The sequence below is a fragment of the Secundilactobacillus folii genome (genome assembly GCF_009720675.1).
Classification (GTDB): domain Bacteria; phylum Bacillota; class Bacilli; order Lactobacillales; family Lactobacillaceae; genus Secundilactobacillus; species Secundilactobacillus folii.
Genome location: NZ_WNJO01000007.1, coordinates 115,343 through 172,580 on the forward strand (window position 1 = coordinate 115,343; position 57,238 = coordinate 172,580).

General features: G+C 43.5%; 56 protein-coding genes, 4 tRNA genes, 1 other RNA gene and 3 pseudogenes (2 of these 64 cut by a window edge). 43 read left to right on the plus strand and 21 right to left on the minus strand.

From position 1 onward, the window contains the following. A protein-coding gene (locus tag GM612_RS07320) for an exodeoxyribonuclease III (RefSeq protein WP_343031845.1) crosses the window boundary here: on the minus strand, window positions 1–75 show its 5' portion. The gene continues 690 nt to the left of window position 1, outside the view; only the first 75 of its 765 coding nucleotides appear in the window; its start codon is at window positions 73–75; its stop codon lies off the left edge, out of view. 214 nt (window positions 76–289) lie between these two features. Between GM612_RS07320 and murB the strand changes: the two genes are divergently transcribed. Next, a complete protein-coding gene (murB, locus tag GM612_RS07325; protein ID WP_155431731.1) occupies window positions 290–1,192 on the plus strand; it encodes a UDP-N-acetylmuramate dehydrogenase in 903 nt (300 codons plus the stop codon). A gap of 23 nt (window positions 1,193–1,215) precedes the next feature. After that, window positions 1,216–3,336, plus strand: a complete 2,121-nt coding sequence (locus GM612_RS07330) for a cation:proton antiporter (RefSeq protein WP_155431732.1) — start codon at window positions 1,216–1,218, stop codon at window positions 3,334–3,336. Window positions 3,337–3,473: 137 nt separating this feature from the next. Here GM612_RS07330 and GM612_RS07335 read toward each other — a convergent pair whose 3' ends face one another. Beyond that, entirely contained in the window at window positions 3,474–4,154 is a 681-nt protein-coding gene (locus tag GM612_RS07335) for a DUF1361 domain-containing protein (protein ID WP_155431733.1), read from the minus strand. Window positions 4,155–4,352: 198 nt separating this feature from the next. Between GM612_RS07335 and cdaA the strand changes: the two genes are divergently transcribed. The 4 genes from cdaA to glmS all read left to right on the plus strand — a co-directional run bounded on the left by cdaA (window position 4,353) and on the right by glmS (window position 9,588). Beyond that, window positions 4,353–5,207 carry a diadenylate cyclase CdaA gene (gene cdaA, locus GM612_RS07340; RefSeq protein ID WP_155431734.1) on the plus strand — a complete coding sequence of 285 codons (855 nt, stop codon included), beginning with the start codon at window positions 4,353–4,355 and terminating at the stop codon, window positions 5,205–5,207. Next, complete coding sequence (locus GM612_RS07345; RefSeq protein ID WP_155431735.1) at window positions 5,204–6,175, plus strand: CdaR family protein; 972 nt, start codon at window positions 5,204–5,206, stop codon at window positions 6,173–6,175. Before cdaA ends, GM612_RS07345 begins: the two co-directional genes overlap by 4 nt. 26 nt (window positions 6,176–6,201) lie before the next feature. Continuing rightward, on the plus strand, window positions 6,202–7,551 hold the full coding sequence (gene glmM, locus GM612_RS07350; RefSeq protein WP_155431736.1) for a phosphoglucosamine mutase: 1,350 nt from the start codon (window positions 6,202–6,204) through the stop codon (window positions 7,549–7,551). 219 nt (window positions 7,552–7,770) lie between these two features. Further along, window positions 7,771–9,588, plus strand: a complete 1,818-nt coding sequence (glmS, locus tag GM612_RS07355; protein WP_155431737.1) for a glutamine--fructose-6-phosphate transaminase (isomerizing) — start codon at window positions 7,771–7,773, stop codon at window positions 9,586–9,588. A 208-nt stretch (window positions 9,589–9,796) separates the two neighbouring features. Here glmS and GM612_RS07360 read toward each other — a convergent pair. Next, window positions 9,797–10,421: pseudogene (locus GM612_RS07360) on the minus strand (flavin reductase family protein). A 175-nt stretch (window positions 10,422–10,596) separates the two neighbouring features. On the opposite strand from GM612_RS07360, the gene GM612_RS07365 reads away from it, so the two are divergent. From GM612_RS07365 to GM612_RS07400, 8 genes are all read left to right on the plus strand, one after another. Further along, window positions 10,597–10,746, plus strand: a complete 150-nt coding sequence (locus GM612_RS07365) for a hypothetical protein (RefSeq protein WP_155431738.1) — start codon at window positions 10,597–10,599, stop codon at window positions 10,744–10,746. A 105-nt stretch (window positions 10,747–10,851) separates the two neighbouring features. After that, a complete protein-coding gene (gene nagB / locus GM612_RS07370) occupies window positions 10,852–11,568 on the plus strand; it encodes a glucosamine-6-phosphate deaminase (RefSeq protein WP_155431802.1) in 717 nt (238 codons plus the stop codon). Window positions 11,569–11,733: 165 nt separating this feature from the next. After that, window positions 11,734–12,864 (plus strand): glucosaminidase domain-containing protein, encoded by a 1,131-nt coding sequence (locus tag GM612_RS07375; RefSeq protein WP_155431739.1) that lies wholly within the window; start codon window positions 11,734–11,736, stop codon window positions 12,862–12,864. 153 nt (window positions 12,865–13,017) lie between these two features. Continuing rightward, entirely contained in the window at window positions 13,018–13,866 is an 849-nt protein-coding gene (locus tag GM612_RS07380; protein ID WP_173021246.1) for a glucosaminidase domain-containing protein, read from the plus strand. A 93-nt stretch (window positions 13,867–13,959) separates the two neighbouring features. After that, a complete protein-coding gene (locus GM612_RS07385; RefSeq protein ID WP_155431741.1) occupies window positions 13,960–15,039 on the plus strand; it encodes an ABC transporter ATP-binding protein in 1,080 nt (359 codons plus the stop codon). A 488-nt stretch (window positions 15,040–15,527) separates the two neighbouring features. Next, on the plus strand, window positions 15,528–15,836 hold the full coding sequence (locus GM612_RS07390; RefSeq protein WP_155431742.1) for a hypothetical protein: 309 nt from the start codon (window positions 15,528–15,530) through the stop codon (window positions 15,834–15,836). A gap of 69 nt (window positions 15,837–15,905) precedes the next feature. Next, a tRNA-Asn gene (locus tag GM612_RS07395) sits at window positions 15,906–15,977 on the plus strand. A gap of 49 nt (window positions 15,978–16,026) precedes the next feature. After that, window positions 16,027–16,098, plus strand: a tRNA-Asn gene (locus GM612_RS07400). A gap of 125 nt (window positions 16,099–16,223) precedes the next feature. On the opposite strand, the gene GM612_RS07405 is transcribed toward GM612_RS07400, so the two are convergent. From GM612_RS07405 to GM612_RS07420, 4 genes are read right to left on the minus strand one after another with little or no spacing between them, the layout of a single operon-like run. Continuing rightward, window positions 16,224–17,204, minus strand: coding sequence for a Ppx/GppA family phosphatase (locus GM612_RS07405; protein WP_155431743.1), 981 nt, complete (start codon window positions 17,202–17,204; stop codon window positions 16,224–16,226). Continuing rightward, a complete protein-coding gene (locus GM612_RS07410; RefSeq protein WP_155431744.1) occupies window positions 17,204–19,375 on the minus strand; it encodes an RNA degradosome polyphosphate kinase in 2,172 nt (723 codons plus the stop codon). Before GM612_RS07410 ends, GM612_RS07405 begins: the two co-directional genes overlap by 1 nt. After that, complete coding sequence (locus GM612_RS07415) at window positions 19,372–20,904, minus strand: Ppx/GppA phosphatase family protein (RefSeq protein ID WP_155431745.1); 1,533 nt, start codon at window positions 20,902–20,904, stop codon at window positions 19,372–19,374. The genes GM612_RS07410 and GM612_RS07415 overlap by 4 nt, the downstream gene beginning before the upstream one ends. A gap of 21 nt (window positions 20,905–20,925) precedes the next feature. Beyond that, window positions 20,926–21,696 carry a LicD family protein gene (locus GM612_RS07420; RefSeq protein ID WP_155431746.1) on the minus strand — a complete coding sequence of 257 codons (771 nt, stop codon included), beginning with the start codon at window positions 21,694–21,696 and terminating at the stop codon, window positions 20,926–20,928. Window positions 21,697–21,942: 246 nt separating this feature from the next. Between GM612_RS07420 and GM612_RS07425 the strand changes: the two genes are divergently transcribed. After that, on the plus strand, window positions 21,943–22,416 hold the full coding sequence (locus GM612_RS07425; protein ID WP_155431747.1) for a MarR family winged helix-turn-helix transcriptional regulator: 474 nt from the start codon (window positions 21,943–21,945) through the stop codon (window positions 22,414–22,416). Between the two features lie 82 nt (window positions 22,417–22,498). Here GM612_RS07425 and GM612_RS07430 read toward each other — a convergent pair whose 3' ends face one another. Then, window positions 22,499–22,927 (minus strand): OsmC family protein, encoded by a 429-nt coding sequence (locus tag GM612_RS07430; RefSeq protein WP_155431748.1) that lies wholly within the window; start codon window positions 22,925–22,927, stop codon window positions 22,499–22,501. Between the two features lie 293 nt (window positions 22,928–23,220). Here GM612_RS07430 and GM612_RS07435 point away from each other — a divergent pair, with 293 nt between their 5' ends. Both GM612_RS07435 and GM612_RS07440 read left to right on the plus strand, forming a co-directional pair. Further along, window positions 23,221–23,397, plus strand: coding sequence for a hypothetical protein (locus GM612_RS07435; RefSeq protein ID WP_155431749.1), 177 nt, complete (start codon window positions 23,221–23,223; stop codon window positions 23,395–23,397). A gap of 239 nt (window positions 23,398–23,636) precedes the next feature. Next, window positions 23,637–23,906: a LysR family transcriptional regulator gene (locus GM612_RS07440; RefSeq protein ID WP_155431750.1), complete on the plus strand. Its 270-nt coding sequence runs from the start codon at window positions 23,637–23,639 to the stop codon at window positions 23,904–23,906. A gap of 215 nt (window positions 23,907–24,121) precedes the next feature. Here GM612_RS07440 and GM612_RS07445 read toward each other — a convergent pair whose 3' ends face one another. From GM612_RS07445 to GM612_RS07460, 4 genes are all read right to left on the minus strand, one after another. Further along, a complete protein-coding gene (locus tag GM612_RS07445) occupies window positions 24,122–24,283 on the minus strand; it encodes a hypothetical protein (RefSeq protein ID WP_155431751.1) in 162 nt (53 codons plus the stop codon). Window positions 24,284–24,355: 72 nt separating this feature from the next. After that, window positions 24,356–24,523: a hypothetical protein gene (locus GM612_RS07450; protein ID WP_155431752.1), complete on the minus strand. Its 168-nt coding sequence runs from the start codon at window positions 24,521–24,523 to the stop codon at window positions 24,356–24,358. 228 nt (window positions 24,524–24,751) lie between these two features. After that, complete coding sequence (locus GM612_RS07455) at window positions 24,752–25,690, minus strand: serine hydrolase (protein WP_155431753.1); 939 nt, start codon at window positions 25,688–25,690, stop codon at window positions 24,752–24,754. Window positions 25,691–25,951: 261 nt separating this feature from the next. Then, entirely contained in the window at window positions 25,952–27,052 is a 1,101-nt protein-coding gene (locus tag GM612_RS07460) for a D-alanyl-D-alanine carboxypeptidase family protein (protein ID WP_173021249.1), read from the minus strand. A 337-nt stretch (window positions 27,053–27,389) separates the two neighbouring features. Here GM612_RS07460 and GM612_RS07465 point away from each other — a divergent pair, with 337 nt between their 5' ends. Together GM612_RS07465 and ssrA are read left to right on the plus strand one after the other, a co-directional pair. Continuing rightward, window positions 27,390–27,755 carry a hypothetical protein gene (locus GM612_RS07465; protein WP_155431755.1) on the plus strand — a complete coding sequence of 122 codons (366 nt, stop codon included), beginning with the start codon at window positions 27,390–27,392 and terminating at the stop codon, window positions 27,753–27,755. A gap of 72 nt (window positions 27,756–27,827) precedes the next feature. Further along, window positions 27,828–28,199, plus strand: a transfer-messenger RNA (tmRNA) gene (gene ssrA, locus GM612_RS07470). Window positions 28,200–28,307: 108 nt separating this feature from the next. Here the strand turns inward: ssrA and GM612_RS12585 are convergent. The 3 genes from GM612_RS12585 to GM612_RS07485 all read right to left on the minus strand — a co-directional run bounded on the left by GM612_RS12585 (window position 28,308) and on the right by GM612_RS07485 (window position 29,477). Then, window positions 28,308–28,628: a tyrosine-type recombinase/integrase gene (locus GM612_RS12585; protein WP_155431756.1), complete on the minus strand. Its 321-nt coding sequence runs from the start codon at window positions 28,626–28,628 to the stop codon at window positions 28,308–28,310. Window positions 28,629–28,707: 79 nt separating this feature from the next. Then, window positions 28,708–29,319 carry a tyrosine-type recombinase/integrase gene (locus tag GM612_RS12590; protein WP_155431757.1) on the minus strand — a complete coding sequence of 204 codons (612 nt, stop codon included), beginning with the start codon at window positions 29,317–29,319 and terminating at the stop codon, window positions 28,708–28,710. After that, complete coding sequence (locus GM612_RS07485; protein ID WP_173021247.1) at window positions 29,316–29,477, minus strand: Arm DNA-binding domain-containing protein; 162 nt, start codon at window positions 29,475–29,477, stop codon at window positions 29,316–29,318. Before GM612_RS07485 ends, GM612_RS12590 begins: the two co-directional genes overlap by 4 nt. Window positions 29,478–29,977: 500 nt before the next feature. Between GM612_RS07485 and GM612_RS07490 the strand changes: the two are divergent. Continuing rightward, window positions 29,978–31,179, plus strand: a pseudogene (locus tag GM612_RS07490) (ISL3 family transposase). A 66-nt stretch (window positions 31,180–31,245) separates the two neighbouring features. Here GM612_RS07490 and GM612_RS07500 read toward each other — a convergent pair. Continuing rightward, window positions 31,246–32,019 (minus strand): Cof-type HAD-IIB family hydrolase, encoded by a 774-nt coding sequence (locus tag GM612_RS07500; protein ID WP_155431760.1) that lies wholly within the window; start codon window positions 32,017–32,019, stop codon window positions 31,246–31,248. Between the two features lie 255 nt (window positions 32,020–32,274). Between GM612_RS07500 and GM612_RS07505 the strand changes: the two genes are divergently transcribed. The 4 genes from GM612_RS07505 to GM612_RS07520 all read left to right on the plus strand — a co-directional run bounded on the left by GM612_RS07505 (window position 32,275) and on the right by GM612_RS07520 (window position 36,902). Further along, window positions 32,275–33,015, plus strand: coding sequence for a response regulator transcription factor (locus GM612_RS07505; protein WP_155431761.1), 741 nt, complete (start codon window positions 32,275–32,277; stop codon window positions 33,013–33,015). Next, window positions 33,015–34,469, plus strand: coding sequence for a sensor histidine kinase (locus tag GM612_RS07510; protein WP_155431762.1), 1,455 nt, complete (start codon window positions 33,015–33,017; stop codon window positions 34,467–34,469). The genes GM612_RS07505 and GM612_RS07510 overlap by 1 nt, the downstream gene beginning before the upstream one ends. A gap of 157 nt (window positions 34,470–34,626) precedes the next feature. After that, window positions 34,627–35,478 (plus strand): GRP family sugar transporter, encoded by an 852-nt coding sequence (locus GM612_RS07515; protein ID WP_155431763.1) that lies wholly within the window; start codon window positions 34,627–34,629, stop codon window positions 35,476–35,478. Between the two features lie 77 nt (window positions 35,479–35,555). Beyond that, on the plus strand, window positions 35,556–36,902 hold the full coding sequence (locus GM612_RS07520) for a glucose-6-phosphate isomerase (protein WP_155431764.1): 1,347 nt from the start codon (window positions 35,556–35,558) through the stop codon (window positions 36,900–36,902). A 188-nt stretch (window positions 36,903–37,090) separates the two neighbouring features. Here GM612_RS07520 and GM612_RS07525 read toward each other — a convergent pair. Then, a tRNA-Gln gene (locus tag GM612_RS07525) sits at window positions 37,091–37,163 on the minus strand. A 194-nt stretch (window positions 37,164–37,357) separates the two neighbouring features. Here GM612_RS07525 and GM612_RS07530 point away from each other — a divergent pair. The 3 genes from GM612_RS07530 to GM612_RS07540 all read left to right on the plus strand — a co-directional run bounded on the left by GM612_RS07530 (window position 37,358) and on the right by GM612_RS07540 (window position 38,311). After that, window positions 37,358–37,430 (plus strand) — tRNA-Glu (locus GM612_RS07530). An 82-nt stretch (window positions 37,431–37,512) separates the two neighbouring features. Next, complete coding sequence (locus GM612_RS07535; protein WP_173021248.1) at window positions 37,513–38,025, plus strand: CvpA family protein; 513 nt, start codon at window positions 37,513–37,515, stop codon at window positions 38,023–38,025. 79 nt (window positions 38,026–38,104) lie between these two features. Then, window positions 38,105–38,311, plus strand: coding sequence for a hypothetical protein (locus GM612_RS07540; protein ID WP_155431766.1), 207 nt, complete (start codon window positions 38,105–38,107; stop codon window positions 38,309–38,311). 169 nt (window positions 38,312–38,480) lie between these two features. Here GM612_RS07540 and GM612_RS07545 read toward each other — a convergent pair whose 3' ends face one another. Beyond that, complete coding sequence (locus GM612_RS07545) at window positions 38,481–38,810, minus strand: hypothetical protein (protein WP_343031846.1); 330 nt, start codon at window positions 38,808–38,810, stop codon at window positions 38,481–38,483. Between the two features lie 298 nt (window positions 38,811–39,108). On the opposite strand from GM612_RS07545, the pseudogene GM612_RS07550 reads away from it, so the two are divergent. Together GM612_RS07550 and GM612_RS07555 are read left to right on the plus strand one after the other, a co-directional pair. Then, window positions 39,109–40,089, plus strand: a pseudogene (locus tag GM612_RS07550) (branched-chain amino acid aminotransferase). Window positions 40,090–40,175: 86 nt separating this feature from the next. Beyond that, window positions 40,176–41,192 (plus strand): serine hydrolase domain-containing protein, encoded by a 1,017-nt coding sequence (locus GM612_RS07555; protein ID WP_155431767.1) that lies wholly within the window; start codon window positions 40,176–40,178, stop codon window positions 41,190–41,192. A 276-nt stretch (window positions 41,193–41,468) separates the two neighbouring features. On the opposite strand, the gene GM612_RS07560 is transcribed toward GM612_RS07555, so the two are convergent. After that, window positions 41,469–42,173, minus strand: a complete 705-nt coding sequence (locus GM612_RS07560; RefSeq protein ID WP_155431768.1) for a type 1 glutamine amidotransferase — start codon at window positions 42,171–42,173, stop codon at window positions 41,469–41,471. Further along, window positions 42,170–43,519 carry a Mur ligase family protein gene (locus GM612_RS07565; RefSeq protein WP_155431769.1) on the minus strand — a complete coding sequence of 450 codons (1,350 nt, stop codon included), beginning with the start codon at window positions 43,517–43,519 and terminating at the stop codon, window positions 42,170–42,172. Before GM612_RS07565 ends, GM612_RS07560 begins: the two co-directional genes overlap by 4 nt. Before the next feature lie 216 nt (window positions 43,520–43,735). On the opposite strand from GM612_RS07565, the gene GM612_RS07570 reads away from it, so the two are divergent. From GM612_RS07570 to GM612_RS07635, 14 genes are all read left to right on the plus strand, one after another. Further along, window positions 43,736–44,323, plus strand: coding sequence for a thymidine kinase (locus GM612_RS07570; protein WP_155431770.1), 588 nt, complete (start codon window positions 43,736–43,738; stop codon window positions 44,321–44,323). A gap of 10 nt (window positions 44,324–44,333) precedes the next feature. Next, entirely contained in the window at window positions 44,334–45,416 is a 1,083-nt protein-coding gene (prfA, locus tag GM612_RS07575; protein ID WP_155431771.1) for a peptide chain release factor 1, read from the plus strand. Continuing rightward, window positions 45,409–46,248: a peptide chain release factor N(5)-glutamine methyltransferase gene (prmC, locus tag GM612_RS07580; RefSeq protein WP_155431772.1), complete on the plus strand. Its 840-nt coding sequence runs from the start codon at window positions 45,409–45,411 to the stop codon at window positions 46,246–46,248. The genes prfA and prmC overlap by 8 nt, the downstream gene beginning before the upstream one ends. Window positions 46,249–46,268: 20 nt before the next feature. Continuing rightward, window positions 46,269–47,288 carry an L-threonylcarbamoyladenylate synthase gene (locus tag GM612_RS07585; protein ID WP_155431773.1) on the plus strand — a complete coding sequence of 340 codons (1,020 nt, stop codon included), beginning with the start codon at window positions 46,269–46,271 and terminating at the stop codon, window positions 47,286–47,288. A gap of 103 nt (window positions 47,289–47,391) precedes the next feature. Continuing rightward, complete coding sequence (glyA, locus tag GM612_RS07590) at window positions 47,392–48,651, plus strand: serine hydroxymethyltransferase (protein WP_155431774.1); 1,260 nt, start codon at window positions 47,392–47,394, stop codon at window positions 48,649–48,651. A 250-nt stretch (window positions 48,652–48,901) separates the two neighbouring features. Beyond that, window positions 48,902–49,531 (plus strand): uracil phosphoribosyltransferase, encoded by a 630-nt coding sequence (upp, locus tag GM612_RS07595; RefSeq protein ID WP_155431775.1) that lies wholly within the window; start codon window positions 48,902–48,904, stop codon window positions 49,529–49,531. A 267-nt stretch (window positions 49,532–49,798) separates the two neighbouring features. Continuing rightward, entirely contained in the window at window positions 49,799–50,515 is a 717-nt protein-coding gene (gene atpB, locus GM612_RS07600) for a F0F1 ATP synthase subunit A (RefSeq protein ID WP_343031847.1), read from the plus strand. 53 nt (window positions 50,516–50,568) lie between these two features. Next, window positions 50,569–50,781 carry a F0F1 ATP synthase subunit C gene (atpE, locus tag GM612_RS07605; protein WP_155431776.1) on the plus strand — a complete coding sequence of 71 codons (213 nt, stop codon included), beginning with the start codon at window positions 50,569–50,571 and terminating at the stop codon, window positions 50,779–50,781. A gap of 51 nt (window positions 50,782–50,832) precedes the next feature. After that, window positions 50,833–51,348, plus strand: coding sequence for a F0F1 ATP synthase subunit B (atpF, locus tag GM612_RS07610; RefSeq protein ID WP_155431777.1), 516 nt, complete (start codon window positions 50,833–50,835; stop codon window positions 51,346–51,348). Beyond that, window positions 51,338–51,880, plus strand: coding sequence for an ATP synthase F1 subunit delta (gene atpH, locus GM612_RS07615; RefSeq protein WP_155431778.1), 543 nt, complete (start codon window positions 51,338–51,340; stop codon window positions 51,878–51,880). The genes atpF and atpH overlap by 11 nt, the downstream gene beginning before the upstream one ends. Window positions 51,881–51,909: 29 nt before the next feature. Beyond that, window positions 51,910–53,448 carry a F0F1 ATP synthase subunit alpha gene (gene atpA, locus GM612_RS07620; protein WP_155431779.1) on the plus strand — a complete coding sequence of 513 codons (1,539 nt, stop codon included), beginning with the start codon at window positions 51,910–51,912 and terminating at the stop codon, window positions 53,446–53,448. Window positions 53,449–53,473: 25 nt separating this feature from the next. Next, entirely contained in the window at window positions 53,474–54,364 is an 891-nt protein-coding gene (locus tag GM612_RS07625) for a F0F1 ATP synthase subunit gamma (RefSeq protein ID WP_155431780.1), read from the plus strand. 22 nt (window positions 54,365–54,386) lie between these two features. Then, the gene (gene atpD / locus GM612_RS07630) at window positions 54,387–55,799 is read left to right on the plus strand and encodes a F0F1 ATP synthase subunit beta (protein WP_155431781.1); all 1,413 of its coding nucleotides are present in this window, start codon (window positions 54,387–54,389) and stop codon (window positions 55,797–55,799) included. Window positions 55,800–55,812: 13 nt separating this feature from the next. Beyond that, complete coding sequence (locus GM612_RS07635) at window positions 55,813–56,241, plus strand: F0F1 ATP synthase subunit epsilon (protein WP_155431782.1); 429 nt, start codon at window positions 55,813–55,815, stop codon at window positions 56,239–56,241. Between the two features lie 394 nt (window positions 56,242–56,635). Here GM612_RS07635 and lplA read toward each other — a convergent pair whose 3' ends face one another. Then, window positions 56,636–57,238, minus strand: the 3' portion of a protein-coding gene (gene lplA, locus GM612_RS07640; protein ID WP_155431783.1) for a lipoate--protein ligase. Its footprint extends 381 nt past the window's final position; 603 of the gene's 984 nt are visible here — the last part of the coding sequence; its start codon lies beyond the right edge, outside the window; it ends in the stop codon at window positions 56,636–56,638.

Below are 57,238 nucleotides of genomic sequence, written 5' to 3' on the forward strand. Positions count from 1 at the left end.
GTCTTTAAAAGTGGTCATAAAGTCGTGTCTGACAGCGGCACGAAGGCCATTGACGTTCCAACTAATAAATTTCACGAATAACATCCTCCCATTAATCGATTGCTTACTACTTAGTTTATCATTTTTTAAAGCCGTTTGGTTGTGCTCACTCAAAATGATGTCTAGGTAAGCAGACGGTGGCTATAACTGTGACGTTGCGAATCGTCAACCGTTTCTTTAACCAGTGTCACATGTTATCATATTAATAAGCAACAGCGCGTGGAGCGTAGGAAACGAAAGGAACCTGAACATGACGTCAAATATCGTGGCAGCTTTTCCAAAGGTTAAGCTACTGGAAAACGAAGCTTTATCAAAGTACACGCATACCAAAACTGGTGGTCGAGCTGATTACCTGGCTTTTCCTAAGAATTTAGATGAGATCCAGTCACTCATGGTCTATGCCAACGAACGAGAGCTACCGATTACCACCATTGGTAATGCCAGTAATTTAATCGTTAAAGATGGTGGCATTCGTGGGTTAGTGATGATCTTGACCGAGATGAAAGACATTGAAGTAGACGGTGATCTAGTGGTCGCGGATGCTGGTGCTTCCTTGATTCAAACCACTAAAGTGGCACAGTCTGTGGGTCTTAGCGGTCTCGAGTTTGCAGCTGGGATCCCAGGCAGTGTTGGTGGTGCTATTTTTATGAATGCCGGCGCTTACGGAGGCGAAATCAGTATGGTTGCCGATTCGATTTTAGTTTTGACACCGCAAGCTGAGATCAAAACGATTCAACGCTCAGATATGGATTTTTCCTACCGTCACAGTCGGGTTCAAGACGAACACGATGTCGTTGTTAGCGCGACATTTAAACTGCAGTCTGGTGACCGGCACGAGATTCAGGCTAAAATGGATGATTTTAACGCTCGTCGTGCTGCCAAGCAGCCACTTGAGCTGCCTTCATGTGGCAGTGTCTTCAAGCGGCCAACAGGGTATTATGCGGGCAAACTGATTCATGATGCTGGCTTGCAGGGGTACCAGTATGGTGGTGCGCAAGTGTCCACTAAGCACGCCGGCTTTATCGTGAACGTTGATCACGCCACAGCATCAGACTATTTGGCTGTGATTGCCCACGTTCAAGCAACGGTACTCAAAGAGGCGGGCGTCCAGCTTGAAACTGAAGTTCGCATTATTGGCGAAGATCCGAAGTAGTCCTTACGAAAGGGGTTATCTAGTTGTCGATCGTAGAAGCCGTTATTTTACTTGCTGTCCTGGTATTAATTTCCAACGTCGTCAGCCACTACCTCACTTTTATTCCCGTTAGTTTGATTCAGATTGGTCTTGGGTTAGTCATGGCCCTCTTTTGGGAAATTGAGATTCCACTCGATACCGACTGGTTCTTGCTGCTATTTATTGCGCCGCTGCTATTTAATGATGGCCGGCGCTTTCCCAATCGTGAACTCTGGCAACTGCGGGGACCAATTTTTGCAAATTCAATTTTATTAGTGTTTTTAACGACCATCGTGGGTGGTTATTTCATTTATTTAATGGTGCCCAAATTGTCACTGTCAGTGAGTTTTGCGCTGGCTGCCATCTTGTCACCCACAGATCCGGTGGCTGTTCAATCGATTTCAAAGCGGGTGAAGTTACCTGATCGCATCATGCATCTGGTTAGTGGTGAGAGCCTGATCAACGACGCCTCAGGTTTAATTGCGTTTAAATACGCTGTGGCAGCCACGGTAACCGGCGTATTTTCTTTTGGTAAAGCTGTTGGTGACTTTTTTTACATTAGTTTAGTTGGTTTACTGGCCGGATTTATTTTGATGTCCCTAATTGAATTTCTTCGCGATATTTTGCGCCGGCAGGGGATCAATGACGTGGTGTTCAATACGGTGTTACAGATTATGACGCCGTTTGTGATTTACGTTGTTGCTGAAGAGTTACTTCACGCTTCTGGAGTGATTGCGGTGGTGACCGCTGGTGCGCTTTCACACGTTCAGAATTCACGGTTGATTGAAGATTCCCCAGAGCTGAAATTAGTAACTGAAAAAACTTGGGACATCATTGTGTACCTCTTAAATGGAATCGTGTTCCTGATTTTAGGCGATGAACTGCCGATTGCCACGTCTAAAATCATTAATGATGTGCATTTTAACACCTTTCAAGCGATCGGTTACGCGTTTGGGGCCTGGTTGATCATCTTAGTGATTCGGGTTGTTTGGATCTATCTTTATTCAGGGATTACAAAACCCAATCGACCTAATTTGCGGGTGGCCTTGTTAGCTGGTTTATCCGGGGTGCGGGGTGCGGTCACTATGGCCGGTGTGCTGTCGCTGCCATTGGTGACCGCTACTGGACACGCGTTTCCGCAACGGGCGTTGGTCCTATTCGTTGCGGCTGGGGTGATTATCATCAGTCTGGTGGCAGCCGTGATCACGTTGCCGTTAGTGGCTCCGGACAATTCAGTTCCGTTGCAGACTCGAGCAAGTATTGGCGAGGAAACTGATGAGGAGTTTGAGGTTTCAGAAGAGTCTAACGACGCGGAGAAACAATCCGAAAATACTCACCACTTAAGCGAAGCGCAAGCCAGAATATATATCATGAGGCTCGCGATCAATGCAATCGAAGAACATCGTCGTTTAGAGAATCAGCGTGCTGCCTACGACCTGATTCTTGATTATCAATTCATTATTCGACGCCTAGAAATGCAGATTCGTGATGATGCTGAGATGCAGCGGGTAATCGATGATGAACTGGTTTTGCGCCAGGTTGGTCTTGATGGGGAGCAGTCAGCATTAGACCGGCTGCATACTCAACACCAAATTTCGAACGCCGCCTATAAATCAGCCAGTAAGCACCTTGCCCGCACGCTTAAACGGGTTACACAACCAGTGGGGCGCTCAAATTCAACGTTGATTCGAAACTGGACCGGGATCTTTCACCGAATCAGGTTATGGATTCGCGGGACTATTTTCAAGCGGCAAACAAAAACGATCGATAACGATTGGCAAATGATCGACCGTGAAAGTTCCAAAGCAGCGATAAAGGCCTTGTCGAAATATCTAGCAAAGGACGACGTTGATTCACAGGTGTTAGACAGGCAGGCAATTTATCACCTTGTTGTTTACTACCGTAACCGAATTGAACGAGCTCGTGAAGACCGCGTTGTTTCCCGCCAGACGTACGCCAAACAACTCAATCAGCTCAGAGCGGTGGCGCTAGGTGCTGAACGGACGGGCGTGCAAACCTTACTAGAATCTGGAAATATCAGCTGGCAAATGGCTGGACGTTTGCGCCAGTACATCAATTATTCCGAAAATGTGTTGATGATGGCGGTCAATGATGAGGTTGAGTAATCATTTTGTTAAGAACATTAATGCTGTAAATATTAAAAGTAGTAGAAAAACGTATTAGATAACAAAAGACAGATTTCTATTTTTTGAAATCTGTCTTTTGTTATTTTTGAATGATAAAGAGTGTTCAGGTCATTTACTCAATTTTTTGATTGAGAGCCCGTATTATCGACAACAAGTCGGTCATGAAAGGCTAGGTAGACTAACCAGTAAGCAATCAGCTGAATCAGAGTCATTAACCCGACGAAGACTAGCATGGTTGGCGTCCACATGTGCAGCAGTCGACTGATGATCAATTCTGGTGAAATAAACAGGTAGACGGTATGAATTCGGAGGAAGCGTCCAACGTAAATACCGACTGACGATAGAAACGTTAACACCAAAACAAGGATCATTTGTAACCAGACACTACCGTGCAAAAAGCGTTTTGTGATGATGCTAGCGACGTAATTTAAACTCCAAAAGCCGAGTATGACGCAGAACAAAACGCTGATTAGTTCGTAGGTGAAATAGATCCAAACGTGAAGGTCCAATCTCAGTAAACCATCGACACCATATGGATTAAGTAACGACAGGTGGAACAGGTCTGTCAACAGATAGGGTGCGTTGGGGTAAAAAACTAGCCAGAGCAATACCAGCAGCCAAAAAGCGAGTCGGTTTCGAGGCCGTTGAGCGGTGAGATGAAAGCTGATCTCGATGGGCAGATAGCCCAAAAAAGTATTTAAAATCAAAAAGGTAAATGGTTCGTGTGCGAACCGCCATAAAAATATTAGCCATAACACTAGGAACGCACGAATTTGCCAGCGTGCATGACCTGCCAATTTATCACTTCCTCACTCGATACTCACTATTTAAATAGTAACAGATTCCTTATGAGGTCGCATGAAATTTAACGTTGTTTATGAAATTTTATCAAACCAATTATTGAGGCCGGCCATAAATCTAGTGGGCTAACCCATATTATCGGTCTTGGCGTGCTATAATGTTACCTGAATAGATTTTTGGAGGGAAATTATCAAATGAATCTTGATTGGAGTAGCTTTTTGACGTGGCACAACATCGTTAACCTCCTCGATATTCTCGTCGTTTGGTTTGTGTTCTATGAACTGATCATGTTGCTACGTGGCACCAAAGCCGTTCAACTTTTACGCGGCATAGTTGTGATCGTTTTGATCAAGATCATCGCGGTTTATGTCGGGTTTGTGACGGTATCTTGGTTGATGGATCAAGTGATTAATTGGGGCGTCATTGCCATGATCATTATTTTCCAACCCGAGATTCGTCGTGGGCTGGAACATTTAGGCCGTGGCTCGATCTTCGTTCGTAATCGGCAGGTCAATGAGGCCGAAAAACAAATGATCAGTGCGCTGGATAAGGCGATCCAGTATATGTCGAAACGTCGGATCGGTGCTTTAATGACGATTCAAATGGATACTGGCCTGGAAGATTACATTGAAACCGGAATCGAGTTGGATGCTAAGATCACGGGCGAACTTTTGATCAACATTTTTATTCCGAATACACCGTTGCACGATGGGGCGGTGATTATCAAGGATAATAAAGTTGCGGTTGCCGCAGCTTACCTACCGCTTTCGGAGAGTAACTTAATTCCCAAAGAACTAGGGACCAGGCACCGGGCAGCAGTTGGTATTTCGGAAGTGACGGATGCCTTGACGATTGTGATCTCTGAAGAAACTGGAGAAGTCTCCATTACGAAGAATAATGAACTTTTGCGCAATATGGATCAAAATGATTATCTCAAATTTCTGCAGAATGAACTGATTCAAGATCAAGAACCTGAACAGTCCAAGAACCCACTGGAGAGGCTGGTTGACTCCGTCAATCAGCTGTTTAAAGGGGGAAACCAGAAATGAAAAATATTTTCAACAGTCGGTGGACCTACCGGCTGCTTTCCCTGTTTTTAGCAGTCATGTTATTTTTATACGTCAACAGTCTTAAGACGACCACGACTCAGCAAACAACGGGTTCGGGCGATAATTCAACCACTTTGACCGCCACCGAGCACAAGACCGTTTCGGTTCAATTGAGGTTGAATGTGAACTCCGACAAGTATTTTGTGACTGGTTATCCAGAAATGGTCAAAGTCCGTTTGAGCGGACCCGCAGCACTGATTACGGCGACTGCTAACACGCAGAACTTTCGGGTTTTCGCCAATCTGAACGGATTGAAACCTGGTCAGCACAATGTCACTTTAAAACAGGATGGATTGAACCGTTCAATCAATTATGAAATTATTCCGTCAACGATTAAAGTTAACATTCAACCGCGGCAGACGGTTTCGTTCCCCGTGACCGTTCAGTATGATAAGTCACAGATTGCCAAGAATTACATTGCAGGTACAGCTACAACCGATGTCACGAGTGTCAAAGCCACTGGGCCTGAAAGCGAGATTGACCGTATTCAGAAGGTTGTCGCGCAATTGAACTTACCGCAAGACGTTAATAAATCCGTCAATAGCGAAGCCGTGATTGAAGCTTTAGATAACCAAGGCAAGACCGTTAACGTGATTTTGACGCCGTCAACGACGCAGGTCAATTTGCCAATTACGGCTAAAGGGCACTCAAAGAAAGTGCCGTTGAAATTTAAGGCCAAAAATGCCAATACTGATCAAACCTATTCGTTTAACAGTGCGACGACTTCCGTCCGGGTCTTTGGTTCGGAGTCTGAGTTGAATAACATCTCGTCATTTACCGCTGACGTTGATGTTAGCGACGTAAAGGATAAGAAGACCAAAACGATTAGTTTGGATGCTAACGCTAATAAAGTTACAGGTACCGATCCAAGTAATGTGAAAGTAACCGTTACAACTGAATCTAAATGATAATCTGGAAATGAGGAAAATTTAATATGAAGTATTTTGGAACTGATGGTGTACGTGGAATTGCGAATAAAGAATTAACCCCAGAACTTGCTTTTCGATTAGGTCGTGCGGGTGGATATGTATTGACCGAGCACGCTACTGAACGTGAACAGCCACAGGTGCTGGTTGCCCATGACACCAGGATTTCAGGTCAAATGTTGGAAGAAGCTTTAGTCGCCGGCCTTTTGTCAGTTGGCATCGAAGTGTTACGGCTGGGGGTTATTACCACCCCAGCGGTTGCATATCTGGTTCGAACGCAGGGTGCTGATGCCGGCGTCATGCTGACGGCTTCACATAATCCCGTAGAAGATAATGGGATTAAATTTTTCGGGGCAGACGGTTATAAGCTGTCAGATGACCTTGAAGAAGAAATTGAAAAATTGCTGGATCAAAAAGATAATTTACCACGGCCAGCTGCAAAGGGCTTAGGCACGGTTGAGGACTATCAAGAAGGCAGTCAAAAGTACATTCAGTTTCTAGAACAGACCATTGCCGATGACCTGTCAGGCATGCACATTGCGGTTGATTCCGCTAACGGGGCTACTAGTAACTTAGTATCACGTTTGTATGCCGACCTCGGAGCTGAATTTGACACCATTGCCACCACGCCAAACGGCTTAAATATCAACGATCAGGTGGGGTCCACTCATCCTGAACAGCTGCAAAAGTTTACGGTTGATAAGGGTGCCCAAGTTGGCTTAGCTTTTGATGGTGACGGTGACCGTTGTATCGCAGTTGATGAAAATGGTCAGCTCGTGAACGGTGACAAGATCATGTATATTTGTGGCAAATACATGTCAGAACACGGTCGCCTCAAAAAGGATACAATCGTCACCACGGTGATGAGTAATCTAGGGATGTATAAGGCCATGGAAGCCCATGGTATGACCAGCGTGAAAACTAAAGTTGGGGACCGTTACGTTGTTGAAGAAATGCTTGCAAATGGCTATAACTTAGGTGGCGAGCAGTCCGGACACATCGTCTTTTTGGACTTCAACACGACTGGTGATGGGATGCTGACGAGTCTTCAACTATTACACATTATGAAAGAAACTGGCAAGAAACTGTCTGAACTAGCAGCCGACGTAAAGGATTATCCGCAAAAATTGGTAAACGTTAAAGTTGCAGACAAAAAGGCAGCCCTTAATAATGAAGCTATCAAGGGCATCATTGATACCGTCGAAAAAGAAATGTCAGGCGATGGTCGGGTCTTGGTTCGGCCTAGCGGAACGGAGCCACTGCTTCGGGTGATGGCTGAAGCGCCAACTAAAGAAGCGGTTGAAGGCTATGTTAACCGAATCGTTGAAGTGGTAAAACGAGAAGTGGGAATCGAATAGTTCAGTGAAAAATTAAAAGCGGTTTTCAAACAATTGGGTTTGAAAACCGCTTTTATGTCTAAACAGCCTTTTTAAACTCGTTTTCAAGATATACCAATTTATTAGTAAATTGTTGACACTTAGTTGTGAACGCTGTAAAGTATACATGTTCAAAAAAATAACAAGTTTAATTAAGTCTATACCAATCTAAATATTATGAAAACTAGAGGATGAAATATTATGTGTGGAATTGTTGGTGTTACAGGTAGTGATAACGCGGTTAAAATCTTACTGGATGGCCTAGAAAAGCTGGAGTATCGTGGTTACGATTCTGCCGGCATTTATGTAAACGCCCAAAATGGTAAGGATTACCTCGTGAAAGAAAAGGGACGGATCTCTGACCTGAAACGTGAAATTGGGCCTGATGTGCACGGATCCACGGGGATTGGTCACACTCGCTGGGCAACTCACGGTGTTGTGAGCGTCGCTAATGCACACCCACAAGTTTCTCAAGATAACCGGTTCTATTTGGTTCATAACGGTGTGATCGATAATTTTCAAGAACTGAAAAGTGATTACCTAAGTGATGTACCATTTACTAGTCAGACTGATACTGAAGTTGTGGTTCAATTGATCGATAAGATTGCAGTTGATGAAGGCCTGAACGCTCATGATGCATTTGTCAAAACCCTTAGTTTACTTAAGGGGTCTTCCTACGCCTTCTTGTTAATGGACCGTGAAGATCCTAAAACACTCTATGTTGCAAAGAATAAGAGCCCATTGCTGATTGGTGTGGGTGACGGCTTTAACGTCGTTTGCTCTGATGCACTGGCAATGCTGCGTGAGACACATGACTTTTTGGAATTGATGGATGGTGAAGTGGTCACCATTACGCCTGACAAGGTCAAGATTGAAGACCGTGATGGTAACCCGGTTGAGCGCGACACGTTCCATGTCGATATGGATGCTGGTGAGACTGACAAGGGAACCTACCCATTCTACATGTTAAAAGAAATCGACGAGCAACCAAACGTTATGCGCCGTTTGGCCCAGGTTTATCTGTCTGAAACCGGTGAACCAGTTATTAGCAATAAGCTGTTAAATTCAATGAAGCAGGCTGATCGAATCTACATCGTTGGTGCTGGAACTAGTTACCATGCCGGTTTGGTTGGGAAGCGGTTATTTGAAAGCCTCACCCAGACACCTACTGAAGTTCATATTTCATCAGAATTTGCGTATGAGCAACCGATTTTGTCACAGAAACCATTCTTCATCTTTCTGTCGCAAAGTGGTGAAACCGCTGATTCACGTGAAGTGCTGGTCAACGTTAATGCGGCCGGTTACGAAAGTTTGACGATCACTAACGTTCAAAATTCAACGCTGTCTCGTGAAGCCACTTATACGATGTTACTTCACGCGGGTCCTGAAATCGCCGTTGCTTCGACGAAGGCTTATACCGCACAAATCGCTAGTGAGGCCATTTTAGCCAAGGCGTTAGGAGAGGCCGACAATCAGATCGTGGCACAACGTTTCGACGTCCGTCATCAACTGGGACTTGTTGCTACCGGCATTCAGGCTATCGTTGATGAAAAGGGTAAATTAGAAGAGTTAGCAAAGTCTGAATTTTTGCACACGCCAAATGCATTTTACATTGGCCGTGGTATTGACTGGAGCGTATCACTTGAAGCTGCTTTGAAGCTGAAAGAAATTTCTTACGTTCAAGCTGAGGGTTTTGCCTCTGGTGAATTGAAGCACGGCACGATTGCCTTGATTGAAAAGGGAACGCCGGTTATCGGCATTATTACCCAGGCTAAAACGGCTGGTTTAACGCGTTCAAACCTGCAGGAAACACTCGCTCGTGGTGCGCATATCTTGACCATTGCTTCCAAGAGCTTGGCAAAGCCGGAGGACAACATTATTTTGCCAGATGTTGACCCACTGATGTCGCCGTTACTGAGTGTTGTTCCGACTCAATTGATTGCATACTATACCAGTTTGCACAAGGGCTTAGATGTTGATAAACCACGTAATTTGGCTAAGAGCGTCACCGTTGAATAGTTGGTTTAACGGCCAATGTCGACGCTAAATTAAGTTCATGATCACAAAACAGCGATGGGTTTTCGAAAACATTCGAAGCCCATCGCTGTTTTGTGATCTTAACTTTAGTTTTAAACAATTGGCCCTTTGTTCATCCTGAGGCAAAAGTGCCCATTATAGCTGTGTGCTTAAATTGCCTACTCAGTCGTTCATAATATCTAATCCCCATCTAACGTGGCCGAATCATATCAAACAGACCGTCTAGTTTTCCGTAAGTGGGGCCGGCTAATCGCGCGAGGGGGTCAAAATCGATCGCATCAATGTGGAGGGTCTCAGGGTCTAAAACGGAGTCCGCAAAGAACATGTCAGTAACTTCAAGAAGAAATAGATCAGCGACTGGTCGGTCGTCTTTACCCTTGATTGGAACCGTACTGATAAAGTTTAGTCTCAAAACGGATCTTTGGTTCTAATAGCGATGGAACTGCTACAGAACGACTGGGAATTGTTTTTTCTGGAATGAGATCCAGTTCACTTTTTCCCGGTGGCAATGATGCAGCGGTCTTATTCATATCCTGAGCTAGCGGTTGATCAACAATGTGAATAACGGCTTCTTCGTTGTCTAACAAATTATTTGCAGTATCCTTTGGCTGGCCATTTTTTCGGCCAATTGCTAGGCTTAAAATTGGCAGGGCAGCGGGTAAGGCGGAGAAGAAGCTGAACGGTGCTAGGTTGATCACTGGGTCTGGCTGGGATCCTAAAGTCGTGACCCAAGCAATTGGCCGCGGAATCAGACTACCAGAAATTAATTTGTAACGTTCTTGTGCTGATAGGGATTGGGAAGTATAATGACGCATTGTATCGGCCTCCTATTGAATTGATATTAATTGTATTATAGTCCTAAAGCAAAGTATTACTGCTAAAGAGTTTTTCAAGACGCAATATTGTGAAACGTATTCTAATTAATATAAGTGTCATGCTTGGACGTAAAGAGCCGACCGTGATAGAATTTCACAAGAGAGAAGGAATTGAATGATGAAATATACTAAAAAGCGTAGTCAAAATAAACAGGCAGAAGCCAAACGAGATGCCACATGGGAAAAATTCAAGCATCAACAAAATACTCTGGCTGCCAATAAACGTGGCGACCGGTTACGTGGTACTGGAAAATCAAAATATTAAAGCCGAATTTAGGCTTTTTTGTTGCAATATTGGTCTAGATAGATTATTATTGGACTATACCAACAAAAGGAGTGGCAAATCATGTCAGAATCTACTAAAGCTAAAATGAATGTGATTATCGTTAAGGATCGTACTGAAGGCGGTCAAAAAGGATTCCAAGTGTTTAAAGAAGCCTACCAAAACGGGGCTAAAGTGTTTGGCCTAGCGACTGGTAGCACCCCTGTCACCACCTATGAAGAACTGACCAAAAGTAATTTAGATTTCAGTCAAATGACCTCAGTTAACCTGGATGAATACGTTGGTTTAGCGCCAGATCATCCACAGAGTTACCACTACTTTATGCAAAAGCACCTATTTGATCAAAAACCATTTGCACACTCATACGTCCCAGATGGTTTGAACAGTGATGCAGCAGCTGAGACTGCTCGTTATGATCAAGTCATTGCTGATAACCCAATTGATTTGCAAATTCTTGGGCTTGGTCAAAATGGTCACATCGGTTTTAATGAACCTGGTACCGATCCAGCATTGGGTACTCACAAAGTTCAACTTACTGAATCAACAATCAAGGCTAATGCGCGTTTCTTCGACAATGAAAACGAAGTTCCACGTTATGCTTATTCGATGGGGATCAAGTCAATCATGACCAGTAAGCACGTTTTATTAGAAGCGTTCGGCGAAGAAAAAGCCGATGCGGTTAAGGCGATGATTGAAGGCCCTGTGACCACGGATCTTCCAGCAAGCTTCCTGCAAAATCACGGTCATGTTACGGTGATTATTGACGAAGCTGCTGCAAGCAAGTTATCTCAAGCAACACTTTAATTGGTTAGAAAACTAAATCGCGTAAGAGAGAAGGGCGGCTGATTAGTCGGTCTTCTTTTTTATGCGATACTTAAGTTTTGAACGTGAATTTGATAGCGCTTGTTTTCGCTACTTTTTCCCTCTATAATGAGTGTAAACTCGTAGGAATTTGAGGGGGACACTCACATGCGAAAACGATTACTACTGGGGCTGTTAACTGTTAGCCTAGTGGCATGTGGTTTAACTGGCGTGGGGCACAACACCAGTGCAAATGCGAGCGCGACAACTGATAAGTTTATCAGTACCATGTCGACGCCCGTTAAAACGGTTGCCAACCAGTACAAACTGTATCCATCTGTGATGATGGCACAGGCGGCGCTTGAAAGTGCCTGGGGGACAAGCCAGTTATCACTAGATGCTAATAATTACTTTGGAATTAAGGGGAGTTATAATGGGGCTTCGGTTTCAATGAAAACCGCTGAGTACAATTCAAGCGGCCAACTTTATTACACGACGGCTAATTTTAAAAAGTATCCATCAATCAATGCATCCATGACTGATAATGCTGAGCTGTTGCGCAACGGGACAGCTTGGGATCCGAATTATTATTCGGGGACTTGGCGTGAAAATGCCGCGACTTATGAAGCGGCAGCTAACGCGTTAACTGGTACCTATGCCACCGCACCAAACTATGGGGCTTCCCTGATTAATTTGATTCAGACCTATGGTTTTGCTTCCTTAGATGGCAGTTCATCTGCAACTACAACGACTAAGAAGCCGACTGTTGATCCTAAAAAGGTTGATTATTACACCGGGGCCAATGGCCAAACGGCGACCTTAAGTTCTAAGTATAAGAGTTATGCAATCTACAACCACATTAAGGGTAGTACCTATAAGGCAACCAGGTATAGTTGGCTGAAAATCGGTGGTTGGCAAGATCGACCGGTCTGGATCGATGCTCGTGGACACAAAGTTAAAGCTAAAACTAATTGGTATCGGGTGCGCTTTAGTAAGCAAACAACCTCCAAAAAATACTGGGTCTATTCAAAAACCCTGACTTTTCCAAAAACAAGCTATGCTGATTATAAGAAAAAGGGTGAGGTCAGCACGACGAGTTATCCAGTGTTCAATCACGTCTTCAATTCGGCTTATATTGCTAAGCAGTTAACAACAACTAAGGATTTAGCCAAAAATGCCGTGACGATCGATAAAAAAGCCACTCACGTCCAAAGTGGGATAACAACGACTTGGTATCGTATTAAAGATGGTAAAGTTGACGGTTGGGTGGATTCACAGGCAATCTCAAAATTAAGTTAAACACGCAAGATTGAATGATCCAGATGCTGAAAGCAGCAATTGGATCATTTTTAGAATTTAAGATTTTGGTTAATTCTCGTCGATTGACTTGTACAATTAACTGAAACCGGTATAATACTTTTTGATTTAGTATTTTTGATGGGAGATATTTTGATGAAGCTTTGGAAAGAACTGACACTCATATTGGCGGTAACCATTGGTGTGAGCGGTTTAGCAGCAACTCATGTGCAGGCTGACACCCACACTGCATTTATCAACCAAATGAGTCAGCCAGTGTTAAAAGTCAGCCGTCAAAACCACTTGTACGGGTCAGTAATGATGGCTCAAGCAGCACTTGAAAGTGATTGGGGGACTAGCCAGCTATCAATAGACGCGCATAACTATTTTGGTGTTAAGGGCAATTACGATGGTCACTCAATCACGATGTCGACAGCTGAAGCTAATGCCAGTGGTTCGATGTACAATACGCTGGCACAGTTTAAGGTTTACCCATCTGTGAAAGCTTCGTTGACCGACTATGCTAAAACGCTGCGTGGTGGCACAACTTGGAATCCCTTCTTGTATCAGGGCGCTTGGCGTGAAAATGCAGGTTCGTACATGGCTGCAACCGCGGTGGTGGCTGAAAACTACGCAACCGATCAAAACTATGCTGAGAAATTAAATAACATTATTGCTGAATACGACTTACACGACCTATTAGACCGTTCAACAGCCACCAGTCATGATGCTGATACAAGCACTGAGGTGACGCCTGGAGTCGACTATTCGAGCTATGATGGCTCTGCCACGATCAAGTCCGGTACGATTCGCTTCTATAATGGTGTTCCGACGGCCTCTGATAAAGTTAAATCGGTTAAAACTACACAACTAGCAAATAAAAAGGTGAAGGTTTCTGCTCGTGGTATTGTGACTAGTGATCAGTCAATTTGGTATCAAGTAAAGAGCGGCTCCGTTACCGGTTGGGTTCAAATTACCGATATTCTTGGATTAAAAACCAACTAATTTTGAAGTTTCAAAACATTTACACTCTGATATTTGATATAATGACGGGCGTGAATCAATACAAATGAAAACGATGTTAGGAAGAATTTAAAAATGGCAACTGATTATAAAATCATGGTTCAAAACGTCACTAAGGAATACGATTTATTCAAGACGCAATCTGAAAAATTACGGTCTTTCTTTGCTTTGAACAGCAAACCAGTACCGCATTTTTGGTCGCTGATGGGTATTTCATTAAAAATTATGCCCGGTGAAACTTTAGGTTTGATTGGTGTCAACGGCTCTGGTAAATCGACACTGTCCAATATCATTTCGGGTATCATCCCGCAAACGACGGGAATTGTTGATGTTCGCGGTGATACCTCCATTATTGCAATTGGCGCTGGGCTGCGTGGTAATTTAACGGGTCTGGAAAACATTCGCTTAAAAGCGTTGATGCAGGGACTCACTAATGAAGAAATTGATGGCCTGATGGATGATATTGTTAGTTTTGCCGATATTGGCGATTTCTTGTATCAGCCGGTTAAGAGTTACTCAAGTGGTATGAAATCTCGTCTGGGGTTCTCAATTGCCGTTCACGTCAATCCGGATATTTTGATCATTGATGAAGCACTATCTGTTGGTGATGATACCTTTTACCAAAAGTGTGTGGACAAGATCTCTGAATTTAAACAGGAGGGTAAGACAATTATCTTTGTCAGCCACTCCTTGAAACAAGTTGAGATGCTCTGCGATCGGGTTGCGTGGATCCATTATGGGACCTTGAAGGAGGTCGGTGACACAGAATCAATCGTCAAGGATTACCGGGCCTTCGTAAAATGGTTTAAGGATCTCAGTAAAAAAGAAAAGAAACAATTTCAACGTAAAATGAAAGAAGCGCAAAAAGCCTTTGACATTGATGCTTATCAGCAATCAGTGGTTGAAGATCGACAGCATGAGTATCCTAAGGAGAAAAATGTTGCTGCTAAGGTGAAGAAGGATTTTTACGGTTCAGTAATCAGTGAAAAAATGACTGTTGGAACACGAATCCTTACAGTCTTGGTACTGTTAGCTTTTCTGTTGAGTTGTTGGGTCAATGTTTCTGGACATTCACTCACTGAAGTAGCTGATAATCCCAGCGTATTGATGCAGCCGACTAGTCACGTGAATACAGCGGGTAGTATTAAAAAATAAATGAGTTTTTGATTAGAATTATGTGGACATTTCTCATTTATAGTGCTATTCTTTAATTAACCATTTATTTACCCCCTACACGTCAATGCACGGGTGGGGACATCTCTCATTTAGTGGTTATGCATTGGATGCAAAAAGGCTCTGATCATTGAAGAAGTGGTTAGGGTCTTTTTGTTTTGATTCCATTTAAGCCTTGAAAAGCGGAGTTTAAAGTGGAGGGAGGTGAATTGGAAATTGTTGGAAGAACTATTGACAGCGCTTACATGGTGAGATATAGTAATACATGTAAGGTATGAATTAATTACCTTCTAATCAATTCTCTTTCTCTCTTATGCCGCCACTATCTTGGATAGTGGCTTTTTTATGGCCTTATTGGGATTGTTTGAGATGACTTTTTAGATTCTTGGCGAGGCCTTTCCTGTAGAACTCTTAATTCGTTGCGCTTTCTGTGTTATAATATTTCAGTCTTAATCGGAGGGAAGATACGTATGAAGAGTCACGAAACGTTTACTTTAATTGAAGAAATAACCCGCCTTGACGGGTCAAAGTACATGGAAATTAGTAATATGGTTCAAAATGGGCGGGCAGAATTGGCTGCAGAGCGCGGGTTTATCAAGCAAGTCCGAATCTTACAGTTAAACATCCCACACTCACCCCACGTAGAAGCATATGAAAATTACGTTAACGAAAATTATGAGATGCCTACTGAGGCGATGGATCATTTTGAAGAATGGGAAAAGCCAGAGAAGGTCCAGCACGAGGTTGACATGATATTAAAGGAGAATCACATTGGTTAAAATTTAAGGTGAAAAGCGATTGCGTGAGTAGTTAGTTTATGGTATAAATATCACATGGTGTTTTTTGATTGCCCTGTAGTTCAGCGGTAGAATAATTGACTGTTAATCAAGAGGTCGCTGGTTCGAGCCCAGCCAGGGCAGTTACATAAATAATTATTTTTAGCATTATTTATGAGTTTTATTTCAAATTTGCCCCGTAGTTCAGTGGTAGAATAATTGACTGTTAATCAAGAGGTCGCTGGTTCGAGCCCAGCCGGGGCAGTTAAGTTGAAGCATCCAATTCAATGGGTGCTTTTTGTTTATCAAAAAGAACTTGTAGATACCAAAAAATGAGAGTAGCGTTTTCGATAACGCTGGCTCTCATTTTTTAACTTCTTTTCAGTTGATTTATTCCTGAGTTAAAAAGTCTTTCAAAGAAATATTTGATTTTTCATGCACGTTTTGAATTCGTTGTTCACGCAAGTGTTCAAACAAAATTCCCTCTCGTAAACCGCTATTGGAAAATGTGATCCGGTCAGAATCCAGGTAACGCATCAATAGGGTCAGGGGAACCAAACCGCCAACAATGATATCCGCCCGATCCTTACTCAGCCCTGGGATGGCTTTTCTGCCTTCCAGATCCTGGCCGACGATCCGTGAAAAAGTTTCATCAACGGAATGGCGACTTAGGCGGTAACCATGGATGTCTTCGAAATCAAGTAGGTTATTAGAACGCCGATTGATTTTTGCCATGGTCCGGTTACTGCCACCAAGACCAATCACAGGCAAATTTAGGCCGTTTCGCAGCCACCAGATATCGTTGTACACATCATTGACGAAAGTCATTGCATTGAATAAGTCAGCAGCTGGAATGGGGTCTGTTGGCAGATATCCCTGGGTTAGATTCACGCTACCTAACGGGATGCTGATGAGATGACTGACGGTATTGTTCTGCACCAAAACAATTTCTGAACTAGCACCGCCAGTATCTAAAATGACCGCATTCGTCGTTGGTAAAGTTTCTCGCACCCCCAAATAATCGTAGTAGGCTTCCATGGTGCCAGGTAAAACCTCCAGTTCAATACCCAGTTGTGATTCCACTTGTTTCAGAAACTTCTTTTGGTTGGAAGCTTGGCGGGTGGCTGCTGTGGCCACTGCTTTTAATCGAAGGTTACTCATGTTTGAATAAACGTCTTTAAAACTCTTTAAAGCCCTCATTGTCCGGTCAATGGCGTCCGGTTGCAGAACTTTTTTGTCGCCCATATTCTCAGAAAGTCGTACGTATTCCTTCATTTGTTTGACCGTGGAATATGCACCATCATCATCGATCTGAGTGATCGTCATTCGTGCGGAGTTAGACCCTAAGTCAATCACTGCAAAATTTTCCATCAGTCTGGTTCACTCCCATCGTCATAATTCAAAGGATTCGGTTGATTTTGAGGACTTAACATGGGCTGAAATTCACTGGGGGCTGCGGCAGCCGCATCCTCCTGATCACGTTTAACGTGAAGGGTAGCTGCCTCAGCAAAGGCTTCCTGTGATGCCAACGGGGTTAAACCACGCCGATCAACGTGTTTATAGGTGTTATCAGCTTGTAAGATGCGGGTCTTAACGTTGTCGTGCCACATTGTTTCGTAGATCTGCAGCACCCGACTGGACAGGTCAGGTTGCAAAATTGGGAAAAGCAGTTCCACACGGCGATTCAAGTTTCGGGTCATTAAGTCCGCACTTGATAGGTAAACACTCTTTTGGCCATCAAAATCAAAACTATAGATCCGGCTATGTTCCAAAAATCGGCCAACAATTGAATGGACGGTGATGTTTTCACTGACGTCCGGGATGCCGACTTTCAAGCAACAGATGCCACGAATAATCAGCTGGATTTTAACCCCCGCATGAGAGGCTTTATACAGGTGAGCAATCATCCGCTGATCCGATAGTGAATTCATCTTCATTTTGACGGTGGCGGTTTTGCCTTCCTTAACGGTTTCGATGGCTTGGTCTAACTTATCATCAATAAAATCGCGGATGCCATCTGGACTGATGTGCAGTTGATGGAAGAAGGGCGGCTTGGAGTAGCCAGACAGCATATTGAAAATGTTGGTGGCGTCGATCCCCATATCGTTGTTAACGGTAAACAGACCCATATCGGTGTAAAAGTGTGCGGTCACATCGTTATAGTTACCGGTTCCCATGTGCATGTAACGACGAATACCACCCTGTTCCCTTCGAACGACTAGGGAAAGCTTACAATGGGTTTTGAGGCCAATCAGGCCGTAAATGACGTGACAGCCCATCTTTTCCAATTGTTTTGCCCAGTGAACATTATTTTGCTCATCAAAGCGTGCCTTGACTTCCACCAGGACAGTCACCTGTTTGCCGTTTTGGGCAGCGCGACCGAGATAGCGAATAATTGGCGATTCTCCAGAAACCCGATACAGCGTCATTTTAATTGCCAATGTATCGGGATCACTAGCGGCTTGACGAATAAATTCAACGACTGGGTCAAATTTATCATAAGGGTGCTGCATCAGCCAATCGTGGCTGCGGATTGCTGCAAAAATATCATGATTACTGTCGAGTTCTTTGGGCTGATAGGCGGTAAACTTTGGGTATTTTAAATCATCATGATTGATAATTTGACCAGTTAGTTTACTGAGAAACGTTAAATCAACCGGACCGTTGGTTTCGTACACGGCAAAATCAGGGGTGCCCAGTTCTTTATTCAAACGTTTTAACAGTTTCTTGCTGATACTGTTTTCAACTTCAAGACGGATCACGCGGCCATGTTCTCGTAGCTTCAATTGCTGCTGGACGTCCTTTAACAGGTCGGATGTATCTTCCTCAGCGACATCGAGGTCCATATCACGGATGACACGGAAAACAACGCTTTCCTTAACTTGGTAGTTTACAAATAATTGACCAACAAACGTTTTGATGATTTCTTCTAAAAGAATAAAGGCGTTGTCTTCACCCGGCAGGCGAACCACCCGTGGAAATACGTCTGGGATCTGCAGAGTGGCGTACAGCCGACCGCTGCCATTAGTCGGCGTCAATTGAACAGCCAGGTTTAATGTATCGTTAGCGATGAACGGGAACGGTCGTGAGCTATCGTCCGCCATTGGCGTTAAGACGGGGTAGAGCTCATCATGGAAGTAACCCTTAATAAATTGAAATTGAGCGGGCGTTAAATCAGTGTGCGATTTGAGATGAACGCCGATTTGCTCAATCGCCGGAATCAGCGACCGGTTCAGCGTATTGTACTGCTTAATGAGCATTTCGTGTGCCCGCTTATTTACGGCCCTTAATTGTTCTGATGCAAGTAAACCAGAGGCGTCTGGTTTCGGATAATCAACCGCGGCTAATTTAGCCAATGAAGCCACACGAACCATGAAGAATTCATCAAGATTACTCTGGGTAATACTTAAAAATTTTAATCGTTCTAACAGGGGATTAGTTTTATCACGTGATTCTTCAAGCACCCGGTCATTAAAGTCGATCCAACTCAGTTCACGGTTGGTGTAGTATTTCGGATCATTATAAGTCTTTTTTTCACTCATTTTGAGGTCATACTCCTTTGTTTTAGACGGGGTTTCAATCCAAACGTTTCTTCAAAGAAACGACTCTTAAATGAAAACTCCCAATTCTCAAAAAGCAGGTTATCATTACTAAAAACGGTAATGATCAGTTCCTGATTTTTCACTGAGACGGAGATCCGGGTAATTTTTTGCTGCCGGTCGTCATCCAGAGCATCTGCTAGTCGCAAAATGGCTGAAAGCTTTGCAACTAACAGGCGTTCACTAGTGTCTAACTTTTGAAAATGACTTAAATCTTCGCTGGGAGTAGTGGTGCTGTGGTAACGTGAAATTGCTGCAATCAGCTGCCGTTCGTGAACGGATAGACCTATGATACTGGTGTGCTGAATAATGTAGTCAGAGTGTAAGTAGTGCTCGTGAGCGTCAACGTAGGCGCCCACATCGTGTAAGATCGAGGCAACTTGAAGTAGTAAACGATCGCGTGGCGTGAGTTGGTGAACTGGCTTGAGCTGGTCGAATAGGTGCAAAGCAAACTTTGTGACCAGTTGTCGGTGAACCGGCTCAACACGGTAATGGTTAGCCATGTTGGCCGCCGCCGTTATCGTTTGTTCAGAAAAATTATAGTGGCTGAAGCCGCTGCGGACAGCCTCGTTAATAGCTAAGCCATCCAAAACGGTATTATGAGAAAAGTGGATTGAAGTTGCCTGGGTCAGTCGCATAAGTTTTCTTAAAAGCAGAATTTCTGGTAATAGTAGCGGTACCTCAGCTTCTTTGATCCCGTATTGCTCGACCAAAAATTGGTCCGACGCATCAACGACCCGGTCAAAAATGCTGTCAAATTCGTCGGCAGTCAGGGTATTATGGTGCTCGCCTTCGATCGTGAGCGAACTTAACGGCATGGCCCCAAGTAAAATGACTTCACTGGGACCATCAATGGCTTCTTGAGGAAGTAACCGTTGGTAGTCGGCCAATTTACTATCAATATAATCCCGTAAAACTTCCATGGAATTTGGAGCACTTTGCCTTAAACTCTGTAAATCTTCGGCAATCTTAACTGGACCTAGGGAATAATGGCTGGAGTAAACAAATGAGAGTTCACTGAACTGAGTCACCGTCGTATTGCCAGAATTAATACCAATCAAGTGAATCAGTTTTCCGTGGGACTTGGTTTTTTGCTGCCGAAGATCGACTAATACCGCCTGGTTACGGTAGTAAGTTTCTTCACTGATTGACAACCAGTTTAATTTAATGCCAGTTCTTAAAAATACCTGATCAGAAATAAAATCGGCGTTAATGGCGCGGGAAAGAGCCTCGCTACCCCAAAGCTGGTAGTTATCAATTTGATAATCGTTTAATATTTGTAAAAAGCCACGCAGGGCGGATGTCATTTGATTGACAAGCTCAAATGAGATCGGCTGTTGGCCATATAAATCATCGCCAACCGGCAGTTCTTTGTGCACGCGTTCGATTGGCTTGAGGGTTTTGAGATCAACAATGAGAAGCTCAAGCCCTTGAACCGTGATAATCATTGTTCCATAGTAATGAGTCGCCATATACTCGCCTCCAAAAGTTTCTTACTCAAAAATCTGGTTATCCATGATCAGTCGGTTGATATGTTTTTCGGTTCGCTGATTTTCCGGTGGTAACGTCATGTAGTCCCCATACATGCGCGTTAGGATTGTATCGTAGTCAGTTGGTACGTTTACCGTGAGTGATTCAAAGGGTACTTGCATCAAGTGGTTGATCTCCGAAGCAGATAGGATCTCGCGGTCGTAGGCATATTGGGATGCAAGATTTTTATAGTTCATAAAGCTACCCTGATCATACTCCTTCATGATTGCCTCACGCTGACGTTTCATATCAGTTAAATCATCCATTTTATCTGGGGTTATATCTGGTCTGAGCCGGCGAAAGGGCGTTTCAATTAATCCGTATCGAGCTTTTAGAATGATTCGGCTATCAAGAACCTTGTATCTTGTGATCTGACTCCGTCTCAGTGATGCGTCATTCGGAATCTGATCAAAAGGGAAAATATCGATGAAGACACCTTTTCTTGCGTTATTAACATTAGCCTTCTCTTCGATATAAGTATGCCGATCCAATAATTTCATGTAGCTTAACCCATAATTTTCGTCAGAGTAGGCAGTTTGCAGAAAATAGTGGTCATTTCTGAGCTTTGCTGGCGCAAATTTGGCAAAAGTCTCGTAATCATTTCGTGTTAGGCCGATGTCCATGTCGTCGTCCCAGGGAATAAAGCCGTGGTGACGAATGGCCCCCAATAGCGAACCACCGATCAAAAAATAGTTCAGGGATAAATCATCGCACAGAGAAATAACCTTTGCCAAGTTACCTAACTCGACTTTTTGAATTCGTTTTACTAAATCGATATGCCTCGCCTCCTAGCTAGTTCCCAACTTAATTTTACACTCTTTTTTAATCCGTTTAAACCAAGAGCTTGTTGCTTAATAAGACACTTTTTTAAAATCAAAAGGTAATCTCAATTCATAATATATATCATTGATGTGGTAATTTTTTTCGGTTAATGATAAGCTACAAAGGGAAAACGTTTTAAATGTTAGGGTGGGGGAAATATGAATCGATCTCAATTACTGGATGAATATATCAATGTGTACATTAAGTCTTTAAAATACTTGGATTCATTTGTGTCAGAACCGGCCATGAAGTACAATTTGTCCTTTGAACAGTATCTGATCCTGCACGATATAGCCAAGCAGGATAACGTGACGTTAGCTGGTATCGCTGACCGTCGGGGTGTGACACGAAGCGCGGTTTCGCGACAGATTAAAGTGCTACTGAAGTTAGACTATATCTATCAGCAACGAGATGAAAAAGATCATCGGCGGCAGTATTTGCATCTAACGCCACGTGGTCGACAAATTGAAGCTGCATTGTCGAAAACCGCCAGCGAACGTTTTGGTGGCTGGATTGATATTTTTGGTGAAGACCGGGCAACTGATCTGCTGCACTTTATTCGGGAATTTAGTGAGGCAGCTAGACTGGAAAACACCAGTAATAACAAAAACAAAGAACAAAGCCATCATTAATCATTATGACACTTAAAAAGAAGCACCATTTGAGCTGCGGTAAGATCATCCGTGGTTCAAATGGTGCTCTATTTTTAGACCTTTAATCGTCAAAACTATCAACGACTTCAATGGTGTAATTACCACTGCTGCTTAGTAATTTAGAAACTGGGCAACGCTTTTCTGCCTGTGAAACGAAGTCCACGGCCTGGGCGTGAGTGATATGCGGAATATGAATTCGGGCCTTAACTAGGAATTCAAGGCCACTGGTTCCCTTAACCATGCTAACGTGCACCCGAACATCCGCGAGGTGGGGTAACCCATTTTCCTTTTCGATGGCTTGAAGGGTTGCACCCATGCAAGTACTCAGTGATAGTCCCAGTAATTGTTCCGGATTAGCACCCGGAGTATCTTTGAGCGGATTACTAACAACCACTGCTAAGCCATTTGGTACGTATGAGGCACCGTTCAGACCGTCTTGGTTAATGGCCTCCGTCTCGTACTTGTGGATGTAGTGCTTATTTTCTGCCATTTCGAACACTCCTTTTTGGTTTATTTTAGTGGAAATCTTTACAAAGTTCAACGTTGCGTTCTCAACTATACCAATAACGATATTATTTCTTTGGTCTAAATTAAAAGTTGCTAAATCAAGCATTTAGAGAACTGTTTTATATTTGATACAAGGTGTCATCATACAGTTTTAATGAATTTGTTATAATATTGTGAATTTTCAGTCGTTTAACTAGACCAATTATCTTTATTGAGATATAATTACGGCAACGTAGGAGTTGTCTGGCATGTCCTGAATTATTGGAGGAATCACTTATGACTGTGATTAATTTTTCAGGCCATCCCGCAGTGCAAAATGCCATTGTGAACCAGCTTAACCAGACCGGTGAGAGTGTGGCGCCAGAGGTAATGATGCATTTTCGGGCAATGGCTCACGCTCATGATGTGTTGTTTGGGGATCAAATGATGGTTTCTGAGCATGTAGATGCCTAGTAAAAGTTCGTTTGTAATGAGTCTTCGGATGATAAGTTTTCCACTGGAAAATTGATCGTCAGGAGGCTTATTTATTTTGGTGGCTAAACAGTGGCAATCGATACTTAGAGGTGTCATTGATCGGCCAGTTTTTAACGGCCACTGGGCTGCTTACTAAGCTGCTGAGTAGATAGTTGATTTGCCTTGAAGTTGCCTGACGTGGTTTAATAATAACTAACAAGTCGAAGGGAGCGATGAGTTTGTACAAAGTTATGGTGGTCTTGCATGATGGTGATGATTACATTCGTATGAATAAAGTTTATTTTGAGACCATGCCAGTTGCGGGACAGTACATCATTCATTCTGACGGATTAGCTTATGAGGTTGAAGAAGTGACTAGTTTTGCCGGTTATGTCAGCAGTAAGGGTGCGACGACAATTCTGGTTGTTCATCAGGCTCCAAGAGAAGCGGCTGTGAACAAACTTTATGGTATTGATATTGCACGAGATTTGGATGATCCAGAAAATTGAAGCTGAGCCAAGCAATAACCGGGTATAAAGTGATAATCAAAAAATTTAAAAGGGCGCTACCAGAAAGTATTTTTGACAGTTCGGAAAATACTTTCTGGTAGCGTCTTATTTGACGAAAATTGAATTAAAGCTTGGACAAACATTGTGCAACTTTAATTTGAAATTGTGGGGGAAAAGCCAAAACATTAAATTTGGTGAGAAGCGAATAACAGCAACTAAATTAAGTGGTTGGTTCGTAATTCGACCCCATAGGCATGGGCTTGAACGTAGGAACGAACAGCTGGGTCTAGCGGTTGCAGATCTTTGGCAGTAAGCGGTCGAACCTGATTATAATCGGTGTGAGGTTGATACGAATCCCTAATTGTTGGATCTTTCATTTCAATGCACTTCCTTAATCGTGATTGTCATTAGTATACATGAACGTGTTGGGTTTGCACGAAAAATGCACTTTAAATTTTATATTCATACGTATAATATTCGTTATTCGAAGCTTTGCCTGAAACGGGAGCTGGCAAACTTGACCTGGTTTTAGCTGGTTGGTGAAATTGAGTCATACCGATCAGGAAGAGTAAGATCGTTAGTAGAAGAACGAATAATTCAACAATGAGTTGTTTCACTGGTCAGTCTCCCTTTACAAAAATTAAATCAAGGATAGGTTAAGCCTCAAGCTGATTGAAAGCAATTGTTAGGCTTAAAAACTTTGATCGTTTAACCAATCAAGTCGATATTTCAGTGACCGCAGACAGTCAAGGGTGATTAAAAACGGGCCACCTTGGGGAATTACCCAAGTTGACCCGAATTAATGAAGCTTTCAGGACTCGTGAATGAGGTATTCAACGCGAGAACTAGATCAGGTTTTTGGCGTAGACGTACCGCATTAAGGAACGGGTCTCTGTAAATTCATTTTCGTCGTGCAAGACAACGGTGATGAGGCGGTCGTGGCCCGGTTTTTGCCCGGTACCAACAAAGCAATATCCTGCTAGACCAGTGTAGCCAGTCTTTAAACCGTCAACGTGCAACGAAGCATCGTAGTATCTGCGCCCAGGTAACAAATAGTTATAATTATAGCATTCTTGACCTGAAACCCGTAAAGTTGGACGGCTAGCGTCAGTCAGCACGGCTGGATAATCGGTAATCAGGTGCTTGGCGATCAGTGCCACGTCTTTAGCTGAAACCATATTAGCATTAGCGCCACCGATATAGTAGCCATAACTGCGTAAAGCAGACTGTTCCATGCCGTTAGCCGAGACGAATTTGGCTCTACCGAGGTGCCATTTCTTTGCCTGCGTATTCATTGACTTGATGAAGCGCTTGTTGGCGGAGGGTGTTGAACCACCCGCAACCCACTGACCCAGTGCAATTGCGGCGTTATTTGAGGATTCGATTAAAGCGGCCTGGTAAAGTTGCTTAACGGTGTAAGTCTTTTTTGTGAATTTAAAACCACCATAAACACTTGAAGCACCCATGCGCTTCAGACCCGCATAGGATGTTTTGACCTTTGAATTCCAAGTTGCACTGGTGTTGCTGACTTTTTGTTCAACTAGGTAGAGAGTCATCAGTTTTGAAATGCTTGCGATGGCACGTGGCGTATTCGCATTTTTTGACCACACGACCTTATCAGTCTTGGCGTCCAGGGCGACTGCGGCCTTCGCGTAAGTCACACCAGCCGAAGCTGCGTGGGCCGTCGTCATTGATGATTGAATCGTCATCAGGCCGACTGCGCCTAAAAATGCAGCCACAGTCATAATGATGATTTTTGTGAAACGTTTTGATAACTTTGTCATAATTACCTCCCTATATTAACTATCAACCTATCATGATTTGAGCAAACTGGCAACCATGATCGGTGATCTGTCCCAGTCAGTTCAAAAAATGCATTTTTTAAGTCTAAAGGAAATGGATTCAAAAGTAAATGCTGAATCCGGATACAATAAACAAAAGTCGCCACCGATTTTGATTAACCAGTGGCGACTTTAAATAGCTGTTGGCGTCTAGATTAAATGACGTGAATAACTGTACTCCATTAAGGATCGGGTCTCAGTAAATTAATCGGCATCATGCAAGACAACTGTAATCAAACGGTCATGACCGGATTTCTGGCCGGTTCCAACGAAACAGTAACCTGCCAAATCGGTATAACCAGTCTTTAAGCCATCAACTTTCAGAGCGGAATTATAGTATTTCCGACCTGGTAATAAATTATTGTAATTGTAACAAAGTTGACCAGACACTTTTAAGCTGCCAATGCTACTGGTCTTTAAAACTGTTGGGTAGTCAGTGATCAGATGCTTGGCAATGAGAGCCACGTCCTTGGCTGAAACCAGGTTGGCATTGGCACCACCAATCGAATAGCCATAGCCTTTCAGTGCGCTTTGCTCCATGCCGTTCGCTGAAACAAAACTAGCACGTCCTAGGTGCCATTTCTTAGCTTGGGCGTTCATCAATTTGATGAACTTTTTGTTGTATGTCGGGGTTGAGCCACCAGCGACCCATTGCCCCAGCGCAATCGCCGCGTTATTTGACGAGTCGATGAGGGCTGCATCGTAAAGCTGTTTTACAGTATAACTATTTTTCGTGAATTTGAAGCCACCGTAGACGCTTGAACTGCCCATACTCTTCAGTCCGGAGTATGAAGTGGTGACTTTGGAATTCCAGGTAGCTGACTTACCAGCGACTTTTTGCAAGACTAAATATAAGGTCATTAATTTGGTAACACTGGCGATCGCTCGAGGTGTATTTTCATTTTTCGACCAAATGACCTTACCCGTTTTAGCATCCATTGCCACGGCTGCTTTAGCATCAGTTAATGTCAGCGGTGATTTACCCTTGGTCAAGTAGCTGTGCCAGACGTAACCAGACACTGTGCCGGCCCCGTTTTTGACCTGATAGTAGATGGCCTTTGTCGAACCGTGTTTGAGAGTGACCTTTTTGCTGGCATACCAAGTAGTGTTCGGGTAGTTTTTGAGGTTTGCCAACTTCTTCGTGTGCGCTAGATTAAAGACGGCACCCTTGGCCGATGAACGGTGGTACGCTGTTTTAGTCATACTGGTCGTGCTAACGACGCTGTAGGTTTGCGCTGAGACGTTTGCAGGTTGCAAAACGGTCAACCCAAGCATGCTTAGCATACCAGCGACCATTAAAATCATGTTGCGGGTGAAACGTTTAGATATGTGTGCCATTAATTGATTACCTCCTAGGTGATAAAGCTAACAATTTCAAACTAGCATGAGTATGCCCAACTAACAACGATAGCCGCAGAAATGTAATTAAACTGTGTCTGGGAAGTCATTTTTGTGTTATGCCTGTCACATCTATCGAAAAATTCGTATTAAAAGAGGTCCCATTTTATCCATAAGTTGAGTTGACAAATGGTTGGAAACTCATTACTCTGACTATTAGGCAATCAACATTCATGCGCCCGTCTTTGGACGGGCTTTGCTCATTTTAAATAGATACTTATTATTCAAGGCAAGAAGGGATAACATGGCAAAATTACCAAAGTATAATGCACAACAGTGGGGAGAAGCCCGTGATGCTGTGATGCAGGAGTATCAAGATTACCTCACGCAACTGCGTGAGCAGGGAGTCGATTACACGATTAAAAACGCTCGAAAATTATTGATTTTTCAAGATTTGATTCAAGAGTGGCAACATAATTTAACGACCGTGATGACCGATTTGGAAGAAAACGTGTTTGCCTTGTCAGTGTTTGATGAGCTAAAGAAGAAAAAGAAGTGTACCTTATTAGAGCGGGCATATACCGATATGGCATCGTGGTCGAATTTCAATCCACTGCCATTAACGCTTTGGTTGGAACTTTCAGAAGATGAAGCCATTACCGAGTTTTAATTCATCTGACCGCAATACATTTAGCTTTCTAACCGTTTAGTTGTATGCTAAAATGAAAGTTGTGGTTTTTATGGGGATGTTAAGGATTCGACAGGTATAGGTTGAGCCTGAACTGCGTTTCGTAGTGAGGATCTACGTAAAAAGTCTCACCTAATTTTTAACTGCAAATAACAGTTCAAAATCTCTTGCATTAGCTGCCTAATAAGCGCTAAGTAAGGATCCGCCAGATCTCGCCCATGGATCTGATACGGGTCTTAAATGAAGTGGGCTCACGTTGTTAGCTCCCATCTGAAGCTGGCAAAAGAGATCAATCAGGTTAGCTGATCATGTTTGGCCCTGACAGGCGGCGAATTGGTCAGTGAAATTTAAATTGTCTGAATATGAACGTAGAGGTTCGGGTGGCGATATGCTTGGACGCGGGTTCGACTCCCGCCATCTCCATTATAGAATTTCAGCAAGTGCTATAAAGCCTTGCAAAGCCTGATAGAATGGCATTTCTGTCAGGCCTTTATTTTGCTCTAAAACCATGAATGGCATTCAATTTTGAGTAATTTACTGCTTAGCATTGATATATTGTGAGAACTTAGAAGCTGTTTCCTTACGAGCGTATTTAGAAACGTGCGTGTAAATATCCATCGTAGTTTTAACATCGGTGTGGCCTAACCGATCTTGTACTTCTTTGATTGTTGCGCCAGCTTCAAAGAGCAATGAAGCATGGGTGTGGCGTAGGCCGTGAACTGTGATGTATTTCAGATTATATTTGTCAATGATGTGGGTCAGCCACTTGCGTATCTTAGATGGCTGCAAGAACGTATTCTTACTATTGGAAAAAATAAGCTGTTCATCATTAGCTTTAACGTTGTAGCCTAGCATTAATAGATACTCTCGTTGATACAGTTGCCATTTACGCAGTATTTTGCACGTTTTAGCGTCAATATCCAACAGACAAACACTAATTAACTGTCTTAGGGAAGTGAACGTACAGGCGGGAATTTTTGCCCCGTGTGAGTGCTTTATTAATGTTTAATGTACGCTTAGTAAAATTAACATCTTTCCACGTTAGAGCTAATGCTTCACCCTTGCGAATACCAGTAAAGGCGAGTAATCTAAATAACGTATTAGTTTGATGATTACCGTTTTGACGGTCTTCATCTGCTAAACAGGCTAAAAAACGTTTCAATTCATTCTTATCATAGAAATTGAACCAATTATCTTGGTTGACGGTTTGCTTGATTGCAGGACGGACGACAAATTTAGTTGGGTCTTTTTCGATTATATCCAGCTTGATAGCATACTGAAAGACTGCACCAGCATAGTTCAGGATCGTTTTATACTTGGTCATATCCTTAGCCCAGTCATTAACAACTGATTGGGTATAAGGAATAGTGATCTTATCTATACGGCGTTTGCCGAAAGCGGGCAGGATATGGTTTTTAAAGTAGCCCATAGTTTTAACCAACGTACTTTCACGTACCGTATTAACGTATTCAGTTAGCCAGCCGTCATAAGCCTGTTGATAGGTCATGTGTTTCGGATGCTGGAATCCTTTTTGATCGAAGCTCACTTGAGCCGATTCATGGCTAGTTGGGCTTCTTTTTTGTGCTTAAAGCCACGGCGAGTAGTCTTAACGCTTTTACCGGTAGCTGGATCAATACCTAAATAGGCTTGAAATGACCAGCGTTCATTACCATGCCGATCTTCATACTTTTTAAATGTTGCCATGATATACATTCCCTTTCGTACCAGTGGCGGTAGGTATGTAGGGGAGAATTAATGGTAGAACAAAAAAGGCTAGCCAACGCATTACTGCATTGACCAGCCTCTCTGATAACTAACGTTCGGCAGTACCTTGGTTAGCAAACGGTCGAACCGTCTTTTCCTTGAGTCTTATATTACTAGTTACAGTCAATGTAGTCAATAAGGACGCTTAATATTTTGATAAAAGTGGTGATATTAACATTGTCAGCATACCATTCACTATGACGGTTAAAACGCTTGATTAGGCGATTGCCTTGCCGGTTCTATAATATCTGTTGTTGGTAAGTTTTCCTTGCTTACTGACGACAGATATTTTTATTATGTATTAATTGGACGCAAAAGGAGCGTAGCCTTCTTTTGCCCTCCACAACCACATTTCAGGAAAGTTGGTGCTACGCCCTATGTCTAATATTATACGAACTTTGTTAGGAATTGAAGACCCACATATAAAGAAATTGAAAATAATGAACCCGGTCGTGGTTAAAGGTCCGCTCGAAATCACTGGTGACTTAGATTATCAGCCGAAAAAGTGTGAACATTGTGGCCGTAAAAACAAAAAGAGTGTCATTAAGTATGGTTGGCGTGATACGAAGGTTATTATGCCACCATGTATGGAGCGAAGGGGCGACTTTACCTTGAGCCGGCATAACTTTTACTGCAAGAAATGTGGTCATACCTTCCTTGCGCAAACGCCGTTTGTGCAGAAAAGCCATACGATTTCGATGAAGTCTCGCTTATTGTGTTTAGATAAGCTGACCGAGACCGTATCGATGAAACATATTGCCAGTGAGCTGGGAATCTCATCAACCTCTGTGATGCGTTGTTTACGTAGTTATGCTAAAGATATCAAACCGCATTTGAATTATTTGCCAGCCGCTATCTGCATGGATGAAATCAAGACCACTAAAAGTAGTAAAGGCAAAATGAGTTTCGTTTTTATGGACGCCATGACTCATGAATTGATTGATATCTTAGATTCAAGAACCCTTCACAGTTTAGAACGATACTTTTGTCGCTACACCAAAGCTGCCCGCGAGGCCGTCCGAGTCATCGTGACCGACATGAATTACACGTATCCTAAATTAGCTCAGTGGGTTTTCCCCAACGCTATTGTGGTGATGGATCGATTCCATGTGGTCAATAGTGCGGTAGTCGGCTTCAATCAAACCAGAATTCGCATCATGAAAGATTATGCGCCCTCCAACCCCAAATATAAAGCACTCAAACGCTACTGGCAGCTCCTACTAAAGCCTAATGGCCACCTAAATTATAAGCTCTGGCAACACCATACCTATTTACCAGGGAATCGTACTGAAAACATGCTGGTCGATGAACTGCTTAGTTTCAGTCCAGAACTTGATTCAGCCTACCGAGTTTTACAAAGTATTATGACCGCTATCGCCACCAAAGATCTAGAATTATTTGATAGTACAATTAATGATGCCTTTGACTACTCAGAAGAAATGGAACGTCACTTAAAGACTCTGAGAATTAATCAAAACTCAATCAACAATGCCCTAAGTACCCTTATTCCAATGGACCGCTAGAAGGTTCAAACAACAAAACTAAAACGCTGATTAAAGTTGTCTATGGCTTCAGAAGCTTCTACAATTTGCGTTTAAGATTACATCTCATACAAAAAAGCAGCCAACTGCGCACCAGTTAGCTGCTTAAAAAGAAACTCACCAACAATAGTTGCCAAAGAACCGATTTTTGAATGTTTTGCAATCGATTAAATCAGTTTAAAATGCTTTAAACCATTTACAATGCCATGATTGGTGTTAGCGGTTGTCACGTATTCCGCCGCCTCTTGAACGTGCTTTAGACCGTTTCCCATTGCAATCGCATGGTCAACCACGTCAAACATTGGTAGGTCGTTGTTGCCGTCACCAAAGGCATAGGTGGGTAGACCCTTAAACTGCGGTTGGGCTAGTAGTTTTTCAATGCCTGCTTTTTTAGACACACCGGGAGCTACAACGTCGATGCTATAGGGGGTTTGCCTGAAAAAGGTCAATTTGTCTTTGAAGTTCTCGGTATAAGCTTTGTCGTTTTCTTCGGTCGTGATGACTAGCATCATGTAGACCGGGTAGAGCTGCCAGAAAGTTGGATCAATGATTGGAATTGGCGAATTAATGTAGTGGTAAGTTTTTTTCACGTTGGTGGAGACGCGATTAACACGAGCCGTTTCGTTATTCATTGCGGTATAAGCATCGTTTCGATCATGAACTTGCAGCGTCAATCGGTTGATGACATCCTTTGGAATTTGCGCGATTGAAATTGGTTTGCCATTTAAGACGATGTAGGAACCATTGCCTGAAACGAGCGTGTTAATCTGAGTTTGTTGAATAACAGGTTGAATTTCAAAGATATTACGGCCCGTTGAGATAACGGGTACGATACCCCTTGATTTAAGTTGCGTCACGGCGTCGATAACTTCCGGATCCAACTGGGTCTTAGCGTTTAATAACGTGCCATCTAAATCGAAAAAAACGATTGCTTTTGTCATGCCTAAAACACCTTTCTTGTTTGCTTAACTAAGACGATTGTATCACAATTCTGGGGCTTGATTTGTCAAGACAGACAAGGCGAGTTCGAGTATAATAGGGAAGGGAAGTTGTGTATAAGTAAAGTTGTCTATCTAAAAGCTCTTTTTATAAGAATTTGGAATCGGTTCAAAAATTATAATGCCGGGTACGATGGCTATTAACTGAGCCTATTAAAATTAATCATAATTTATCCATGAATAGCGGGGAATTCAAATATGAAAATATTAATGATTGAGGATAACAAATCCGTTTCAGAAATGATGCAAATGTTTTTTAAAAAGGAGAACTGGGAGGCACATTTTGCCTACGATGGTAATCAAGCCGTGCAGATGTTTAATGAGTCGCCAGCCGATTGGGATATGATCACGCTCGATTTGAATCTACCCGGCATGGACGGGATGCAAGTCAGTGCAGAGATTCGTAAAACTTCACCAACAGTACCAATCATTATGCTGACCGCGAGGGATTCAGAAAGCGACCAGGTGCTGGGCTTAGAAATGGGTGCCGATGATTACGTTACCAAACCTTTTAGTCCAATTACGTTAATTGCAAGGATCAAGGCTTTAGACCGGCGTGCTAAGTTAGGCGGTAAAGTGACCGAACACCAAACGCCGGTCAAACCAGTGGTCAAAGAAGCTGATAAGTTTGATATTGATACCGGCAATTTCCAATTAAATAGTCGCACTCGTGAAGCTTATTTGAACGGCAAACAAATCAGTGATCTCACCCCTAAGGAATTTGATCTACTGAAGACGTTAGCTCAAAAGCCGCGGCAGGTATTCTCCCGCGAACAGTTATTGCAGTTGGTCTGGGACTATGAATATTACGGTGATGAACGAACCGTTGATGCGCACATTAAAAAACTTCGTCAAAAAATTGAAAAGGTCGGTCCGCAGGTTATCCAAACCGTTTGGGGCGTTGGCTACAAGTTTGACGATACTGGAGCTGGGAAATAATGAGACTCGTTTACCAACAACTATTAGCGTTTCTTGCTGTGATCGCTTCAGCTTTATTGCTTTTAGGGCTGTCGTTTAGCAGCATGACCAAGGAGTACGTCTATCAAAATACCTGGACGAGTCTGGAAAAATATGCTAACAGCTTGGTAGAACAGTCAGTTCGGGTGTCTTCAAGCAACCCGGAAAGAGTGAGCTTCGATTCTGAATCACTCTTGAATAGTGAAGCTTTACTGCACAATCAGTCGGTGCATTTTACGGTCTATAACCGTGATAACACGGCTATTTTTCCTGACAACGTGTATATCTCTAAAATTCCAGCTAATGATTGGAAAAAGTTACAGCAGGGCAAAATAGTGCAAAACGTTTCCGACCGGCAACTCAAAACCACTAGCGGGCAAACAGAGCCAGCGATGACGGATGTTTTGAAGCCGTACTTCTACACGGACAAAGCCAATCGAAAACACTTAGTTGCCGTAGTCAAAGTGGGCGCGTTTGTTTCCAATATCAATTCTAATATTTCTAAGATCAATGCAAATTTGACCAAGGCATTGCTGGTGGCAAGCTTTGTGGCACTATTATTAGCCCTGTTTATTTCTAGATACCTTACACTGCGTATCAATCGACTCAGGAAGGCAACCAATCAAATTGCTAGCGGTAACTACCAGGTTAAGCTACCCAGCAAAAATCGAGACGAGATCGATGACCTGGCCAATGATTTTAACAATATGGCGCGCTCGTTACAGGAATCAAAGGAAGAAATTCAGCGTCAAGAAGAACGGCGACGAGAATTTATGGCGGATGCTGCTCACGAAATGCGGACACCATTGACAACGATCAATGGTCTACTGGAAGGGTTAGCCTATGATGCAATTCCAGAGGAGAGCAAGGCTCAAAGCATTGATTTAATGCGGAATGAAACTAATAGGCTGATTCGGTTAGTTAATGAGAATTTGGACTACGAAAAAATTAGGAACAACCAAATTAATTTGAATAAGCAGCATTTTAACGCGATTGATTCACTCAATCGGCTGGCTGAACAGCTGCATCAAAAAGCGGTTGCTAAGCACGATGAGTTAACGGTTCAAGGCCCCAGTGATTTAGACGTGTTTGCCGACTATGATCGGTTTGTCCAAATTATGTTTAACGTGACTCAAAACGCCATCCAGTTTACCGAAAACGGTCAGATTACGATACTGGCACAGCCCGGGTATCAAGAAACGATTTTTAAAATCTCTGATACGGGGATCGGCATGAATAAAGAACAACTATCAAATATTTGGGAGCGATTCTATAAAGCTGATCCATCTCGTACAAATACGAAGTATGGTGAATCCGGACTCGGTTTAGCCATCGTCCATCAGCTGGTTTTGCTGCATCATGGGAAGGTTGAAGTGACGAGTAAACCGGGTCATGGGACAACCTTCACAATCATTTTTCCCGATGAGCCAAAGTAAAAAAATGAATTCTTGCTAAGAAATTGTTTAAGAAAAGGGATTTTTGAAAAAAATCCTTTTTTTTTTGACAATTATCTAGTAAACTAAAACAGATGAAAAATGATTGAAGCGCTTTCAAGAAATTTTGGATTGTGAAAATTAGAACGGAGTGAATTTCATGGCTGTGATTTTAGCGTTGATCCCCGCGGTTTGTTGGGGAAGTATTGGACTGATCAGTGGTAAACTTGGGGGTACCTCATACCAGCAAACACTTGGTATGACAGTTGGCGCGTTACTTTTTGGGATTTTTAGTGTTTTTTATTTTCACCCGCAGCTTTCTAGCCTAGTCTGGATCGTTGGGATTGCTTCCGGCCTGTTTTGGTCGGTTGGTCAATTCCAGCAATTTCAGTCAATGAAGGCGATTGGGATCTCTGTCACAGTGCCCGTTTCCACTGGTGCACAACTGGTATGTACGACACTAGCAGGTGTGTTTTTGTTTCATGAATGGACAACCACTAAAATGTTGGTTTTAGGTACCACTGCGATGATTGTCCTGATTGCTGGTATCGTCTTCACTTCTTTGCGCGACCGCGCTGGGGTCTCAAGAACGAATTTCAATGCTTCTGCTGGGATCCGAGCCATTATTTTTTCAACGATTGGCTACACTTTGTATACCGTTGTTGTTAACGCCTCTCAAGTCAACTCAAAAGCGGTTATTTTTCCGCAATCGATTGGGATGGTAATCGGTGCTTTGCTGTTTGCGGCACGGAATAAGCCGTTTGGTAAGCCGATGGTCAAAAACATTGCGACTGGATTAGTTTGGGGAATCGGGAACTTCTTCATGTTTATGTCGATTCCTGCTGTCGGTCTAGCAATCAGTTACTCATTAGCTCAAAGTGGGATCATCATTTCAACGTTTGGTAGTATTCTCTTACTTGGCGAACATAAGACGAGACGAGAGATGGTTTACATCACGATTGGCTCACTGTTGGTTATTGCAGGGAGTGTTATTCTCGGTCTTTTGAAATAATGCTGGTATAGTCCATTTATTTTTGGTCAAGATTCGGTTATAATATAGTTGATCTTAAAAAAAGTGAGGTAAATTTAATGGCACACATTTCCTTTGACGCTTCAAAGCTTGATAAGTTTGTCCATGACAATGAATTAGGTGAGATGCAAGCGTTAGTGAACGCAGCAGATGAAGAATTAAGAACTGGGTCAGGCGCCGGCAGTGATTTCCGTGATTGGTTAACTTTGCCGAAGGATTACGACAAGGAAGAATTCGATCGAATCAAGGCGGCAGCTAAGCAGATTCAATCAGATTCTAAAGTATTGGTTGTCATTGGTATTGGCGGTTCATATCTGGGTGCTAAGATGGCGGTTGATTTTCTTCATGAGACCTTCTTCAATTACTTACCGGATGATCAGCGGGAATTCCCTCAAGTCTTCTTTGCGGGTAATTCCGTTAGCCCATCGTACGTGGCTGATCTCATTAAGTTGATCGGCGACCGTGACTTCTCAGTCAACGTGATTTCTAAGTCTGGAACAACCACTGAACCATCAATTGCCTTTCGAATTTTCAAGAATTTACTTGTTAAAAAGTATGGTGAAGATGGTGCTAAGAGCCGGATTTACGCAACAACTGATAAGCAGCGCGGTGCGCTGAAACAGGAAGCTGACGCAGCCGGTTACGAAACCTTCGTGATTCCGGATGGCGTTGGTGGCCGATATTCCGTTCTGTCTGCAGTGGGGTTGTTACCAATTGCTGCTTCCGGGGCTGACATTGATCAATTAATGTCTGGTGCAGCTGATGCGATGGACGCTTACACTGACCCTGATTTGACTAAGAACGAAGCTTATCAGTACGCAGCTTACCGCAATATTTTATACCGGAAAGGCTTTACCACTGAACTTCTGGAAAACTACGAACCAAATCTGCAGTATTTTGCAGAATGGTGGAAACAACTAATGGGTGAATCAGAAGGGAAGGATCAAAAGGGCATTTATCCTTCTTCAGCAAACTTCTCAACTGACTTGCACTCACTTGGACAGTACATCCAAGAAGGTTTACGAAATCTCATGGAAACGGTTATCTTTGTTGATAAGCCAAACCACGATATCGACATTCCTAAAGAAGCTGACAATTTGGACGGCTTGAAGTATCTTGAAGGTCAGACCATGCACTTTGCTAACACAAAGGCCTTTCAAGGGGTGACGTTAGCCCACACGGATGGAAATGTTCCTAATATGAGTATTCACATTCCTGATCAGACTGCTTACACATTGGGTTATCTGATCTACTTCTTTGAAGTTGCAGTTGCCATTTCTGGTTATCTGAATGGGATCAATCCATTTAACCAACCAGGTGTTGAGGCCTACAAGCAAAACATGTTTGCTCTACTAGGTAAGCCAGGCTACGAAGAATTAGGCGAGAAGTTAAACAAACGCCTTTAATTTTTAAAAATATCAGCGTCGTGAAGTCTTCTTTAAGATGGCTCACGACGTTTTTGTGTTGTCATAAGTATTTATACATTTTAGCGGATATGACGAATTAAATGGAATTTCGGTTAATCCTTTAGAAAAAAGAAAAACGTCATTGTTAGCTGTAAATGCAGCTGGCAATGACGTTTTTTTAAAATTGATTGGGTATACTGGGCTCGAACCAGTAAATTACGGATTCAGAGTCCGCTGCCTTACCAATTTGGCGAATACCCAATAAGCTATCTGACAAGTTAATATTCTAGCGGTTTTTGAAATTATTGTCAACTAGTATTCAAGAATTTATGATTTGATTTGCATGATTACCAATTATTAACGAATATTCTATCAGATGCGTTGACTTTTGATAGAAAACCGTGTAGATTAATATATTGTGTTAGGAACATATAAATAAGTATCATTGATAACCTTGCCCGCTGGTCAAATTGGTTAAGACGTCGCCCTCTCAAGGCGGAGTTACGGGTTCGATCCCCGTGCGGGTGATATTTAAGAAAATCAAATTGCTCAAAGTACCGTTGTGACGGTGTTTTGGGCTTTTTATTTATGAAATATGATGGAGGAACAAATGATTTTTAGTATTGTTATTCTAATTATATTATTATTAGGCATTATTTCAGGATTTAGGCGGGGATTTGTTGGCGTGGTGATGTCATTACTTGCCTATATCATTGCTTGGATCGTGGCGGCTTTATTCAGCCAACCAGTGGCGAAATTTTTATTCCAGGCGTTTACTTCTAACCACAACGTATTAGTGGTCGTTCCTCGATTATTATCTGGAATTGTCTTTTTTGTTCTCTTTAGTATCGCTTACGGCATTGTCCGCCGGATTGGCCGTGATATTAACATGGTCACTAAACTGCCCGTTATTCACTCTGTTAACGCGTTGCTCGGGGCGGCCATCAACTTGATTGTCCGTTATCTACTGATATTTCTAGTTCTAAACGTCCTGATCCTTTTTCCTAGCGAATGGATCCAAGAGCAGTATCAAGCCTCTCCGGTGGCTCAAACCATGGTTAAAAAGACGCCGATCATGACCAAGATACTCCTGAGAGATTGGCAAGAAAAACAGGTTAATTAATCTTTAAATTCTGAGTTTCATGAATGTCATCGCCTACTTATCGAGTAAAATAGCGTCAGAAGAAAGGTAGGGGACACGCATGATATCTCTGATTATTATCGGCATCATCGCCTTTTTTGGATTGCGACTCTTTTTCGGCCTGTTTGGCTGGCTGTTTCGAATCCTTGGCATCCTGATCATTGGCGGTCTGGTTTTCGCCTTTGCCTCATCGTTTATCGGTATCTTTATTGTGGTTGCCATAGTCCTATTTGGTAGTTGGCTATTTGGCAGCTTTACTAATAGTTAACGGGTTAATTAATTAAAATAAATTCAAGCGGGCAGATTGCTAAGTGACCAAGAAGATCAAAGCTATCAGCTGGTAAGATTACTCGTAACAAATAAACGCTTAGAGGCCGTTGTTAATCTCGACGAACTTCTAAGCGTTTATTTTTCTTATTGCCTAATTTTGACGGAATTTACTCAAATGACAGATCCAACAAATAGAGTTGGTCGGTCTTCAAATGGCCGGTCGTGATCCAAACGTCTTGGTAGTCAGGCTTACTCTGTTTTGTAAGCTCATAAAAGCGGTTCAAAAGCTCACCATTTTCCCCAACAAAAGAGTCATCCATTAAGTTGACACTTAACCGGTTGCTAGGAAAATAAATATCTGGATCCGAAACTTTGACGGAGTCTGGAATACCAATCGTCACAGAATTGGCGTACTCCCGGGGTTTAAATACGACGCGATCTGGGTGACGCTGCACGAAGGTCAAAACGTTATAAATAGAATCAGAATTGCTGGCCACGAAATTAACCTCTTTTCTTTCAAATGCATTGTTATTGTAGCAGATTACTCCCGGTTCGTCAGTAGAGAAGGTATCTAATTGACCTGCACCAAGCCTCGCTGAAAACGTTCACTTGCCCGTTATTTCAGCAACTATTCACCTTGACAGTTTAATTAAATCAGACTACAATTTTTAAAAATCAATGAGTTGTACTATTATTTGCTTATTTAATTTTAATTTGAATAATTAAGGAGTGGTTTGATTGGCAAAAGCACCAGCACCATCAGAGATTGACTGGCAGAATCTTGGCTTTAATTACATGGATCTGCCTTATCGGTTCTTGGCTCATTATCAAGATGGCAAGTGGGATGACGGTACGCTGACAGAGGATTCAACCTTGCACATTAACGAAGGTTCGCCCGCACTGCATTATGGGCAAGCAGACTTTGAAGGTCTCAAAGCTTACCGCACAAAAAGCGGTGAGATTCAGTTATTCCGACCAGATCGAAACGCTGCGCGGATGCATAATAGTTGCGAACGTCTGTTGATGCCACCGTTTCCAGAAGACAAGTTTGTCGAGGCAGTCAAGGCGGTCGTCAAGGCCAACGCCGATTATGTACCACCGTATGGAACGGGCGGAACCCTGTAATTGCGGCCTTTAATGATCGGGGTCGGTGAAAATATTGGTGTTCATCCCGCTAAAGAATACCTGTTTACGATTTTTGCCATGCCGGTTGGCGCTTACTATAAGGGCGGTGTGAAGCCAACTAACTTCACCACTTCCTACTACGACCGAGCAGCGCCCCATGGTACCGGTCAGGCAAAGGTGGGCGGCAACTATGGGGGTAGTTTGCTTCCTGGCAGTCAGGCTCATCAAGCGGGCTTTTCAGACGTCATCTACTTGGACCCGGCCACCCATACAAAAATTGAGGAAGCGGGGTCAGCTAACTTCTTTGGCATTACTAAGGATAATGAATTTGTGACCCCTAAGTCGGAATCGATCCTGCCAAGTATTACCAAGTATTCACTACTTTATTTAGCGGAACATAACCTTGGCATGAAGGCCGTTGAAGGTGACGTGTTCATCAATGATTTGGATCGCTTTAGCGAAGCTGGTGCGATGGGGACTGCAGCGGTAATTGCCCCCATCGGCGGTATTGAGTATCAAGATCACTTGCACGTTTTCTACAGTGAAACGGAAGTGGGCCCGGTTACACAGAAGTTATATGATACGTTGACCGGCATCCAATTTGGTGACGTTGAGGCGCCAGCAGGCTGGATCCAAAAAGTTGAAATTTAATTAAAATGACCGGCAATGCCTGAGTAAAGTGGGGCAGTTGCCGGTCTTTATGTTATTCTTGAGAAAAGTAAATGGGAGCGGAGAAAATGAGTTATGTTAAGACGGTAAATGCAGTGCGACGGTTGGTCAACGACGGCACGGTACCCGGAGTAAGTTATGCATTTATTGATGGTGAGAACGTGCAAGCTGGCCGTTATGGTGCCGAGGCGCTGGTTCCCGGCTACGAACCACTTAAGCCAAACCAACTTTATGACGTTGCCTCACTGACTAAAGTTGTTGGCACCACTAACGTTATTTTGCAGTTGGTGGCCGATGACAAGCTGCATTTTGATGATCAGATTAAAACTTTTTTGCCGCAGTGGCAAGATTCACGGGTGACCGTGCGCCATTTGATCACGCACACTTCCGGAGTCACAGGGTACATTCCACACCGTGATAAACTGACCGCTACCGAATTAACGAACGCCTTATTGCAATTGCATGTTGGCGAAAATTTTGAAAAAAAGATGGTCTATTCTGACATCAACTTTATTTTCCTGGGTTGGATTGCTGAGAAAATTACCGGGGAACCGATTCAAAAACTGATTGCTGAGCGGATACTTCGCCCTTTAGGCATGGTTGCTAGTACCTTTCAGCCACAGGATCCAAGCCAATGCGTGCCGACCGAAGTTTCACCCACTCGTGGCGTAATTCGCGGTGTCGTCCACGATCCTAAGGCGTTTGTTTTAAAGGAACGGTGCGGTTCCGCTGGCTTATTCAGTACTTTAGCTGATTTGGTGACCTTTGAACGTGCGATGCTGGCCGAAAAGGGGGTGCCAATTACTCCTGAACAGGTACAATCGCTACTATTGGATCAAACACCGCTGCACCATCAGTGGCGTTCCTTTGGCTGGGCGCTACTACCAACTCAATTGCCAACCCCTCATCGTTGTATCTGGCATAGTGGCTACACAGGAACAGCGCTTGTCATGGACTTAAAAACGAAACAGGGAATGGTTTTTCTTTCTAACCGGGTACATCCTAAAGCACCCAACGAGGCCTTCTTAGAGCGGCGAAATGCTATTATCAATACTTATTTGGCAGAGAAAGCTGAAGTCAAATAGCCTCCCCGGTCAGTTGACTAGTCTTCAAAAATTAATGATTATGGCTAAGATGTGAGACATTTCTTGATTTGAACCTTCAGGATTAATTTGCAGTTATTTTCTAAGTTTCATTTTCTTTTATCAATATAATAGGCATATCAAAAGCCTGATTCTGACCATAAAACGATTAAAAAAGGAAATTTCCAGCATTCAGGAAATTTCCTTTTTTGAAGCTAAACGAGTTAAGTCACCCGCGTAGACTTTGAATTTTAACGATGTACATCAATGCTTATTGGTTTAAAACGTTGCGGCAATTGGCAGTTTTTCTTGCTTTGAAAGGTTTGCGTCTGGGTAACTGCGCTTTAAGGCTGCAATCAAGAGTCGCTTTGCTAAATTACCGTTGCGGGTCAAAATTGGGCCATGGAAGTATGAGCAGTAGACGTTTTTGTAAATCGCACCTTCAGTGCCATCTTCGCCATTATTACCCTTACCTTGAATGACGTTGCCCAGTGGCCGTTCGCCTTGACCGAGGAACGTACGACCCTGATGGTTTTCAAAACCGTGGTACGTTTCGCCTGTTTCCTCGTTTTTGATCACAATGTCGCCGATAAACCGGTTGTTATCCTGGGCTAGCGTGTAGTGGTCTAAAGCACCGATCCCAGGGATCTTTTCGCCCTTAGCATCAACGTAATAGTGGCCTAATAGCTGATAGCCACCACAAATCGCCAGCATTGGCCCACCATCTTCAATGAAGGCAGTCAAAGCAGCTTTTTTATGCTGAATGTCTTTTGAAACGATCACCTGTTCAAAATCTTGCCCACCACCAAAAAATGCTAAATCGTATTTATCGGCATCAAATGGTTGGTCGAGACTGACGACTTCAGAGTTCAGCTGAACATCCATCTGTTTAGCGTAATAGTTTAACGCTAAAATGTTACCGACATCACCATATGTGTTCATTAGGTCACCATAGAGGTGTGCCACATTTAATTCGTAGGTCATGCACCCATTCCCTCCTTGATATAGCCCTGGTCGGCTAATAATTTCCGTAATTGTAACACGGCCGTGTAAGTTGCCAAAACATAAACGTGCTTGGTTGGCAAATTCTTAATCTTTTCAACCACGTCTTTTAATTCTGGGACCACAGCGTGTTTTTCGTCAGGCACGCCAGCAACTTTCAGCCGGAAGGTGATATCCTTGTACCGCTCACCACCGGTAATAAATGCCGGAATGTTGAGCTTGGCTAATTTTTCGTAGTTGCCGTCCCAGATCCAGCTGGTATCGATACCGTCAGCATAATTGGCGTTCAGCAGTCCCACAAAGGAGAATGGTTCTTTGTCGGTTGCAATCATATCCAGGACTTGATTGAGTCCCACGGGATTTTTAACCAGGATCAGCGTAACTTCCTTCCCGTCCAAATTGATGACTTCCTGACGACCAAAGACCTTCTTGTCTTCGCTAAAGGCAGTGTCGATCTCCGCTGGTGTTACGCCAAGAAAGCGGCCGACTGCGTAAGCAGCCAAAGCGTTATAGATATTATAGAGGCCGCCAATTTCAATTTTGACTGGGTGACCATCAATTTCAAACGTTGAACTAGTAGGGGTCAATTCGGATAATTTGGTGACCGCGAACTTTAATTCCGGTCGTTGGAACCCGCAGTTGGGACAGAAATACTTACCTAAGTTACTGTAAGTGATGTAGCGATAGTGGAGGATGTGCTGGCAGTTGGGGCATAGCACGCCATCGGTATTTGGCTTAGCCTTTATATCACCTTCTGGTTGGTGCCGGAAACCGTAATAAATCACGGGGTTCGGTAGGTTCTTCGAGTGAAAAATCGGTGCGTCCCCGTTGGCAATGATCGTGGCTTCCGGTGCTAAGGCCACACCATCGATGATTTTTTGGTAGGTGGTGTAGATTTCGCCGTAACGGTCCATTTGATCACGAAAAATATTTGTGAAAACGAAGGCCTTTGGTTTAATGTACTTGGTGACCTTGATAACGTTAGCTTCGTCAACTTCCAAGACGGCTAGTGGTCGCGCCCCTTTGACCTTTGGAGCGCGTAGGAAGGTGGTCACGATTCCCTGTTCCATGTTTGAACCGGTTGGATTAGTTAGAATATGGTCATATTTTTGGTTTAGGACCCGCACCGTCAGTGCAGTTGTTAGGGTTTTGCCATTGGTACCGGTGATGACGATCACGTCGTAATTTTGACCTAGGTGTTTTAAAATATCGGGATCAATACGAGTGGTGATCTTGCCGGGCAGCGAGCTGCCGCCATTCATGAATGTATGCAGAAACCAGTATGAAGATCTACCTGCGAAGGCAGCTAAGTTGCTTCGAAAAGTCATTGTTTTCGCTCCTTGTCACGATTTTAAAGTGTGACGGTTTTTGTCGTTTGCACTAAACACATATTTTACCATGTTTTCTCTTAATTTAGCGTTCAAACACACTGCATTTAACGAAAAATGCACTTTTACTGGAGAATATCTATGACCAAGGGTGAATTTTATAGTCAAATCCGCTATAATAGATGAGAAATTCGCGAAGAGTGGAGACTGAGACCTTTGGCACAATTATTTTTTAAGTACGGGGCAATGAATAGTGGGAAAACAATTGAGATATTAAAGGTTGCCCACAATTACGAGGAACAAAACAAGCCGGTTATTATTATGACTAGCGGTACAGATAATCGGGACGGCGTTGGCTACGTCTCAAGTCGAATCGGCTTGAAGCGCGAGGCGATCCCGATTTTTAATGAGGATAATATTTTTGAACAGGTTGAGCGGATCAATCCCAAGGCCAATTGCGTGCTGATCGATGAAGCTCAGTTTTTGACCAAGGCTCACGTTTTTCAGTTAGCTAAGATCGTGGACGAGCTCAAAATTCCAGTGATGACTTTCGGGCTGAAAAATGATTTTCGCAATGAGCTTTTTGAGGGCTCCAAATACCTGTTGTTATATGCGGACAAAATCGAAGAGATGAAGACTATCTGCTGGTTCTGCGCTAAAAAAGCAATCATGAACCTTCGCTTTCATAATGGTAAGCCCGTTTATGAAGGTCAACAAATTCAAATCGGTGGCAACGAGTCTTACTATCCGGTTTGCCGTAAACATTATTACCACCCACCGTTGGACATGCTGGACGAAGAATAGGAGAGTTAAAATGGACGAAATGTTCGATAGATTACAAGCGGTGGTCGATCGTTATGACGAACTTAACGAATTGATCAGTGATCCTGAAGTGATTGCTGATACCCGCCGCTTTATGGAATTATCAAAGGAAGAAGCTGACCTGCGCGACACGGTTGAAGCCTATCGTAAGTACCAAAAAGTAACTGGTCAAATCGATGAAGACAATGAGATGCTGCGTGAAAAATTGGATGATGACATGTCAGCCATGGTCAAAGACGAACTAAAAGAGCTGGAACCACAAAAAGCAAAGCTCGAAGATCAGATTCGGGTGCTTTTGCTGCCGAAGGATCCAAATGATGATAAGAACATTGTCATGGAAATTCACGGAGCTGCTGGCGGTGACGAAGCTAGTTTGTTTGCCGCTGACCTGTTTAATATGTATTCCCGTTACGCTGAAAAGCAGGGCTGGCAGGTTGAAGTGGTCGACAAGAATGAAACTGAAGTTGGTGGTTTCAAAGAAATCGTCATGTTGATCAGCGGTGACAAAGTTTATTCAAAGCTGAAGTATGAAAGTGGGGCTCATCGGGTTCAGCGGGTACCGGTTACTGAATCAGCCGGTCGTTTGCACACCTCAACTGCAACCGTTGGGGTGATGCCTGAAGCTGAAGACGTGGACATTGACATCAATCCGAAAGATATTCGAACGGATGTTTACCGATCATCTGGTGCTGGTGGGCAACACATTAATAAGACCAGTTCAGCGGTTCGGATGACCCATCTACCAACCGGAATCGTGGTGGCGATGCAAGATGAACGATCGCAACAGCAAAACCGGGCTAAGGCGATGCAGATTCTGCGGGCACGGGTCTATAACTACTACCACGAACAAGAAGAAAGTGCCTACGATGAAAAGCGGAAGTCAGCCGTTGGGACAGGGGACCGTTCAGAACGGATCCGAACCTATAATTATCCCCAAAACCGGGTAACTGACCATCGAATTGGACTGACCTTAAATAAGCTTGATAAAATTATGAACGGCGATTTAGACGATATCATTGATGCGCTGATTCTTTACGATCAAACTCAAAAGATGGAGCAGCTTAACAATGGCTAAACGAACCTATTACGAAGCCCTAAAATGGGCTTCTTTGTTTATCCAGGACAATCATTTAGACCAGTCAGCGGCCAAGTATTTGCTGCAGGAGCTGGCTCATTTAGACCAGACACACCTGTTATTAAAGTACCGCGAGCCAATGTCAGACTTACTCTGGGATTGGTTTCAGGTTGCCATTCAGCAGTACGTAAATGGCCGACCACCACAGTATATTATTGGTGAAGCACCGTTTTATGGCGAGCAATTCACCGTTAACGAAAACGTACTGATTCCTAGACAAGAGACTGAGGAACTGGTGGAGTGGGTCTTACAGGAAAATGATGAACAGCTGCGCACAGTGCTCGATATCGGTACGGGCAGCGGTGCTATTGGGCTGACGCTAAAAAAGCAGCGGCCAAAGTGGCGGCTAACACTGACAGATCTATCGGTTAGCGCAATCGGTGTTGCTCGCGCTAACGCTCAGCAGCTGGGCGTCAAGGCGGAGTTACTTGAGGGTAATTTGCTGTTACCAGTCGCTGGCCGACACTTTGACGTGATGGTGAGCAATCCACCCTATATTTCAAGGGATGAAGTCGGTGAGATGGATGCCGATGTGGTTCAAAGTGAACCAGAGATGGCACTGTTTGCGGATCAGCATGGTTTAGCCATTTATCAGCAGTTAGCTGATCAGCTACAGCAACGAGTTGCAACGGCCGATGCGCTGTATCTTGAAATTGGTTTTCAACAACGGTTGTCAGTGACACAGATTTTTCAGCAACATTTTCCATCCGCAGCCATTACGACTCGACAAGATATTGCTGGTCATGACCGGATGGTTCAAATTGTATTTTGAATTAAATTGGAGGGTTCGTTATGGAAACCAAAATATTTAAACCTGATCAGGTCTCAGAAGCTGCGGAACTGATTAAGCAGGGACAACTGGTTGCATTTCCGACCGAAACCGTTTATGGACTCGGTGCCGATGCAACCAACGAACAGGCGGCCGGAAACGTATATGCCGCCAAGGGTCGGCCAAGTGACAACCCGTTGATCGTGACCGTTTCTTCTATCGAGATGGTTGAACAATTTGCTCAACCTCTGACAGACCAGGTTAAACAGCTCATGACAAAATTTTGGCCGGGGTCGTTGACAATCGTTTTACCGTTGCAGCCCGGTAAGCTGTCCAAGACAGTTACTGGCGGGCTGGACACGGCAGCGTTTCGGATGCCAGCTAACCAAGTAACCCTGAAAATGATTGCCACTGCGGGAGTTCCAATCGTGGGACCTTCTGCTAATACCTCTGGAAAACCAAGTCCGACCTTGGCAAAACACGTTTATCACGATTTGAACGGTAAAATCGCTGGCATTTTGGATGACGGCCCAACTCAAGTTGGTGTTGAATCTACTATTATAGATATGTCAACAGCCGTGCCAACTATTCTTCGTCCTGGCGCAGTCACGGTCGAGCAGCTGGAAGCAGTGATCGGCGCTGTGAAAGCCGACCATCACCATGTCAAGGCAAACGAGATTCCAAAGGCCCCAGGAATGAAATACAAACATTACGCACCGAGTGCACAGGTGGAGATCGTTGATCACGTAAATGATTTTCAGTCCGCCATGGATTGGGCGGGGCAACAAAGAGAAGCCGTAGGTGTCATGGCGACTGATGATGTGCTGGCCAACCTGCAGCTGCCTGCAAACGTGGAAGCCTTTTCCCTCGGGGCGGATGTTCAAAGTGCCACCCACCTACTCTTTGCCGGTTTACGTCATTTTGACCTGGAATCAGCGGTGAAAGTGATTTTTGCCGAGGGCTTTGCAAATGAAGGCCTGGGTGCAGCGTACATGAACAGGGTAGATAAGTCAGCCGGCGGAATGCATTTTACGAACGAATAATTACTATAATTAAATTTTGTTAGGATTTTGTGGTCTAGACCCTGTTAATTAGGTGGAAAATTTGGTAAACTATAGCATATTAAAAGCCAAGGAGCTGATTGTGTTGAATTACCAAGAACAAGACCCAAAGTTATGGCAAGCTATTTCGCAAGAACAGGATCGTCAACAGCATAATATTGAACTGATTGCTTCTGAAAACATCGTTTCTCCAGCCGTTCGCGCGGCACAGGGATCCGTTTTGACTAATAAGTACTCGGAAGGTTACCCATCCAAGCGTTACTACGGCGGAAATGAATTTATTGATGTTGTTGAGAATCTAGCTATTGAGCGTGCCAAAAAGTTATTCAACGCAGAATATGCTAACGTTCAACCGCATTCAGGCTCACAGGCTAATCAGGCGACCTATGCAGCCTTCTTAAAGCCCGGCGATACGATTCTAGGGATGGGTCTTGACGCTGGTGGACACCTGACCCACGGTGCGAAGGTCAATTTCAGTGGAAAGCTGTACAATGCTTACAGTTACGGCCTCAACCCCGACACGGAATTGTTAGATTTCGACATGATTCGTGATTTAGCATTGAAAGTCAAGCCGCAAATGATCGTTGCTGGTGCTTCCGCCTATAGTCGAGTCATTGACTGGCAGGCCTTTCGTGAGATTGCGGACGAAGTGGGCGCCTATTTAATGGTAGATATGGCCCACGTTGCCGGCTTAGTTGCCGCTGGTCTTCATCCGAACCCAGTGGGAATCGCTGACGTGGTGACGACGACTACTCATAAAACGTTACGCGGTCCTCGTGGTGGCTTGATTCTGTCGCAGGAGAAATATGCTAAACAAATTAATTCTGCGGTTTTCCCAGGAACCCAAGGTGGACCTCTGGAGCACGTGATTGCGGGTAAGGCAGCGGCTTTCTTAGAAGACCTGCAACCAGAATTCACTGAATATGCTGGTCAAATCATTAAGAATGCTCAGGCAATGGCTGCTGTTTTCAACGAAACGGATAACCTTCGCGTCGTTTCGGGGGGCACAGAGAACCATTTAATGACTTTAGACGTAAGTGCAACGCCTTTGAATGGTAAGCAGACTCAAGAACTTCTTGATAGCGTGATGATCACCACTAATAAGGAGTCCATTCCAAACGAAAAATTAAGTCCGTTTAAGACTTCCGGGATCCGTTTGGGTACGCCGGCAATCACTACCCGTGGTTTTAAAGAAGACGACGCGGCTCAAGTGGCTAAATTGATTGTGGCCGCCATTGCGCATCATGACGATGAAGCGGCTCTTGACCAGGTTCGTAAAGATGTGCGGGCACTCACGGATGCTCACCCCATTGATCAGTACGTAGCACCAATTGAATTTAAGTAACTTAACCAACGACTGAATGACTAGTAGTCGGTTTAAAGCCCCCAACACTGCGGAATCTAATTTGGTTCAGCGATGTTGGGGGCCTTTGGCGGGGTTGAATCTAAAGTCATTTTAATATGAAGACATTCATTGGTGCCATCATTTTAGAAATGACATTGAATGTTTTGAAAGTCACAATCTTTGAAAGTTTTAATCTACAGCACCCCAATAGCATGGTACAATTGTAAGAAATACTAAGGGAGTGTCATTCATGGGCAAGTTTCAAGTTATGGATCATCCATTGATTCAGCACAAGCTGACAATTATTCGAGATAAGAATTGTGGGACTAAAGTCTTTCGTGAGGTCGTTGATGAAATTACGATGCTGATGGCGTATGACGTAGCACGGGATATGCCATTGAAAGATGTCGAAATTGAAACGCCGATCGCCAAAACAACGGTTAAAACATTAGCTGGTAAAAAAGTGGCGATCGTGCCGATCCTACGTGCTGGTATCGGAATGGTTGACGGGATTATGAAATTGATTCCAGCTGCTAAGATCGGTCACATCGGAATGTACCGTGACGAGAAGACATTGGAACCACACGAGTACTTTGTTAAATTGCCAGCTGATATCGATCAGCGCCAGATCTTCGTGGTTGATCCAATGCTTGCGACTGGTGGTTCTGCAATTATGGCCATTGACGCGCTGAAGAAGCGTGGTGCAACCAACATCAAGTTTGTTTGTTTAGTGGCTGCTCCTGAGGGGGTTAAAGCTTTGCGAGAAAAGCATCCGGATGTTGATATTTACGCAGCTGCCTTAGATGATCACTTGAATGAACAGGGTTACATTGTCCCTGGTTTAGGTGATGCAGGTGACCGATTATTTGGCACTAAATAGGACGATCAATCCGCAAAAAACAATTAGTCTAAATTTATCCGATAAATTGGGGTATGTTTATAACTAATTGCTTTTTTTCATTATATATTTTACGGAATAGCTTTGTATTTTACTTTGTATGGTGGTATCATTTTGTTTGTATTTGTAATGAAGAATTAATGTTCATTTAAAGTACCTCGCCAAGGAAAACTGACTGCTGGTGGTTGAATAAACACCGATATATTGGGGATCCTAGCGTTAATTAAGTTTGAAAAGAGGTGATACTCTGTGGGAGATCCATCTTCAGTTGCAACCTTTCAGATCGGGGGACTAACGTTTAACACTGCGAATGTTATTTCGGGGCTAATTGCGTTCGTACTCGTTTTTTTGTTTGTATTTGCACTTTCTCGTCACTTGACGATGAAACCTGGTCGTGGCCAAAACGTTATTGAATGGCTGATCGATTTTACAAACGGAATTTTGAAGGGTTCCATCCCTGGAAATGAAACGGGCGCGTTCGGCCTTTATGGTTTCACCTTATTTCTATTTCTATTCGTTTCCAACCAACTTGGTTTGTTCATCCAAATCGCAGTTGGCGGGAAGGACTTTGTCAGGAGTCCAACTTCTGATCCGATCGTTACAATGACGTTTTCACTAGCTACTTTAATGCTGGCACAGTTTGCCGGTGTTTCGAAGCTGGGTTGGAAGAAGCACTTCTCTGGCTACTTGAAACCATTCGTTTTCTGGTTGCCAATTAGTATTTTTGAGGAGTTCACGAACTTCTTGACTCTTGGTCTTCGTATCTTCGGTGTGATTTACTCTGGTGAAATGTTGCTGAAGATTATCGGAGGTATGGCATTTTCACATGGCATTGCGACCTTTATTGTCGCAATTCCGTTGGAAATGCTTTGGCAAGGATTCTCAGCGTTTCTTGGAGCCATCCAAGCTTTCGTGTTCGTCACACTTTCGTCTGTTTATATCTCAAGAAAGCTTGAAGTTGAGTAGTAAACGGCTTACAATATTTAAGATTTAAATCATTTAAGGAGGAACAACAGATTATGGGAGCTATTGCAGCAGGTATTGCCATGGCCGGTGCAGCCATCGGTGGTGGTGTCGGTGATGGTATCGTTATTTCTAAGATGCTAGAAGGTATGGCCCGTCAACCAGAATTATCTGGTCAATTACGGACTAACATGTTCATTGGTGTTGGGTTGGTTGAAGCCATGCCTATCATTGCCTTCGTTGTGGCCTTGCTTGTTATGAACAAGTAATGACTGTCAACTCGTTAAATTTAACTTTTAACTAAAAGGAGGTGTCAATAGATGTTTTCACATTTAGTCGTCGCCGCTAGTCTTGATACTGGTGATATGCTTTTCTATGCGCTGTGTTTTATTTTGCTGATGTGGCTACTCAAGGTTGTTGCCTGGAAGCCCGTTAACAAGATGATGCAAGACCGTGCTGATAAGATTTCTAACGATATCGATTCAGCTGAACAGTCTCGTGAAGAAGCTGCTCAACTCGCTCAACAACGTCAAAAAGCTTTGGCCAATTCTCGTCAAGAAGCAACCAGCATTGTTGATTCTGCTAAGAAGCAGGGCCAACAACAACGTGACGGTATCCTGGCTCAAGCCCAAACTGATGCACAATCACTGAAGGAAAACGCCCAAAAGGATATCGAACAAGAGCGTCAAGACGCATTGTCTAGCGTGCGTAATGATGTGGCTGACTTATCTATTGAGATTGCTTCCAAGATCATTCAAAAAGAATTGAGCGCTGATGATCAAAAGGCATTGATTGATTCTTATATCGAAGGGTTGGGGAAGCAACATGAGTCTTGATAAGGTAACGGTAGCTAAGCGCTACTCAAAAGCGCTGTTTGAGCTACTTGAAGACCAGGATCAATTAGATTCAGGCCTTGAAGAACTTAAACAGATTAGAAAAGTCTTCCAAGACAACCCACAATTGGGCAATGCATTAACGGATAATAGTTTAGCGCCAGCGAAGCGAGAGGCTCTCGTTAAGCCGCTGCTGGATCAGTCTGAAGGTGTCATCCACAACTTGGTACAAATGGTCTATGATTACGGTCGAATGGATGCAATGGTCGGGATTATCGATCAGTTTCAATCACTGTATGATGAACACAACCAAACTGTGTATGCCGATGTGACTACCGCAGTTCCGCTGGATGACAGTCAACTGAATTTGATTAAATCTGGTTATGCCAAACGGGTCGGTGCTAAGCAAGTTATTTTGAACAGTAAAGTTGATGCATCTATTATTGGTGGAGTGGTGATTCAATCTGCTGGAACGATTTTTGATGGTTCCATTAAGACTAAAATCAGTCGGCTTCGCCAAGCATTGGTAGGATAACGAGATCTTTATAAAGGGGTGAAACCTGTATGAGCATTAAAGCTGAGGAAATCAGTGCTCTAATTAAACAACAATTAGCAAACTACCAAGACGAGATCTCTGTTGAAGAAACTGGTACCGTTACCTACGTTGGTGATGGTATTGCCAGGGCTCACGGTCTAGAAAATGCCTTGGTTGGCGAGCTGCTTGAATTCGATAGCGGGGTTTATGGCATGGTCCAAAACCTTGAAACCAACGATGTTGGTATTGTTGTCCTCGGTGATTTCACAAAAATCACTGAAGGTGACACGGTTAAACGGACTGGTCGAATCATGGAAGTTCCCGTTGGGGATGCCATGATTGGCCGGGTCGTTAACTCTTTAGGCCAACCCGTTGATGGTAAGGGTGACATTAAGACTGATAAAACCCGACCTATTGAACGTAAGGCGCCAGGTGTTATGGATCGAAAATCCGTTTTCGAACCACTGCAAACTGGTATGAAAGCTATTGATTCACTTGTTCCAATTGGTCGTGGACAACGTGAATTGATCATCGGTGACCGTAAAACTGGTAAGACAACCGTCGCCATTGATACGATCATCAATCAAAAAGACCAAAATATGATTTGTGTGTACGTTGCGATTGGCCAAAAGGAATCAACTGTTCGTAGTTCTGTGGAAACTTTACGTAAGTACGGTGCCATGGACTACACGATCGTTGTGACTGCAGGCCCTTCGGAACCAGCACCACTGCTGTATATCGCGCCATATGCGGGTGCCGCTATGGGTGAAGAGTTCATGTTTAATGGTAAGCATGTTTTGATCATCTATGATGACCTTTCAAAACAAGCTGATGCCTATCGTGAACTGTCATTGATTCTTCGTCGGCCTCCTGGTCGTGAAGCTTACCCTGGTGATATTTTCTACACCCACTCACGGTTACTCGAACGTGCTGCTAAATTAAGTGATGACTTAGGTGGCGGTTCAATGACGGCGATGCCGATCATTGAAACTAAAGCTGGTGATGTTTCAGCTTACATTCCGACCAACGTTATTTCCATCACTGATGGTCAAATCTTCTTGGATAGTGATTCATTCTATTCTGGTGTTCGACCAGCCATTGATGCCGGGACTTCTGTTTCTCGTGTTGGTGGTGACGCTCAAGTTAAAGCGATGAAGAAAGTTGCTGGGACACTTCGTTTGGACCTTGCTTCTTATCATGAATTGGAATCATTTGCACAATTTGGTTCTGATTTGGATGCAGCGACCCAAGCTAAGTTGAACCGTGGGGCTCGAACTGTTGAAGTACTGAAGCAACCGCTTCATTCACCACTTTCAGTTCAAAAACAAGTCTTGATTTTGTTTGCCCTGACAAACGGTTTTCTTGATGATATTGCTTTGGACGACATTGCTAAGTTTGAAAGTGGTCTCTTTGACTTCTTCGATGCTTCGCACGCTGACCTTCTTGACGTGATTGCCAAGACTGGTGACCTGCCTGACGTTGATAAAATGAAGGCCGCTGTTCAAGAATTTGTCAACACGTTCCAACCAACGGACGCCGATGAGGCAGAAGCTGCGACGAACAAATAAACTTGAGGAAGGATGGTGAGAGTCAATGGCTGAATCAATGAGTGATGTTCAACATCGCATTGCTTCAACAAAAAATACACGTCAGATCACGACGGCAATGCAAATGGTTCAAACGTCTAAGTTGAATCAGATCCAAAAAGCTGCTGTAGGCTATCAAGACTACGCAGCCAAGGTTAAGGCTGTCGTCATGCATTTGGCAAAATCTCATCTATTGGATGATTCCTCGAGCGAGTCGCAATCAAAGCAGTCTAAGAAGGCTTACCTGGTGATTACTTCTGACCGGGGAATGGTCGGCAGTTATAACAGTAACGTCATTCGCGAGACCAACGAGTTTATCAAAGCCCAAAGTGGCGACGATGAGCACTTGATCTTAGCGGTTGGCGGAACTGGTGCCGATTTTTATAAGAAGCGCGGTGAAAACGTGGCCTACGAGTATCGTGGTGTCAGTGATGTGCCAACCTTCGATGAAGTCAGAGAAATTGTCAAAACTGTTACTTCGATGTATGATTCAGGCGTCTTTTCCGAGCTTTACGTCTGCTACAATCATTTTGTGAACCGAATCGTTTCACGTTTTCGGGGCGAAAAGATGTTGCCAGTTGATAGTGAAACTTTGAGTGGTGACGCTGCTGAGGAGACTCAGGAAAAGACGTTAACGGCAACTTATGACATGGAACCTTCCGAAGGCGAAGTGCTCAAAGTTGTTTTGCCGCAGTATTCGGAAAGCCTCGTGTTTGGGGCGATTTTGGATGCTAAAACCGCTGAACATGCATCAAGTTCGAACGCGATGAAGTCAGCTTCAGATAATGCAACTGACTTGATTGCCGATCTTGAATTGCGATATAATCGTGCTCGCCAAGCCGCTATTACGACTGAAATCACTGAAATTACAGGTGGGCAAGAGGCATTAAATAATTAATGACGGGAGGAATTAACGAATAATGAGTTCTGGTAAAGTTGTTCAAGTTATCGGACCAGTTGTCGACGTTGAATTCCCGTTGGATGAAAAGCTCCCAGAAATCAATACTGCACTTCACGTTATGCGTGATGATGGTAGTTTCCTTGTAACTGAAGTTACCCTTGAATTAGGGGACGGGGTTATGAGAACAATTGCCATGGATAGTACTGATGGTCTTCGCCGGGGAATGGAAGTTGTGAACACTGAAGCTTCAATTTCTGTCCCAGTTGGTGACGACACACTTGGTCGAGTATTTAACGTCCTCGGAGATCCAATTGACGGCGGTCCTGACTTCGGTCCAGATGCTGAAAGATTACCAATTCACCGTGATGCACCTAAGTACGATGAATTGAACCCAACTTCAGAAATTCTGGAAACCGGGATCAAAGTTATCGACCTGTTAGCGCCATATGTTCGTGGTGGTAAGATTGGATTGTTCGGTGGTGCCGGTGTTGGTAAAACCGTTTTGATTCAAGAGTTGATCCACAACATTGCGCAAGGTCACAATGGTATCTCAGTCTTCACAGGTGTCGGTGAACGGACCCGTGAAGGTAACGATATGTACTATGAAATGAAGGGCTCCGGCGTTCTTGAAAAGACCGCCATGGTGTATGGTCAAATGACTGAGCCACCTGGAGCACGTATGCGGGTTGCATTGACTGGGTTAACGATTGCGGAGTATTTCCGTGACGTTAAGGGTCAAGATGTGCTGTTATTTATTGACAATATTTTCCGGTTTACCCAAGCCGGAATGGAAGTTTCAGCCTTGCTTGGCCGGATTCCTTCAGCCGTTGGTTACCAACCAACGTTGGCGACTGAAATGGGTCAATTGCAAGAACGGATCACGAGTACGAAGAAGGGGTCTATTACCTCGATTCAAGCCGTTTATGTTCCTGCTGATGACTATACCGACCCTGCACCTGCCACAACATTTGCTCACTTGGACGCCACTACCAACTTGGAACGTTCATTGACGCAACAAGGTATCTACCCAGCTGTTGACCCATTGGCATCAACTTCAACCGCCCTTGACCCACAAATTGTTGGGCAAGAACACTATGAAGTTGCAACTGAAGTTCAACACGTTTTGCAACGTTACCGTGAGTTGCAAGATATCATTTCAATTCTTGGGATGGATGAATTATCTGATGAAGAAAAGACCATTGTTGGTCGTGCTCGTCGAATTCAATTCTTCCTATCACAGAGTTTCTCAGTGGCTGAACAATTCACCGGGTTACCAGGGAAATACGTTCCGGTTTCTGACACCGTTAAAGGGTTTAAGGAAATCTTGGAAGGTAAGTATGATGACCTTCCAGAAGACGCATTCCGGAACTGTGGTCCAATTGAAGATGTTGTTGAAAACGCCAAGAAGATGCAGGCTAACCTGAACAATTAAGGAGGGGTTCTAATTGGCTGATGAACAATCAGTTTTAACTGTGAGTATTGTAACCCCCGATGGTAACGTCTATGATAACGGTCAAGCTAAGTTGTTGGTTGTTAAGACCCAGCTTGGTGAACTTGGTATCATGGCTAACCACGTTCCTGTGATTGCTTCGTTAGCAGTTGACGAAGCGCGTGTTCAATCGGTCAGCGGTGACGGGGAAGATGAAATTGCTGTTAACGGTGGTTTCGTTGAATTCTCCGATAATGTAGCGACGATTGTTGCTGACTCCGCTGAAAAGCAAAGTGAGATTGATGTTGATCGTGCCCAAAATGCTAAGAAACGGGCTGAAGCTCGCATTCAAAAAGCAAATGAGGCACATGACAAAGATGAACTTGCACGAGCTGAGGTTGCACTTCGCCGGGCAATTAATCGAATTAATGTCGCTGGTAAATAATCTTTTAGGGAAGCATTTACTTTCCTGATTGTAATTAATGAATAAGCTAGTTTGTGGTCGTCTTTAGACGACTGTAAACTAGCTTTTTTGTATAAATTGGGATCATGAAGTCTAAGTTAAATTATTCTGAAGATCCGAGGAGTATCGGGATTCGATAGATGTTTGAATCTTTGAGTTCTATTGTAACGGCCGGGACTAACCATAAAAAAGCGCATAAACAAATTCATTTATGTGCTTTTTAAAACTTATATAATTAATAAGGTTAATATAATTGAACAATCTTCTTAACAATCATGTCAGATAATGAAAAATGACCCATAAACCTGGTATGACTGTCTTTATTTATCACAAGATTAATCAATATCAATTATGCCCAAAATATTCCACAATCATATTAAAATAATAGTGCTGTCAGCTCCTGTGCTTTAAGCCCCTTAATGGGTGTTTGCTTTAATTGCTGGTCGATAATCGGACTAAGCACGCTAGCCTTGTACGGTTGACCAATCAGTGCAGCTGTGAACTGCTGCTGGTTCAAATTACTGAAGAAATCACCATCTAAGGATAAAGCCGATAACTTTTGATCTGAATCCAAACTATAGGAAAGAGAAATGATTCCCACGCCTGGTAAGTAAGTTTTATGCTGGTGATCAAACTGCTGTGAGGCAGATGCTAGCGCTTTATCTTCACTAAAATATTTTGCTGCTAAGCTAGGCAAAGCGCTTTCATCATCTGCCGAAAGAGATCTTGTTTGGGCATTGGTTTGCTTCAGTAGCGCCTTTAATAAGCGAGCTTTAAACTCTGCTGCGGTCCAGGAAGGCTGTTGTTCTCGTAAGTTAACTGTTCGCTGATGGACAGATTTAATCTGTTTAGCCTTAGCTTTCAGTGGATCGATTCGAAGGGCGTGCGACATCCAATCTAAATTTGAGTCGAAGAGTAGGCTGCCATGATGCAAGCGATAACCCGGCATCATGTACTGAGCGCTGCCAGAAACTTTTCG

What these genes read in the sequence shown, in the direction of transcription:
- GM612_RS07425 (WP_155431747.1), top strand. Translation starts at nt 21,943, where the DNA reads ATGAATCGATCTCAATTACTGGATGAATATATCAATGTGTACATTAAG.
- atpF (WP_155431777.1), top strand. Translation starts at nt 50,833, where the DNA reads ATGTTTTCACATTTAGTCGTCGCCGCTAGTCTTGATACTGGTGATATG.
- GM612_RS07455 (WP_155431753.1), bottom strand. Translation starts at nt 25,690, where the DNA reads ATGACAAAGTTATCAAAACGTTTCACAAAAATCATCATTATGACTGTG.
- GM612_RS07415 (WP_155431745.1), bottom strand. Translation starts at nt 20,904, where the DNA reads ATGGCGACTCATTACTATGGAACAATGATTATCACGGTTCAAGGGCTT.
- GM612_RS07375 (WP_155431739.1), top strand. Translation starts at nt 11,734, where the DNA reads ATGCGAAAACGATTACTACTGGGGCTGTTAACTGTTAGCCTAGTGGCA.
- GM612_RS07565 (WP_155431769.1), bottom strand. Translation starts at nt 43,519, where the DNA reads ATGACTTTTCGAAGCAACTTAGCTGCCTTCGCAGGTAGATCTTCATAC.
- GM612_RS07510 (WP_155431762.1), top strand. Translation starts at nt 33,015, where the DNA reads ATGAGACTCGTTTACCAACAACTATTAGCGTTTCTTGCTGTGATCGCT.
- GM612_RS07625 (WP_155431780.1), top strand. Translation starts at nt 53,474, where the DNA reads ATGGCTGAATCAATGAGTGATGTTCAACATCGCATTGCTTCAACAAAA.
- GM612_RS07505 (WP_155431761.1), top strand. Translation starts at nt 32,275, where the DNA reads ATGAAAATATTAATGATTGAGGATAACAAATCCGTTTCAGAAATGATG.
- atpE (WP_155431776.1), top strand. Translation starts at nt 50,569, where the DNA reads ATGGGAGCTATTGCAGCAGGTATTGCCATGGCCGGTGCAGCCATCGGT.
- atpA (WP_155431779.1), top strand. Translation starts at nt 51,910, where the DNA reads ATGAGCATTAAAGCTGAGGAAATCAGTGCTCTAATTAAACAACAATTA.
- GM612_RS07435 (WP_155431749.1), top strand. Translation starts at nt 23,221, where the DNA reads ATGACTGTGATTAATTTTTCAGGCCATCCCGCAGTGCAAAATGCCATT.
- GM612_RS07520 (WP_155431764.1), top strand. Translation starts at nt 35,556, where the DNA reads ATGGCACACATTTCCTTTGACGCTTCAAAGCTTGATAAGTTTGTCCAT.
- GM612_RS07365 (WP_155431738.1), top strand. Translation starts at nt 10,597, where the DNA reads ATGATGAAATATACTAAAAAGCGTAGTCAAAATAAACAGGCAGAAGCC.
- atpD (WP_155431781.1), top strand. Translation starts at nt 54,387, where the DNA reads ATGAGTTCTGGTAAAGTTGTTCAAGTTATCGGACCAGTTGTCGACGTT.
- GM612_RS07405 (WP_155431743.1), bottom strand. Translation starts at nt 17,204, where the DNA reads ATGGAAAATTTTGCAGTGATTGACTTAGGGTCTAACTCCGCACGAATG.
- GM612_RS07485 (WP_173021247.1), bottom strand. Translation starts at nt 29,477, where the DNA reads ATGGCAACATTTAAAAAGTATGAAGATCGGCATGGTAATGAACGCTGG.
- cdaA (WP_155431734.1), top strand. Translation starts at nt 4,353, where the DNA reads ATGAATCTTGATTGGAGTAGCTTTTTGACGTGGCACAACATCGTTAAC.
- murB (WP_155431731.1), top strand. Translation starts at nt 290, where the DNA reads ATGACGTCAAATATCGTGGCAGCTTTTCCAAAGGTTAAGCTACTGGAA.
- GM612_RS07540 (WP_155431766.1), top strand. Translation starts at nt 38,105, where the DNA reads ATGATATCTCTGATTATTATCGGCATCATCGCCTTTTTTGGATTGCGA.
- GM612_RS07410 (WP_155431744.1), bottom strand. Translation starts at nt 19,375, where the DNA reads ATGAGTGAAAAAAAGACTTATAATGATCCGAAATACTACACCAACCGT.
- GM612_RS07390 (WP_155431742.1), top strand. Translation starts at nt 15,528, where the DNA reads ATGAAGAGTCACGAAACGTTTACTTTAATTGAAGAAATAACCCGCCTT.
- nagB (WP_155431802.1), top strand. Translation starts at nt 10,852, where the DNA reads ATGAATGTGATTATCGTTAAGGATCGTACTGAAGGCGGTCAAAAAGGA.
- GM612_RS07515 (WP_155431763.1), top strand. Translation starts at nt 34,627, where the DNA reads ATGGCTGTGATTTTAGCGTTGATCCCCGCGGTTTGTTGGGGAAGTATT.
- glmS (WP_155431737.1), top strand. Translation starts at nt 7,771, where the DNA reads ATGTGTGGAATTGTTGGTGTTACAGGTAGTGATAACGCGGTTAAAATC.
- prfA (WP_155431771.1), top strand. Translation starts at nt 44,334, where the DNA reads ATGGACGAAATGTTCGATAGATTACAAGCGGTGGTCGATCGTTATGAC.
- GM612_RS07555 (WP_155431767.1), top strand. Translation starts at nt 40,176, where the DNA reads ATGAGTTATGTTAAGACGGTAAATGCAGTGCGACGGTTGGTCAACGAC.
- GM612_RS07460 (WP_173021249.1), bottom strand. Translation starts at nt 27,052, where the DNA reads ATGATTTTAATGGTCGCTGGTATGCTAAGCATGCTTGGGTTGACCGTT.
- atpH (WP_155431778.1), top strand. Translation starts at nt 51,338, where the DNA reads ATGAGTCTTGATAAGGTAACGGTAGCTAAGCGCTACTCAAAAGCGCTG.
- prmC (WP_155431772.1), top strand. Translation starts at nt 45,409, where the DNA reads ATGGCTAAACGAACCTATTACGAAGCCCTAAAATGGGCTTCTTTGTTT.
- GM612_RS07585 (WP_155431773.1), top strand. Translation starts at nt 46,269, where the DNA reads ATGGAAACCAAAATATTTAAACCTGATCAGGTCTCAGAAGCTGCGGAA.
- glmM (WP_155431736.1), top strand. Translation starts at nt 6,202, where the DNA reads ATGAAGTATTTTGGAACTGATGGTGTACGTGGAATTGCGAATAAAGAA.
- GM612_RS07445 (WP_155431751.1), bottom strand. Translation starts at nt 24,283, where the DNA reads ATGAAAGATCCAACAATTAGGGATTCGTATCAACCTCACACCGATTAT.
- GM612_RS07380 (WP_173021246.1), top strand. Translation starts at nt 13,018, where the DNA reads ATGAAGCTTTGGAAAGAACTGACACTCATATTGGCGGTAACCATTGGT.
- GM612_RS12585 (WP_155431756.1), bottom strand. Translation starts at nt 28,628, where the DNA reads ATGCTAGGCTACAACGTTAAAGCTAATGATGAACAGCTTATTTTTTCC.
- upp (WP_155431775.1), top strand. Translation starts at nt 48,902, where the DNA reads ATGGGCAAGTTTCAAGTTATGGATCATCCATTGATTCAGCACAAGCTG.
- GM612_RS07500 (WP_155431760.1), bottom strand. Translation starts at nt 32,019, where the DNA reads ATGACAAAAGCAATCGTTTTTTTCGATTTAGATGGCACGTTATTAAAC.
- GM612_RS07345 (WP_155431735.1), top strand. Translation starts at nt 5,204, where the DNA reads ATGAAAAATATTTTCAACAGTCGGTGGACCTACCGGCTGCTTTCCCTG.
- GM612_RS07560 (WP_155431768.1), bottom strand. Translation starts at nt 42,173, where the DNA reads ATGACCTACGAATTAAATGTGGCACACCTCTATGGTGACCTAATGAAC.
- GM612_RS07385 (WP_155431741.1), top strand. Translation starts at nt 13,960, where the DNA reads ATGGCAACTGATTATAAAATCATGGTTCAAAACGTCACTAAGGAATAC.
- GM612_RS07430 (WP_155431748.1), bottom strand. Translation starts at nt 22,927, where the DNA reads ATGGCAGAAAATAAGCACTACATCCACAAGTACGAGACGGAGGCCATT.
- GM612_RS07535 (WP_173021248.1), top strand. Translation starts at nt 37,513, where the DNA reads ATGATTTTTAGTATTGTTATTCTAATTATATTATTATTAGGCATTATT.
- GM612_RS07465 (WP_155431755.1), top strand. Translation starts at nt 27,390, where the DNA reads ATGGCAAAATTACCAAAGTATAATGCACAACAGTGGGGAGAAGCCCGT.